53 protein-coding genes (2 of these 53 cut by a window edge) are annotated in these 55,264 nt (G+C 66.7%); 24 read left to right on the forward strand and 29 right to left on the reverse strand.

What is annotated here, in order from left to right; translation table 11 throughout:
* On the reverse strand, positions 1-432 hold the 5' portion of the coding sequence (locus AC1RPL_RS14385) for a transglutaminase-like domain-containing protein (protein ID WP_493070016.1). Its footprint begins 348 nt before the window's first position; 432 of the gene's 780 nt are visible here — the first part of the coding sequence; its start codon is at positions 430-432; its stop codon lies beyond the left edge, outside the window.
* 54 nt (positions 433-486) lie between these two features.
* Positions 487-1,704: an argininosuccinate synthase gene (locus tag AC1RPL_RS14390; protein WP_493070018.1), complete on the reverse strand. Its 1,218-nt coding sequence runs from the start codon at positions 1,702-1,704 to the stop codon at positions 487-489.
* Positions 1,705-1,817: 113 nt separating this feature from the next.
* Here AC1RPL_RS14390 and AC1RPL_RS14395 point away from each other — a divergent pair, with 113 nt between their 5' ends.
* Positions 1,818-2,237, forward strand: coding sequence for a DUF1801 domain-containing protein (locus tag AC1RPL_RS14395; RefSeq protein ID WP_493070020.1), 420 nt, complete (start codon positions 1,818-1,820; stop codon positions 2,235-2,237).
* Here AC1RPL_RS14395 and AC1RPL_RS14400 read toward each other — a convergent pair.
* The 6 genes from AC1RPL_RS14400 to AC1RPL_RS14425 form a co-directional block, all read right to left on the reverse strand.
* Positions 2,225-3,487 (reverse strand): class I SAM-dependent methyltransferase, encoded by a 1,263-nt coding sequence (locus AC1RPL_RS14400; protein ID WP_493070022.1) that lies wholly within the window; start codon positions 3,485-3,487, stop codon positions 2,225-2,227. The two genes, AC1RPL_RS14395 and AC1RPL_RS14400, sit on opposite strands and share 13 nt — an antisense overlap.
* Before the next feature lie 87 nt (positions 3,488-3,574).
* A complete protein-coding gene (locus tag AC1RPL_RS14405; RefSeq protein WP_493070023.1) occupies positions 3,575-4,312 on the reverse strand; it encodes a molybdopterin-binding protein in 738 nt (245 codons plus the stop codon).
* Positions 4,309-4,992, reverse strand: a complete 684-nt coding sequence (locus AC1RPL_RS14410; protein WP_493070025.1) for a cytochrome b/b6 domain-containing protein — start codon at positions 4,990-4,992, stop codon at positions 4,309-4,311. The genes AC1RPL_RS14405 and AC1RPL_RS14410 overlap by 4 nt, the downstream gene beginning before the upstream one ends.
* Before the next feature lie 17 nt (positions 4,993-5,009).
* Positions 5,010-5,750 (reverse strand): sulfite exporter TauE/SafE family protein, encoded by a 741-nt coding sequence (locus tag AC1RPL_RS14415; protein ID WP_493070026.1) that lies wholly within the window; start codon positions 5,748-5,750, stop codon positions 5,010-5,012.
* 78 nt (positions 5,751-5,828) lie between these two features.
* Entirely contained in the window at positions 5,829-7,013 is a 1,185-nt protein-coding gene (gene rlmN, locus AC1RPL_RS14420; protein WP_493070934.1) for a dual-specificity RNA methyltransferase RlmN, read from the reverse strand.
* A gap of 79 nt (positions 7,014-7,092) precedes the next feature.
* Entirely contained in the window at positions 7,093-8,028 is a 936-nt protein-coding gene (locus tag AC1RPL_RS14425; protein WP_493070027.1) for an NAD(P)H-binding protein, read from the reverse strand.
* Positions 8,029-8,121: 93 nt separating this feature from the next.
* On the opposite strand from AC1RPL_RS14425, the gene AC1RPL_RS14430 reads away from it, so the two are divergent.
* Both AC1RPL_RS14430 and AC1RPL_RS14435 read left to right on the forward strand, forming a co-directional pair.
* The gene (locus AC1RPL_RS14430; RefSeq protein WP_493070029.1) at positions 8,122-9,000 is read left to right on the forward strand and encodes a LysR family transcriptional regulator; all 879 of its coding nucleotides are present in this window, start codon (positions 8,122-8,124) and stop codon (positions 8,998-9,000) included.
* A 103-nt stretch (positions 9,001-9,103) separates the two neighbouring features.
* Positions 9,104-9,487, forward strand: coding sequence for a DUF4168 domain-containing protein (locus AC1RPL_RS14435; RefSeq protein ID WP_493070031.1), 384 nt, complete (start codon positions 9,104-9,106; stop codon positions 9,485-9,487).
* A gap of 89 nt (positions 9,488-9,576) precedes the next feature.
* Here the strand turns inward: AC1RPL_RS14435 and AC1RPL_RS14440 are convergent, their stop codons facing one another.
* Together AC1RPL_RS14440 and AC1RPL_RS14445 are read right to left on the reverse strand one after the other, a co-directional pair.
* Positions 9,577-10,035: an invasion associated locus B family protein gene (locus AC1RPL_RS14440; protein ID WP_493070033.1), complete on the reverse strand. Its 459-nt coding sequence runs from the start codon at positions 10,033-10,035 to the stop codon at positions 9,577-9,579.
* Positions 10,032-10,679, reverse strand: a complete 648-nt coding sequence (locus AC1RPL_RS14445; RefSeq protein ID WP_493070035.1) for a histidine phosphatase family protein — start codon at positions 10,677-10,679, stop codon at positions 10,032-10,034. Before AC1RPL_RS14445 ends, AC1RPL_RS14440 begins: the two co-directional genes overlap by 4 nt.
* 367 nt (positions 10,680-11,046) lie before the next feature.
* Here AC1RPL_RS14445 and AC1RPL_RS14450 point away from each other — a divergent pair, with 367 nt between their 5' ends.
* The 3 genes from AC1RPL_RS14450 (at position 11,047) to AC1RPL_RS14460 (ending at position 13,973) form a co-directional block, all read left to right on the forward strand.
* Positions 11,047-11,709, forward strand: coding sequence for an outer membrane protein (locus tag AC1RPL_RS14450; protein ID WP_493070036.1), 663 nt, complete (start codon positions 11,047-11,049; stop codon positions 11,707-11,709).
* A 137-nt stretch (positions 11,710-11,846) separates the two neighbouring features.
* Entirely contained in the window at positions 11,847-12,959 is a 1,113-nt protein-coding gene (dnaN, locus tag AC1RPL_RS14455) for a DNA polymerase III subunit beta (RefSeq protein WP_493070038.1), read from the forward strand.
* Positions 12,960-13,208: 249 nt separating this feature from the next.
* Entirely contained in the window at positions 13,209-13,973 is a 765-nt protein-coding gene (locus AC1RPL_RS14460) for a Coq4 family protein (RefSeq protein ID WP_493070039.1), read from the forward strand.
* A 26-nt stretch (positions 13,974-13,999) separates the two neighbouring features.
* Here the strand turns inward: AC1RPL_RS14460 and AC1RPL_RS14465 are convergent, their stop codons facing one another.
* Positions 14,000-14,752, reverse strand: a complete 753-nt coding sequence (locus AC1RPL_RS14465) for a hypothetical protein (RefSeq protein ID WP_493070041.1) — start codon at positions 14,750-14,752, stop codon at positions 14,000-14,002.
* A gap of 76 nt (positions 14,753-14,828) precedes the next feature.
* On the opposite strand from AC1RPL_RS14465, the gene recF reads away from it, so the two are divergent.
* The 6 genes from recF (at position 14,829) to AC1RPL_RS14495 (ending at position 21,469) form a co-directional block, all read left to right on the forward strand.
* Positions 14,829-15,896, forward strand: a complete 1,068-nt coding sequence (gene recF, locus AC1RPL_RS14470) for a DNA replication/repair protein RecF (protein ID WP_493070043.1) — start codon at positions 14,829-14,831, stop codon at positions 15,894-15,896.
* Positions 15,897-15,954: 58 nt separating this feature from the next.
* The gene (locus tag AC1RPL_RS14475) at positions 15,955-16,482 is read left to right on the forward strand and encodes an energy transducer TonB (protein WP_493070045.1); all 528 of its coding nucleotides are present in this window, start codon (positions 15,955-15,957) and stop codon (positions 16,480-16,482) included.
* Between the two features lie 70 nt (positions 16,483-16,552).
* Positions 16,553-19,081, forward strand: coding sequence for a DNA topoisomerase (ATP-hydrolyzing) subunit B (gene gyrB, locus AC1RPL_RS14480; RefSeq protein ID WP_493070047.1), 2,529 nt, complete (start codon positions 16,553-16,555; stop codon positions 19,079-19,081).
* A 40-nt stretch (positions 19,082-19,121) separates the two neighbouring features.
* On the forward strand, positions 19,122-20,072 hold the full coding sequence (locus tag AC1RPL_RS14485; RefSeq protein ID WP_493070049.1) for a hypothetical protein: 951 nt from the start codon (positions 19,122-19,124) through the stop codon (positions 20,070-20,072).
* A 72-nt stretch (positions 20,073-20,144) separates the two neighbouring features.
* Positions 20,145-20,933: a DUF4198 domain-containing protein gene (locus AC1RPL_RS14490; RefSeq protein ID WP_493070051.1), complete on the forward strand. Its 789-nt coding sequence runs from the start codon at positions 20,145-20,147 to the stop codon at positions 20,931-20,933.
* 116 nt (positions 20,934-21,049) lie between these two features.
* Positions 21,050-21,469 (forward strand): septal ring lytic transglycosylase RlpA family protein, encoded by a 420-nt coding sequence (locus AC1RPL_RS14495; RefSeq protein WP_493070053.1) that lies wholly within the window; start codon positions 21,050-21,052, stop codon positions 21,467-21,469.
* Here AC1RPL_RS14495 and AC1RPL_RS14500 read toward each other — a convergent pair.
* Positions 21,466-22,314 carry an oxygenase MpaB family protein gene (locus tag AC1RPL_RS14500; protein WP_493070055.1) on the reverse strand — a complete coding sequence of 283 codons (849 nt, stop codon included), beginning with the start codon at positions 22,312-22,314 and terminating at the stop codon, positions 21,466-21,468. The genes AC1RPL_RS14495 and AC1RPL_RS14500 overlap by 4 nt on opposite strands.
* A gap of 125 nt (positions 22,315-22,439) precedes the next feature.
* Here AC1RPL_RS14500 and AC1RPL_RS14505 point away from each other — a divergent pair, with 125 nt between their 5' ends.
* Both AC1RPL_RS14505 and ppc read left to right on the forward strand, forming a co-directional pair.
* Positions 22,440-23,423 (forward strand): L,D-transpeptidase family protein, encoded by a 984-nt coding sequence (locus tag AC1RPL_RS14505; RefSeq protein ID WP_493070057.1) that lies wholly within the window; start codon positions 22,440-22,442, stop codon positions 23,421-23,423.
* Positions 23,424-23,504: 81 nt separating this feature from the next.
* Positions 23,505-26,177 (forward strand): phosphoenolpyruvate carboxylase, encoded by a 2,673-nt coding sequence (ppc, locus tag AC1RPL_RS14510; RefSeq protein ID WP_493070058.1) that lies wholly within the window; start codon positions 23,505-23,507, stop codon positions 26,175-26,177.
* Positions 26,178-26,222: 45 nt separating this feature from the next.
* Here the strand turns inward: ppc and AC1RPL_RS14515 are convergent, their stop codons facing one another.
* A complete protein-coding gene (locus tag AC1RPL_RS14515) occupies positions 26,223-26,615 on the reverse strand; it encodes an acyl-CoA thioesterase (RefSeq protein ID WP_493070060.1) in 393 nt (130 codons plus the stop codon).
* Positions 26,616-26,680: 65 nt separating this feature from the next.
* Between AC1RPL_RS14515 and AC1RPL_RS14520 the strand changes: the two genes are divergently transcribed.
* Positions 26,681-26,884 (forward strand): hypothetical protein, encoded by a 204-nt coding sequence (locus AC1RPL_RS14520; protein WP_493070062.1) that lies wholly within the window; start codon positions 26,681-26,683, stop codon positions 26,882-26,884.
* 1 nt (position 26,885) lies between these two features.
* Here AC1RPL_RS14520 and AC1RPL_RS14525 read toward each other — a convergent pair whose 3' ends face one another.
* The 5 genes from AC1RPL_RS14525 to AC1RPL_RS14545 form a co-directional block, all read right to left on the reverse strand.
* On the reverse strand, positions 26,886-27,278 hold the full coding sequence (locus AC1RPL_RS14525) for an MliC family protein (RefSeq protein WP_493070063.1): 393 nt from the start codon (positions 27,276-27,278) through the stop codon (positions 26,886-26,888).
* Positions 27,279-27,349: 71 nt separating this feature from the next.
* Positions 27,350-27,757 carry an ExbD/TolR family protein gene (locus AC1RPL_RS14530; RefSeq protein WP_493070065.1) on the reverse strand — a complete coding sequence of 136 codons (408 nt, stop codon included), beginning with the start codon at positions 27,755-27,757 and terminating at the stop codon, positions 27,350-27,352.
* Positions 27,758-27,994: 237 nt separating this feature from the next.
* On the reverse strand, positions 27,995-28,585 hold the full coding sequence (locus AC1RPL_RS14535; protein WP_493070067.1) for a YdeI/OmpD-associated family protein: 591 nt from the start codon (positions 28,583-28,585) through the stop codon (positions 27,995-27,997).
* A gap of 33 nt (positions 28,586-28,618) precedes the next feature.
* Positions 28,619-28,957 (reverse strand): DNA primase, encoded by a 339-nt coding sequence (locus AC1RPL_RS14540; protein ID WP_493070069.1) that lies wholly within the window; start codon positions 28,955-28,957, stop codon positions 28,619-28,621.
* A 75-nt stretch (positions 28,958-29,032) separates the two neighbouring features.
* On the reverse strand, positions 29,033-30,265 hold the full coding sequence (locus AC1RPL_RS14545) for a multidrug effflux MFS transporter (RefSeq protein ID WP_493070071.1): 1,233 nt from the start codon (positions 30,263-30,265) through the stop codon (positions 29,033-29,035).
* Between the two features lie 105 nt (positions 30,266-30,370).
* On the opposite strand from AC1RPL_RS14545, the gene AC1RPL_RS14550 reads away from it, so the two are divergent.
* From AC1RPL_RS14550 to AC1RPL_RS14560, 3 genes are all read left to right on the forward strand, one after another.
* Positions 30,371-30,868: a hypothetical protein gene (locus tag AC1RPL_RS14550; RefSeq protein ID WP_493070072.1), complete on the forward strand. Its 498-nt coding sequence runs from the start codon at positions 30,371-30,373 to the stop codon at positions 30,866-30,868.
* Between the two features lie 113 nt (positions 30,869-30,981).
* The gene (locus AC1RPL_RS14555; protein WP_493070074.1) at positions 30,982-31,932 is read left to right on the forward strand and encodes an isopenicillin N synthase family dioxygenase; all 951 of its coding nucleotides are present in this window, start codon (positions 30,982-30,984) and stop codon (positions 31,930-31,932) included.
* 161 nt (positions 31,933-32,093) lie between these two features.
* On the forward strand, positions 32,094-33,386 hold the full coding sequence (locus tag AC1RPL_RS14560) for a homoserine dehydrogenase (RefSeq protein ID WP_493070075.1): 1,293 nt from the start codon (positions 32,094-32,096) through the stop codon (positions 33,384-33,386).
* Here the strand turns inward: AC1RPL_RS14560 and AC1RPL_RS14565 are convergent.
* Complete coding sequence (locus tag AC1RPL_RS14565; protein WP_493070077.1) at positions 33,383-33,694, reverse strand: hypothetical protein; 312 nt, start codon at positions 33,692-33,694, stop codon at positions 33,383-33,385. The two genes, AC1RPL_RS14560 and AC1RPL_RS14565, sit on opposite strands and share 4 nt — an antisense overlap.
* A 55-nt stretch (positions 33,695-33,749) precedes the next feature.
* Positions 33,750-34,121: a hypothetical protein gene (locus AC1RPL_RS14570; RefSeq protein ID WP_493070078.1), complete on the reverse strand. Its 372-nt coding sequence runs from the start codon at positions 34,119-34,121 to the stop codon at positions 33,750-33,752.
* A 153-nt stretch (positions 34,122-34,274) separates the two neighbouring features.
* Here AC1RPL_RS14570 and glpX point away from each other — a divergent pair, with 153 nt between their 5' ends.
* A complete protein-coding gene (gene glpX / locus AC1RPL_RS14575; protein ID WP_493070080.1) occupies positions 34,275-35,243 on the forward strand; it encodes a class II fructose-bisphosphatase in 969 nt (322 codons plus the stop codon).
* Between the two features lie 137 nt (positions 35,244-35,380).
* Here the strand turns inward: glpX and AC1RPL_RS14580 are convergent, their stop codons facing one another.
* From AC1RPL_RS14580 to AC1RPL_RS14590, 3 genes are read right to left on the reverse strand one after another with little or no spacing between them, the layout of a single operon-like run.
* Complete coding sequence (locus AC1RPL_RS14580) at positions 35,381-36,136, reverse strand: HvfC/BufC family peptide modification chaperone (RefSeq protein ID WP_493070082.1); 756 nt, start codon at positions 36,134-36,136, stop codon at positions 35,381-35,383.
* Complete coding sequence (bufB, locus tag AC1RPL_RS14585; protein WP_493070083.1) at positions 36,126-36,977, reverse strand: MNIO family bufferin maturase; 852 nt, start codon at positions 36,975-36,977, stop codon at positions 36,126-36,128. The genes AC1RPL_RS14580 and bufB overlap by 11 nt, the downstream gene beginning before the upstream one ends.
* Complete coding sequence (locus AC1RPL_RS14590; protein ID WP_493070084.1) at positions 36,977-39,241, reverse strand: ferritin-like domain-containing protein; 2,265 nt, start codon at positions 39,239-39,241, stop codon at positions 36,977-36,979. The genes bufB and AC1RPL_RS14590 overlap by 1 nt, the downstream gene beginning before the upstream one ends.
* Positions 39,242-39,447: 206 nt before the next feature.
* On the opposite strand from AC1RPL_RS14590, the gene AC1RPL_RS14595 reads away from it, so the two are divergent.
* The gene (locus AC1RPL_RS14595) at positions 39,448-40,194 is read left to right on the forward strand and encodes a CPBP family glutamic-type intramembrane protease (RefSeq protein ID WP_493070086.1); all 747 of its coding nucleotides are present in this window, start codon (positions 39,448-39,450) and stop codon (positions 40,192-40,194) included.
* A 53-nt stretch (positions 40,195-40,247) separates the two neighbouring features.
* A complete protein-coding gene (locus tag AC1RPL_RS14600; RefSeq protein WP_493070088.1) occupies positions 40,248-42,101 on the forward strand; it encodes a CocE/NonD family hydrolase in 1,854 nt (617 codons plus the stop codon).
* Positions 42,102-42,135: 34 nt separating this feature from the next.
* Here AC1RPL_RS14600 and AC1RPL_RS14605 read toward each other — a convergent pair whose 3' ends face one another.
* The 6 genes from AC1RPL_RS14605 to AC1RPL_RS14630 form a co-directional block, all read right to left on the reverse strand.
* Positions 42,136-42,789, reverse strand: a complete 654-nt coding sequence (locus AC1RPL_RS14605; protein ID WP_493070090.1) for an FABP family protein — start codon at positions 42,787-42,789, stop codon at positions 42,136-42,138.
* 10 nt (positions 42,790-42,799) lie between these two features.
* Entirely contained in the window at positions 42,800-43,573 is a 774-nt protein-coding gene (locus AC1RPL_RS14610) for an ABC transporter permease (RefSeq protein ID WP_493070092.1), read from the reverse strand.
* Positions 43,570-44,520, reverse strand: a complete 951-nt coding sequence (locus AC1RPL_RS14615; RefSeq protein ID WP_493070094.1) for an ABC transporter ATP-binding protein — start codon at positions 44,518-44,520, stop codon at positions 43,570-43,572. The genes AC1RPL_RS14610 and AC1RPL_RS14615 overlap by 4 nt, the downstream gene beginning before the upstream one ends.
* Positions 44,521-44,599: 79 nt before the next feature.
* A complete protein-coding gene (locus AC1RPL_RS14620; RefSeq protein ID WP_493070095.1) occupies positions 44,600-45,367 on the reverse strand; it encodes a DsbA family protein in 768 nt (255 codons plus the stop codon).
* Entirely contained in the window at positions 45,364-46,722 is a 1,359-nt protein-coding gene (locus AC1RPL_RS14625; RefSeq protein WP_493070097.1) for a M48 family metalloprotease, read from the reverse strand. The genes AC1RPL_RS14620 and AC1RPL_RS14625 overlap by 4 nt, the downstream gene beginning before the upstream one ends.
* Positions 46,723-46,882: 160 nt before the next feature.
* A complete protein-coding gene (locus tag AC1RPL_RS14630) occupies positions 46,883-49,558 on the reverse strand; it encodes an Rne/Rng family ribonuclease (protein ID WP_493070099.1) in 2,676 nt (891 codons plus the stop codon).
* Between the two features lie 555 nt (positions 49,559-50,113).
* Between AC1RPL_RS14630 and AC1RPL_RS14635 the strand changes: the two genes are divergently transcribed.
* The 3 genes from AC1RPL_RS14635 to prfB all read left to right on the forward strand — a co-directional run.
* Positions 50,114-51,328: an N-acetylmuramoyl-L-alanine amidase gene (locus AC1RPL_RS14635; RefSeq protein ID WP_493070101.1), complete on the forward strand. Its 1,215-nt coding sequence runs from the start codon at positions 50,114-50,116 to the stop codon at positions 51,326-51,328.
* A 253-nt stretch (positions 51,329-51,581) separates the two neighbouring features.
* Entirely contained in the window at positions 51,582-54,095 is a 2,514-nt protein-coding gene (locus AC1RPL_RS14640; protein WP_493070103.1) for a penicillin-binding protein 1A, read from the forward strand.
* Between the two features lie 77 nt (positions 54,096-54,172).
* Positions 54,173-55,264, forward strand: partial view of a peptide chain release factor 2 gene (prfB, locus tag AC1RPL_RS14645; RefSeq protein WP_493070104.1) — the 5' portion only. Its footprint extends 36 nt past the window's final position; the window shows 1,092 of its 1,128 coding nt (coding positions 1-1,092); it begins with the start codon at positions 54,173-54,175; its stop codon lies off the right edge, out of view.

A 55,264-nucleotide genomic window follows, 5' to 3' on the forward strand; every position in this document is an offset into this window, starting at 1 on the left:
ATAGGAGAAATTCTGCTCGATCCAGTCGCGCATCGCCATCACCCGCGCGCCGCCGTCCAGCCCGCCAAACTCGGCCTCGACAAAGGTCTGGAACTCCTCGGACGGGCAATAGCGCGACGCCATCAGATACTGGACCGTCTCGGCCGGCAGGAAGCGCGGCTCGACGCGCGGGAGCGCCAGGCAATCGCTCAGGATGCGCTGCACCGAGACGGTAGCCGTATAGTCGACTGCCATCCGTCCCTCGGCGCGCACCCAGATGCGGTCGCCGATCCCGTCCTGCGCGGCGATGCGGGCGAAATGCTCGCACGGCGCCACCTGGATATGCGCCGCCTCGATCACCTGCTCGGGGATCGCCGCCGCTTCGAGCTGGAGCAGCACGTCGGTCGGCCGCTCGAAATAATAATCGAGATGGGTGCGGATCGAGAGTTTCATAGCCCGCGCAACGAGCGGCACTCACCCGAGTGCCGCTTGCGCAAGAATAAACCCTTAGAGATCGCGGCGGCCCAGCAGGCGCAGGCGCAGCGCGTTGAGCTTGATAAAGCCCGCCGCGTCGCGCTGGTCGTAGGCGCCCTGATCGTCCTCGAAGGTCACGACCTTCTCGCTGTACAGGCTGTACGGCGACTTGCGGCCGGTGACGTTCACGCTGCCCTTGTAGAGCTTGAGGCGGACGGTGCCAGTCACCTTCTCCTGGCTATGATCGATCGCCGCCTGGAGCATCTCGCGCTCTGGGGCGAACCAGAAGCCGTTATAGATGAGCTCCGCATAGCGCGGCATCAGCTCGTCCTTGAGGTGCGCGGCGCCGCGATCGAGCGTGATCTGCTCGATGCCGCGATGGGCGAGATGATAGATGGTGCCGCCCGGCGTCTCGTACATGCCGCGCGACTTCATGCCGACGAAGCGGTTCTCGACCAGGTCAAGGCGGCCGATGCCGTGCTTGCGGCCAAGCTCGTTGAGCGCGGTCAGCAGCGTCGCCGGGCTCATCGCCTCGCCGTTCAGTGCGACGCCGTCGCCGCGCTCGAAATCGATGGTGATGACCTCGGGCACGTCAGGCGCGTCCTCGGGGTTCACCGTGCGCGAATAGACGTAATCGGGCACTTCCTCCCACGGATCCTCGAGCACCTTGCCCTCGGACGAGGTGTGGAGAAGGTTCGCGTCGGTCGAGAAGGGCGATTCGCCGCGCTTGTCCTTGGCGACCGGGATCTGGTGCGCTTCCGCGAACTCGATCAGCCGGGTGCGGCTGGTCAGGTCCCATTCGCGCCACGGCGCGATGACCTTGATGTCGGGGTTCAGCGCATAATAGCCGAGCTCGAAACGGACCTGGTCATTGCCCTTGCCGGTGGCGCCGTGGCTCACCGCATCGGCATTGACCAGCTTGGCGATCTCGATCTGCCGCTTGGCGATCAGCGGGCGCGCAATGGATGTCCCGAGCAGATAAAGGCCTTCGTACAAGGCATTCGCGCGCATCATCGGGAAGACGAAGTCCTTCACGAACTCCTCGCGCACGTCCTCGATGAAGATATGCTCGGGCTTCACGCCGGCCATCTCGGCCTTCTTGCGCGCCGGCTCGAGCTCTTCGCCCTGGCCGAGATCGGCAGTGAAGGTCACCACCTCGCACTGATATTCCTGCTGGAGCCATTTCAGGATCACGCTCGTGTCCAGACCGCCCGAATAGGCGAGGACGACGCGGTTGATCTTGTCCGACATGGGGCGACTCCAAAGGATGTACGGGGAAACGGCGTGGGCCTTACGGGTGCGTGACCGCTTCCGCAAGTTTTGCCGCTGGGGCATGCTGCTCCCCATCGACTCGGGAGGGGCAGATGGCCGAGATCAAGACCAAGGCGACCGAGGTGCAGGTCGCGGATTTCATCGCCGCGGTGCCGGATCCGGTGCGCCGGACGGATGCCGAAGCACTCCGCGCGATGATGGAGCGGCTCATCGGCGAGCCGGCCAGGATGTGGGGCCCGTCGATCATCGGCTTCGGGCGTTATGCCTATCGCTACGAGAGCGGCCATTCGGGCGAGATGTGCCGGATCGGTTTCTCGCCCCGCAAGGCCGAGCTGGTCCTTTATGTGCTCGACGGCGATGGCGACCAGAGCGCGCTGCTAGGCCGGCTCGGCAAGCACCGGAGCGGCAAGGGCTGCCTCTACCTGAAGAAGCTGGCCGATGTGGACGCGGGCGTTCTCGAGGAGCTCGTCCGCGCCAGGATCGAACGGATGGAGGCTACCTACCCCGCCTGACCGGCCTGGCGCAGCGTGACCTTGTGCGGCTCGCGCAGCGCCCGCTCTTCCTCGAACATGTAATCGCGAGTGAGCGGCAGCGCATCGCGCGAGCGGGAGAATTGCAGCTGGTAGTTGACCAGCCCGCCGTGGCGGAAGCTGACCACGCAGCCCGCGAGATAGAAGCACCACATGCGGTAGAAGCGCTCGTCATAGAGCCCGACAATCGCGTCGCGCGCCGCGACGGTCCGCTCGTACCAATGCTGCAGCGTCTCGGCATAATGGAGGCGGAGCACCTCCACATCGGTCATGAAATAGCGCAGCCCCTCATAGCCCTGGGCGATCTCGGAGAGCGCGGGGATATAGCCACCGGGGAAGATGTACTTGAGCGTGAAGGCGTCGGTGACGCCCGGCGCGCCCGCCCTGCCGATCGTGTGGAGCAGCATCACGCCTTCCGGCGTCAGCAACTCGCGGACCTTGCGGAAGAAGGTGCGGTAATGCGGCGTGCCGACATGCTCGAACATGCCGACCGAGACGATCCGGTCGAAATGGCCGGTGACGTTGCGATAGTCGATCAGCTCGAACTTCACCTTGTCGGCCACGCCGGCATCGAGCGCGCGCTGGCGGGCAACCTTGATCTGCTCTTCGGACAGCGTGACGCCCAGCACTTCGGCGCCGGTCTTCTCATGGATGTAGAGCGCCATGCCGCCCCAGCCACAGCCGATATCGAGCACCTTCATGCCCGGCTTGAGCGCAAGCTTGGCGACGATATGCGCCTTCTTGTCGAGCTGCGCCTGTTCCAGGCTCATGCCGGGCGCGCTGAAATAAGCGCAGCTGTACTGCCGGTCGGTATCGAGGAAGAGGTCGTAGAGCGTGCCCGACAGGTCGTAGTGATGGGCGACGTTCTGCTTGGAGCGGTGCTGCATGTTGATGCGTCCGATCCGGAACTTCACCGCGTCGAGCAGCTTCTTGAAGGGGCTCGGATAGAGCATCGAGCTGTTGTCTTCCCAGCGATTGTTCGCCGCGAAAAGCGTGAGCATGTCGAGGATGTCGCCTTGCTCGATATCGACATCGCCGTCCATGAACGCCTCGGCCGCGCCGAGCGAGGGATCGCGCAGGATGCGCCGCGCTGCGCCTGCTCCGAAACGGATCGTAACCGGCTTGAGCGCCGGATCGGGTTCGCCGAAAACCCGCTGCGTGCCATCCTCGTGGATAACAGTGAGTTGTCCGCGCTTCACTGCACGTGCGAAAAAACGATCAATCAACGCCATTACGCCGTCACCATCCGATGCCAGCCCCCCGTAGCGACACCTTAGGGCCGCTCGGTTTTTCCGCAATATTTCCGCATATGCGAAGAATCAGATTCCGGCATACCATTCATAGCCGGCGATATCCTCCCAGAAGCCGCCCTTGCCCCGGCCGATCCCGTCCAGGGTCGCCACAGCCTCGATCCGCATGAGGTATTTCGCGTGCTTGTAGCCTAGCTGGCGCTCGACCCTGAGGCGCAGCGGCGCGCCATGCCCGACGCCGAGCGGCTGGTCGTTCATCGACCAGGCCAGGATGGTCTGGGGATGGAAGGCATCGATCAGGTCGATCGATTCGTAATAGGGGATCTTGCGCTGGCCGAACACGTCAGCGCAGTGGAAGACGATATAGCGAGCGCCGTCCTTCAGGCCCGCCAGCTGGAGGACCTTCTCCAGCTGCGGCCCCTGCCATTTGCCGATCGCGCTCCACCCCTCGACGCAATCGTGCCGGGTGATCTGCGCGCGCTGCGGCAGCGAGCGTAGCTGGGCGAGGCTGAGCGACAGCGGGCGCTGCACCAGCCCACCCACTTGCAGCCGCCAATCGGCGAAGTTGTTGGCGACTAGCGCGTTATATTCGGGCGTGCCGGGATTGGCGGTGCCATTGGAGCGGAAGCGCGGGCTGCGCTGCTCGGGCCGAAATTCGTGCGCCAGCGCCGCGCGGCCGTTGACCGAGCGCTGGAGGAAACGGTGCGCATCCTCGGCGCCGAGCAATATCGGGCTGTCGGTCCAGGCGTCGCAGCCGGTGAGCAGCGCCGCGCCACCAGTGACGATCAGGCCGCGCCGGGTGATCATGCTTCGTCCTCCGGCACTTTCCACCAGCCGGTGATCATCGAGCGGACCTCGCCTACCGGCCCGGCCAGGATCACCAGCGTCAGGTGCACGACGAAGAACAGCGTCAGCAGTGCCATCGCGATGAAGTGGAGCGAGCGCGCCGACTGCCGCCCGCCGAAGATGTCGACCAGCCACGGCCACATGCCGGGCGCGAGCGCCAGGCCGGTGAAGATCAGCAGCGGCAGCAGCACGAACAGCACGCCGGCATAGCTCGCCTTCTGGAAGAGGTTGTAGGCGCGCGGGTCCCTCGGATCATGGAAGCGCATCGCCCAATGCGCCTTCAAGTCTTCGCCGATATGCGCCGCGCTCAGTTCTGCGCGGCGGATGCGCAGGTCGCGCTGGATATGCCGGTTGGCCAGGCTCCACAGCAGGTAGATCAGCAGCGAAAAGGCAAGCACCAGCGCGAAGAACAGATGCCAGCGCCGCGCGCCGGCCAGGTCGTAGGTCGAAGGCAGCGTAAGCCAGCCGGGCCAGCGCGGCAGCTCCAGCCAGGCATGGTCGAAATTCGCGCCATATTGCCCCCAATAGAGCCGGGGGTGCGCGTTGAAGATCATCAGGCCGCTCGGAATCATCACGATCACGGCCAGAGCATTGACCCAATGCCAGATGCGCGTGATCAGCCGGTGGCGATAGACCTGCATGGCCCGTCCTTAGCCGATCATCCGTAGGCGCGCACGAAGAAGACGATGGTCGTCCCGCCGGTCACCAGCAGCGTCCACAGCCGCACCAGCCGATGCGAGAGCTTCTTGCCGATCCGCGCGCCCAGCCATCCGCCCAGGATTCCACCGGCGAGCATCGGCAGGCAGGCCGTCCAGCGCACCATGCCGATGCCGATGAAGACGAATGCCGCCGCGAAGTTCGCCACCGCGAGCATCAGGGTGCGGATCGAGAAGAGCGAGCGCGGGTCCGCGGCTGCCAGCAATCCATAGACCGCGGTGGTGATCAGCCCCACGCCGCCCCCGAAATAGCCGCCATAGATGCCGAGCAGGCTCTGCGCGGTGATCAGGGTGCGCGGCCCGATGGTGACGCGCGCGTGCAGCCAGTCCGAGGCGTGCCGGCCGAACGCCATCACGACGAAAGCGAAGAGCAGCAGCCAGGGGATGATCAGGTCGAACGCGCGCGTCGGCGTGAGCACCAGCAAAGTGCTGCCGACCAGCCCGCCGGCGAAGGTGATCCCGGCCAGCACCCGCACCGACATGCCGCCCACCGGCGCCAGCTCGTCGCGATATTCCCAGGCGCTCGCCCCCGCGCCCGGCAGCAAGGCGACGTTCGAGGTGGCGTTGGCGATGTTCGAAGGCAGGCCGAGCGCGATCAGCGCGGGCAGGGTCGCAAAGGTGCCCCCGCCCGCCAGCGCGTTCATCGCGCCGCCGAGCACACCGGCGGCGGCGGGAAACAGCATGGAAGCAAGATCGAACGGCAAGATGTTCCCCGGGGAGGCCGGGGCCCAGATGCAGCAGGTACGCGAAAAAAGCGAGCCTTAGCCCAGCGCCGCCATCTTCTCCTCGGCCTCGCGGTCCATCTGCGCGCGGCTCTTCTTCTCGGCGGCGGTCTTGAGCTGGCCGCAGGCGGCGTCGATGTCGCGTCCGCGCGGCGTGCGCACCGGCGCCGAGATGCCCGCCGCGAAGATGATGTTCGAGAAGGAGCGGATCCGCTCCGGCGTCGAGCATTCATAGGGCGCGCCGGGCCAGGGGTTGAACGGAATCAGGTTCACCTTGGCGGGCAGGTCGTACTTCTTGAGCAGGCGGACGAGCTCGCGTGCATCGGCGTCGCTGTCGTTCTTGTCCTTCAGCATGACGTACTCGAACGTGATGCGCCGGGCATTGTTGGCGCCCGGATAATCGGCACAGGCCTGGAGCAGCTCCTCGATCCCGTACTTCTTGTTGATCGGCACGATCTCGTCGCGGACTTCCTTGGTGATCGCGTGGAGCGACACCGCCAGGTTCACGCCGATCTCCTCGCCTGCACGCGCCATCATCGGCACCACGCCGCTGGTCGACAGGGTGATGCGGCGCTTGGAAAGCGCGAGGCCTTCCCCATCCATCACGATGGCCAGGCCGTCGCGGACATTGTCGAAATTGTAGAGCGGCTCGCCCATGCCCATCATCACGATGTTGGTGAGCATGCGGCCCTCGGGCTGGCTCGGCCATTCGCCGAGCGAATCGCGCGCGAGCATCACCTGGCTGACGATCTCGCCGGCCGTCAGGTTGCGCACCAGCCGCATCGTGCCGGTGTGGCAGAAGCGGCAGTTGAGCGTGCAGCCGACCTGCGACGAGACGCAGAGCGTGCCGCGGTCGGCATCCGGGATGAAGACCATCTCGTAATCCTGGCCGTCGTCCGAACGGAGCAGCCATTTGCGCGTGCCGTCGGTCGAGACCTGCGCCTCGACCACTTCCGGGCGGCCGATCACGAAGCGTTCGGTGAGCCAGGGGTGCTGCGCCTTGGCGATGTCGGTCATCGCCGAGAAATCGGTGGCGCCGCGATTGTAGATCCAGTGCCAGATCTGCTTGGCGCGCAGCTTGGCCTGCTTGGGCTCGAGCCCGGCATCGGCGAGCACCGCGCGCATCTGGTCGCGGGTGAGGCCGATCAGGTCGGCACGGCCGTCCTCGCGCACCACCGCGGGGCGGGGCACGGGCACGGGATCGATGTGCCCGGGGATGGGCATAGGTTCGATGTGCCCGTGGACGGGCGGGGTCGCGGCCGAAGCTGTCTGCATGGCCGCGCACATAGTCCATCTGGCGCGATTATTCCAGTGACCCCAGCGCTTTGAGGCTGATGCGCAGCGATTCGACCAAAGGCGTGTGCGGCTCCTCGCCCAGAAAGGCGACCAGTTCCCGATTGTCGAGCCGCAGCGGGTGGCTCCAGAAGGGGCGCATCTCGATCAGCTCGCGGATCGTCGGGTTGAAGGGAGCGATCAGCGGGAGGAGGACCCAGGGCAGCCGGGCGTGCTTCACCTTGGCCCCCGCCGCCTGCGCGATCGCCGCCGGGAAGGTGCTGCCGTCGGGGTCCCAATGGCCGGCGAAATGGAAGCGGGCGAAGCGGGGGAGCCCTTCCTCTCGGTCGAGCAGGCGGGCGAAGGTCTCGCCGACATCGGGGAGATAGGCCCAGGCATGGCCGGCGCCCTTGCGGCCCGGGTTGGTGACCTTGGTCACTGGCTTGCCAGCGGCGATCATGCCCTGGGAGAGCCAGCTATTGCCGGGCCTTGGCCCATAATAGTCGCCTGCGCGCAGGATCACGGCGCGGACGCCCGACTCCGCGAGTCGCGCCTCCATCGCCTTGCGAATATTGCCTTTCCGCGTGGCCGGCTGCTGGGCCGACTCGGGGTGGGCGACCGGGGTCTGGGCCGGGTCGTAGTTATAGATGGTGCCGGGCAAGGCGAGGCGTGCATCGTTGGCCAAGGCGGCCGCGATGCTGTTGTCCAGCATCGGCAGGACGCGCTTGTCCCATTCGCGATAGCCCGGCGGGTTTACCGCATGGACCACCGCCGAGACGCCTTCCGCCGCGGCCATCACGTCGGCGCGGACCATGGCGTCGCCTTCGAACCAGGCGATCTCGGGATCGAGGCCGGGGCGGATTTCCCGCACCAGGCCGCGCACCTTCCAGCCCCTGGCGAGCAATGCCCGCGCCGTCTCGCCGCCTATCCCGCCCGTGGCGCCGAGCACCAATGCCGTCCTGTTCATTCCGGTCTCCCTTAGTGGCTAAGTTCACACCGGTGGACGACTTGCAGATAGAAGGAAATTGCCTAACCTTGCTAGGTGGCCTACACATATTTGATGAACCTCGTGGATTGGGAGCAGCAGCGCGCCTTCCTGGCGGTGCTCGAGACCGGGAGTCTTTCCGGAGCGGCTCGGCGTCTGAACGTTGCGCAACCGACCGTTCGGTCGCGGATCGTTGCACTGGAGGCCGCGCTGGGCACGCCGCTGTTCACCCGCTCGCCCAGTGGGCTCACCGCCACGGAGAGGGGCGCGGCGCTGCACGAGCATGCCCGCGCCATGGCGCACGCTTCGGACGCCTTCATTCGCACTGCCTCGGCCGAACCCGACGAAATCGCCGGCACGGTGCGCGTCACGGCCAGCGAAGTGATCGCCGTGGAGGCGCTGCCGCCGATCCTCGCCGCGCTGGCGCGCCAGCATCCGCGCCTGGCGATCGAGCTCAGCCCCAGCAACCGCAACGAGGACGTGCTGCGCCGCGAGGCCGATGTGGCCGTTCGGATGGTGCCGCCGCGCCAGGAGGCTTTGGTCGCGCAGCGGATCGGCGTGGTGCCGCTCGGCGCGCACGCGCACCCGGATTACCTCGCCGGGCGGCCGTTTCCCGAGCGCTATGCCGACCTTGCCGGGCATCGCATCATCGGCCCCGAGCATGATTCGCCGACCCTGCGCGCAGTGCAGGCAGCAGGGTTCCCCGTGAACATCGGCGACCTGAGCTTCCGCAGCGACAGCGACCATGCCCAGCTCGCCGCGATCCGCGCCGGGCTGGGTATCGGCATCTGCCAGGTGCCGATCGGCGCGCGCGACGGGCTGATCCGGCTGCTGCCAGACTTCCGGTTCGACCTCGAAACCTGGGTGGTCTGCCATGAGGACCTGCGCGGGCTGGCGCGCGTCCGCACCGTGTTCGACGCGCTGGTTTCGGGCCTGAAGGCCTATCTCGGCTAATCCCATGGGAGCCACGACGCACCGCGATTGGCTTGTCCTGTTGCATCCCTGCCACGCCCTTCGCGTTCAACAGGATGCGTTAGAGTGTTTTTGGAGTGCAGTAATGAAGCTTATCGCTACCCTTCTCGCCAGCGCCACGCTGGCAATCGCGCCGGGCGCCATGGCGCAGACCGCGGCCCAGACGGCCCCGGCCCCGGCCCCAGCCGCCGCACCGGCAACCAATGCCACGGTGACCGACGCCGAAGTCGCGCAGTTCGTCACCGTCGCGCTCGAGATCGAGAACATCAAGAAGGACGCCACGGTCCCCGAAGCGGACAAGCCTGCCAAGATGGCGGCAGCGGCAACCAACGCCGGCGTCGATCCGGCGCGCTTCAACGCGATTGGCCAGGCAATGGCGACAGACACCGTGCTGAACAAGCGCATCCAGACCGCAGCCGCCGCCAAGGTGGCCGCCAGCGGCGCGGCGCCGGCTGCCAAGCAGCCGTAATCCGTCGGTAGAAATCACGATGGGCCCTCCCTACGAAAGTGGGGAGGGCTTTTTTCTTACGTCATAATTGGGGGCAGGTGGCGCGGCCCCTACCCCTTCGCACATCCCAGCGCGGCCGCGTCGATCGCGGTGGCGGCGCCCTTGAGGGCGTAGCTGTCCGCAAAGGGCACGCCATTCGCGGCCATCGTTTCCACGCTCATGCTGCGCCCCGAACGCATCGCCGCGACGATGGCGGCGTCGGTGCGCGCATCGGGCGCCCAGGCATCGGCATCGCCGGCCTGCAATTCGAAGCGGCGCTCGCCGATCGACAGCGTCACCCGCGCATTGGGCGCGCGTGCGCGGCTCAGCCGGATATGGAGCTGGTTGCGCACATTGTCGCGCGGCCAGGTCGCGATGCTGGCAAAGGGCCGGGCCTCGCGATATTTCTCCACCGGCTGCGCGATGGCGAAGCAGCGCCTGGGCGAAGGATCGCGGAACGCGCCCCAGCTGTCATAGACGCCGAGCGGCACGCGCGCCTGCGCCAGCAGGAGGAGCGCCAGCGCGCTCATGCCGGCGCCGCCCCGCGCCCGGTGCCGAGGTGCACCACCGTCTCGACACCCTGCTCGATCCTGACCACCGATCCCTGTGGTAGATCGGGCGACACGGGTGCGCCGAATTTGGGGCTGGCCGGCTGACCGGTCATCACGCCGCGCAGGATCCGGCTCGACATGCCGTGCATGATCACCAGCCGGTCGCCGGGATCGTCATCGGTATCGGCGAGCCAGGACGAGACGCGCACCGCGATCCCGTCATACCATTCGCCGCCCGGCGGCGGGCGCGTGTAGAGCCCAGCCTCGATATCGAGGAAACCGGGCGCCTCGGCCATCAGGTCGGCATAATAGCGCCCGCTCCACTCGCCCATGCCGATCTCGACCAGCCGGTCGTCGTGACGGGCCTGGTGCCAGTCGAGCTCGAGATGCTCGGCGATGATCGCCAGCGTCTGCAGCGCGCGGCCGGCGCTGGACGACCACATGGTCAGCCTGGGCTTGGGCCCCAGGATCTCGCGCAGCGCCGCGCCCATCTGGTCCGCCTGGGCGAAGCCGGCGCGAGTGAGCGGGGTGTGGGGATGGTCGCCCTGCATGCGCCGGGCGATGTTGAACACGGTCTCGCCGTGGCGGGCGATGAAGTCGCGGCCTTTGCGGTGGTTTGTCACGGGGCTGTTGAAGCCTGGACAGGCGGGGAAAGGCAATGGCGAAATTGGCGAGGGATAACCACCCCGCCCCATCGTCATCCTCAACTTGTTTCAGGATCCAATTCTCGGCGAGCCATGGAAAAGAGATGCGAGGCCTTCGCCTGCCGCACCTTGGATGCTGAAACGCGTTCAGCATGACGGAATTGGGAGCGTGCCTGCAAACGGACGACCCGTGCACCGCGCGCGACGATCGCCATTTCCGTAGCGGAAGCTGTGGCAAAAAGGCAACGCAAACAGTCGTTTATCTGAGGTTCATGAAACTTCCGACTCCCCAGCCCGGTTGAGCCGTCCGTTCGCTTGTTCGCGAGCCAGTACCCAAGGAGTTGTTATGCGTAAGCTTGTTTTCGTCGCTGCCCTCGTCGCCTCTTCGGCACTCGCAGCCCCCGCCTTCGCCCAGGATTCGGATACGAACGCTGGCGGCTTCCATGTCGGCGTGATCGGCGGTCTCGACATCCTCCGCCCCGGCAGCACCGAGGATTCGGATCTGCGCGGTGACGACCAGAGCACCGAAGGTTTCCTGTACGGCGCCGAGATCGGCTATGACGTTCCGCTGGGCGACAAGGCCTTTATCGGCGTCGAGGGCGAAGTCAGCAAGGCGACCGGCAAGGTTCGCTACGACACGCCCGATCCCAACGACTTCGGCTATGGCCAGGTGAAGACGGGCCGCGACCTGTATGTCGGCGGCCGGGTCGGCTTCCTCGCCAGCCCCACCACCAAGATCTACGCCAAGGCCGGCTATACCAACGCGCAGCTCAACCTGCTCGCTTCGGACGGCACGAGCCGGCTCGAGGACCGCTATAATCTCGACGGCTGGCGCGTCGGCGCCGGCGTGGAGAAGTCGATCGGCAGCAACACCTACGCCAAGCTCGAATATCGCTATTCCAACTACAAGGACGCGAATTTCGAATATGCCAATGGCGCGACGACGAACCAGTTCAACGTCGACACCGATCGCCATCAGATCGTGGCGGGCTTCGGCTTCCGGTTCTGAACCGGCCGCACCGCATCATTTTGGTGTGCATGAAGAGGGTCGGGGCGCTTGCTCCGGCCCTTTTTGCCGTTAAGGGTATTGACCGGATTAGTCCCGGTACCGGGTTAGATTCGGGCAATTAGCCCCGGGGGTTCTTGATGAAGGCGACGATCGAACGCGCAACTCTTTTGAGGGGCCTCAGCCACGTCCAGTCCGTGGTCGAGCGGCGCAACACGATCCCCATCCTGTCGAACGTGCTGATCGAGGCGCAGGCCGGCGGCACGATGCGGCTGATGGCGACCGACCTCGACCTGCAGATCGACGAGACGATTGCGGCCGCAGTCGACCAGCCCGGCTCGGTCACCGTGCCGGCGCACACCTTGTTCGACATCGTCCGCAAGCTGCCGGAAGGCTCGCAGGTCGAGCTTTCGGCCGCCGAGGGCCGGATCACGGTCAATGCCGGGCGCGCGCGCTTCACCCTGTCGACGCTGCCGCGCGACGATTTCCCGATGATCGCCGAGGGCGAGCTGCCGACCGTGTTCGAGCTGCCAGCCGAGACGCTCAAGCAGATCATCGACAAGACGCGCTTCGCGATCTCGACCGAAGAGACGCGCTATTACCTCAACGGCATCTATCTGCACGTGACCGAGGACACGATCCCGGTGCTGCGCGCCGCCGCGACCGACGGCCACCGGCTTGCCCGCGTGACCGTGGCCCGTCCGGACGGCGCCGACGCGATGCCGGGTGTGATCATCCCGCGCAAATGCGTGCAGGAGCTGCGCAAGCTGCTCGACGAAGTCGACGGTTCGATCGGCGTGTCGCTGTCCAACTCCAAGATCCGCTTCGACCTGGGCCAGGCGATCCTGACCTCGAAGCTGATCGACGGCACCTTCCCGGACTATACCCGCGTCATCCCGACCGCGAACGACAAGCTGCTGAAGCTCGATCCGAAGAGCTTCATGGAAGGCGTCGACCGCGTCTCGACCATCGCGACCGAGAAGACCCGCGCGGTGAAGATGGCGCTGGAGCGCGACAAGATCATCCTGTCGGTGACCAGCCCCGAGAATGGCGCGGCCGCCGAAGAGGTTCCCGGCGACTATGCCGCCCTGCCCTTCGAGATCGGCTTCAACAGCCGCTACCTGATGGACATCCTCAACCAGATCGAAGGCGATTCGGTGGAAGTCCATCTGGCCGACGCCGCGGCGCCGACGCTGATCCGCGAGAACGACAAGTCGCCGGCGCTGTACGTGCTGATGCCGATGCGGGTGTAGGCGGGCATCGCACCTTCGTCGTCATCCCCGCGAAGGCGGCGATCCAGAGCCAAGACCAGAGCTGCGCGCGGCATGCCTTGTCGTGTCCGGCAAGCGTGCGCTCAATGCGCAGATTCACACGCCATTACCCTGGATCCCCGCCTTCGCGGGGATGACAACGTAACGGGCGACAGCCCTGTGCGCTTACAGGAGTTGATTTCCTGACCCGGCTCCTATATTGACACTATTGTCAGTAAGGGATTCGCTTCCATGGCCACGCAACCCGCGCCGCAGACCTTCAACCCCGGCGTCCCGATGAAGCGGGAATGGGGCACCGCGTTCCGCGCGCTCGGGCGGCTGCTCGCCAATGGCAACGACACCGAGCAGGTGTTCCGCATCATGCGCGCGCTCAATGGCGACGCGACCGGCAAGAGCTATCGCAAGCTGCTGACCATGCCCGAGGGCGGGCGCATCGCCTATCAGCATGTCGAGCTGGCGCAGCGGCTGACCGACCGCGCCTGGATCGACAGCTTCGCCGAAGGCACCGTCGGTGCCGCCTATCGCAACTTCCTCGATTCGACCGGCTTCTCGGCCGACGGGCTCGTCCAGGTCAGCATGGCCGAGGGCGCATTCCAGAATGCCGATGTCGAGCACCCCTATGCCTGGATGGGCCGGCGCGAGCGCGACATCCATGACCTGTGGCACGTGATCACCGGCTATCAGGCCGACGAGCATCTCGGCGAAGCCTGCCTGGTCGCCTTCTCCTTCGCGCAGACCGGCGGGCTCGGCTGGGGGTTCATCGGGCTGGGTGCGGCGCTGAAGAGCATCCGCATCACCGGCAAGCTCGATTTCTTCCGCGCGGTGATCGAAGGCTACGCCCATGGCAAGCAGGCCGGCTGGCTGCACGGCGAGGATTACGAGACGTTGCTCAACGAGCCGCTCGACCAGGTCCGCCGCCGGCTGCGCATCGGCGATCCGGCCAAGTACCGGATCGCGCAGGCAAGCCTGGCCGCGGCGGGGCTGCAGGGAATCTAAGCCCCGGCCTGCCCCGCCCCCACGATTTAGGGCAGGTTCTCGATCTTGCCGCCGCCCGGCTTCATCAGCCCATCCATCGCGCCGAAGATCTCGTCGGCCGAGGTGACCGGCGCGGGCAGCTCGAAATGTTTCGCGTCGATCTCGGCGGTGTCGAGCGACTTGAACTCGATCAATGCGCCCTCGGGCTTGGCGGCACCTTCCTCGACGGGCGTGATGCGCAGCGGCGTGCCCTTGCCGAACAGCTCGGTCAGCCGCGCCGAAAAGCCGGTCTCCTCGGGGAAGAGCGCGCCGAAGAAATCGGCCACCGTGCCGATGGCGCGGCGGAACACCGCGCCGACCGGCGAGAGCCGCGGATCGGCGCTGACGACGATCTCGATATGCTTCTTCTTCGACTCGTCGTCGCCCTTGACCATCAGCAGCTTCCAGGCCGCGCCCTGCTGGCCGGCGATCGCCACCGCAGCGCCCGGCGCGATGCCGAACTGGAACTCCTTGGCCTTGGGATCGGCTTCCTTGGGGATGAAGCCCTTGATCAGGTCGACCATCGCCTGGAGCTCGAAGACCTTGGGGCCGTCCTTCTCCTGGAGCACGATATAGTCGGTGCCGTCGCGGTGCAGGATCGCGAACTTGCCGCCCATGTCGATGCGCGAATTGCCGCCCGCGTCGACTTCGACGACCAGCTCCCCCTTGCCGCCCGCCGAATAGCGCGCAGTGACATCGGCCAGTGCCGGCATGGGCGCGAGCGCCAGGATCGTGGCCAGCAACAGCTTGGAGCGGAACATCGTGTCTTTCCCCTTTTGAACGCGCGCGATCATCCGCGATGTCGCGCGCGGCGGCAATAGCGGCTATCGGCGGGAAATGGCCGTGTCCCGCCTCGTACTCACCGACTTCCGCAACCACGAAGACGCCGTGCTCACGCCCGGCAGCGGCTTCGTGGTGCTGAGCGGCGAGAATGGCGCGGGCAAGACCAATGTGCTGGAAGCGCTGTCGCTGCTGGCACCTGGCCGGGGCCTCAGGCGCGCGCCGCTCGCCGAGATGGCACGGCAGGGCGGCAGCGGCGGGTTCGGCGTCGCGGCGCGACTGGGCGAGACGGACATCGGCACGGGCACGCAGGCCGGTGCGCCCGAGCGCCGGCTGGTGCGGATCAACGGCGCGGGCTCTGCCGCGACCATCCTCGCCGAATGGGTGAGCGTGCTGTGGCTCACGCCGGCGATGGACCGGCTGTTCGTCGAAGGCGCGAGCGAGCGGCGGCGGTTCCTCGACCGGCTCACGCTGGCGCTGGTACCCGGCCATGCGCATCATTCGACGCGCTACGAAGCGGCGATGCGCGAGCGCAACCGGCTGCTGTCGGAAGATGGCGCCCCCGATCCCGACTGGCTGAGCGCGCTCGAGGCGCGGATGGCCGAGCATGGCGCGGCGATCGACGCCGCCCGTCGCGACACTGTCTCCGCGCTGGCCGAACGGCTGGCAGCGCAGCCGGAAGGCCCGTTCGCGCGCGCCGGACTGGCGCTCGAAGGCTGGCAGGGTGATGGGGAGACATTGCTGCGCGAGCTCGCCGCCGGGCGCCGCCGCGATGCCGCCGCGGGGCGCACGCTTAGCGGCCCGCACCGCGCCGACCTGCTGGTCACGCATCTGGGGAAGGGCCAGCCCGCGCATCTATGCTCCACCGGCGAGCAGAAGGCGTTGCTGCTCGGCCTCGTCCTCGCGCATGCCGAGCTGGTCGCCGACCGCGCCGGCCGCACGCCGATCCTGCTGCTCGACGAAGTCGCCGCGCACCTCGACCCCGGCCGCCGCGCCGCGTTGTTCGATCGGCTCGCGGGGCGCGGCCAGGTATGGATGACCGGCACCGAGCCGGCGTTGTTCGAGGCGGTACCCGGCGGCGCGACGCGCTACCGAGTCGCCGACGGCGCGATCGCCGCCGAATAGGCTGGACGCCGGGCCCGTTTCTCCGCAACATCCGCGCACCAACGGGAGGGAGGATATCATGCCCGCATTGCTCATTCTCGGCACCGCATTGATGCTCGCGCCGGCAACCCCCGGCAACGCCCCCGGCGACAGGGCGATGCGCGCCTATCCGGCGATGCAGCACGATGGCGACACCTTCGCCGTCACCACCGACCGCAAGAACCGGATCGAGAGCTGCCTGCCGCTCGATCCGAAGATGGACGGCGCCAAGGCCAGGGCCGCCTGCGCCGCGCTCGCCATCAAGGGCGTTCCCGCCACCGTCACTCCGGCAGTGGCCAAGGGCACGCCGGACGACTGGTTCCCCTCCGCCGAGTATCCGGTCGATGCCTTGCCGGCCAACAGCAGCGGCGACGTCACGCTGATCTACGAGATCGACGAGCGGGGCGCCGCGACCAACTGCATGATCTACCGCAGCAGCGGCATCAAGCAGCTGGATGTCGCCGCCTGCGCCGCACTCGTGAAGCGCGCCCGGTTCAGCCCCGCCAGCTACAAGGGCAAGCCGATCCACGCCGCCGCGATCAGCACCTTCGGTTTCGACAGCCAGTAAGCACGGCGCAGGGGGCCTCGCGCCCCCTATTTTGCTTTCGTTTCGCGGTGCCCGACCCTATATACTCGGCATGGCAATTGACGACACCACTCCCGATAATACCCCGAACCAGAACAGCTACGGCGCAGACTCGATCAAGGTCCTCAAGGGCCTCGACGCAGTGCGCAAGCGCCCCGGCATGTATATCGGCGATACCGACGACGGTTCGGGCCTCCACCACATGGTGTTCGAGGTCTCGGACAACGCGATCGACGAGGCCCTTGCCGGCCACTGCGACAAGATCATCATCCAGCTGAACGCGGACGGCTCGGTCTCGGTCGAGGACAATGGCCGGGGCATCCCGACGGGCATCCACTCCGAGGAAGGCGTCTCGGCGGCCGAGGTCATCATGACCCAGCTCCACGCCGGCGGTAAGTTCGAGAACACGTCGGACGATAATGCGTACAAGGTCTCGGGCGGCCTGCACGGCGTCGGCGTCTCGGTGGTCAACGCGCTATCCGAGTGGCTGGATCTCAATATCTGGCGCGACGGCGAGGAGCATTACATGCGCTTCGCGTACGGCGACGCCGTTGCCCCGCTCAAGGTGGTCGGCAAGGCCGTCGACGAGAATGGCAACCCCAAGAAGGGCACCCGCGTGACCTTCCTCGCCTCGCCCACGACCTTCAAGATCACCGAATACGACTTCGAGAAGCTCGAGCATCGCTACCGCGAGCTGGCCTTCCTCAATTCGGGCGTCCGCCTGTTCCTGCGCGACGCGCGGCACGAGGAAGTGAAGGAAATCGAGCTCTATTACGAGGGCGGCATCGCGGCATTCGTGAAGTGGCTCGATCGCAACAAGCAGCCGCTGATGCCCGACCCCGTGGCGATCTCGGGCACCCGCGACGACGTGACCATCGACGTCGCGCTGGAGTGGAATGATTCCTATTACGAGAACGTCCTGTGCTTCACCAACAACATCCCGCAGCGTGACGGCGGCACCCACCTGGCGGCGTTCCGCGCGGCGCTGACCCGCACGATCAACAATTATGCGGACAAGTCGGGCGCGCTGAAGAAGGAGAAGGTCTCGCTCACCGGCGACGACATGCGCGAGGGGCTTACCGCCATCGTCTCGGTCAAGCTGCCCGATCCCAAGTTCAGCTCGCAGACCAAGGACAAGCTGGTCTCGTCCGAAGTGCGCCAGCCGCTCGAATCGCTGATGGCCGACAAGCTCGCCGAGTGGCTCGAGGAAAATCCCGCCGTCGCGCGCCAGATCATCCAGAAGGTGATCGACGCAGCCGCCGCGCGCGAGGCCGCCAAGAAGGCGCGCGAGCTGACACGCCGCAAGGGCGTGCTCGACATCGCCAGCCTGCCCGGCAAGCTCGCCGACTGCCAGGAGCGCGATCCCGCCAAGTCCGAACTGTTCTTCGTCGAGGGTGACTCCGCAGGCGGCTCCGCCAAGCAGGGCCGCGACCGCCATTTCCAGGCGATCCTGCCGCTGCGCGGCAAGATCCTCAACGTCGAGCGCGCGCGCTTCGACCGGATGCTGGCGAGCCGCGAGATCGGCACGATCATCACCGCGCTGGGCACCGGCATCCGCGACGATTTCAACATCGAGAAGCTGCGCTACCACAAGATCGTCATCATGACGGACGCCGACGTGGACGGCGCGCATATCCGCACGCTGCTGCTCACCTTCTTCTACCGCCAGATGCCCGAGATCATCGCGGCCGGGCACCTCTATATCGCCCAGCCGCCGCTCTACAAAGCGAGCAAGGGCCGTTCGGAAGTATATCTGAAGGACGATGCGGCACTCGACCAGTATCTGGTCGACGCCGGCGTTGGCGGCACCGTGCTCGATACGCAGGGAACGCAGCGCAGCGGCGACGATCTGCGCGAGCTGGTCGAGCATGCCCGCCGCATGCGCACCCTGATGCGCTATGTGCCGCGCCGCTACGATCCGATGATCGTCGAAGCGCTGGCGCTGGGCAACGGCTTCGATCCCAATGCGACGCGCGAGCAGCGCGCCGCGAGCCTGACCACCGTCGTCACCCGGCTCGACGCGGCCGACGCCGATGCGCGCTGGTCGGCGCGGATCACCGAGGATGGCGCCTATCATTTCGAGCGGCTGTGGCGCGGCGTGACCGATCACCACATCGTCGAGGCAGCCTTCCTGGTCTCGGCCGAGGCGCGCAAGCTGCATGGGCTCGCCGCGGAACAGTCGGCGCAATATCTGCTGCCCTCCAAGCTGGTCTCGTCCAAGGCGACCGCCGCGGCGGAAACCGCCGAAGCCCCCGCCCCGGTCGAGGGTGAAGAGGATGTGCCGGTGGTGGCCGGCAAGGGCGAGGCCCTGGTCTCGCGCCCGAGCCAGCTGCTCGACGCGATCCTGGCGTTCGGCCGCAAGGGCCTGGCGATCCAGCGCTACAAGGGCCTTGGCGAGATGAACGCCGAGCAGCTCTGGGAGACGACGCTCGACCCGACCAACCGATCGATGCTGGTGGTGCAGGTCGACCAGGCCGATGTCGCCGACGAGATCTTCACCCGCCTGATGGGCGACGTGGTCGAGCCGCGCCGCGAGTTCATCCAGGAGAATGCGCTCAGCGTGGCCAATCTGGACGTCTGAGCGATCTGACGGCATGTCTTCGAATTCCGGGGAGAATCACATGCCGTCACCGATCCGCATCCTGCTCCAGACGACGATTCCACCGGTTGCGGACGATTGGCATGTCGGCCGCTTCTCGATGCTGCGCGACTATCTCGCCGGGCTGACCGATGCGGATGGCGGCCCTCTGTGCGACGTGACGGCGCGCGACCGGGTGACGCCGAGCGGGCCCGATCCGGTGCTCTCGTCGATCGACGAATCGGATTTCGACGAACTCTGGCTGTTCGCGGTGGATACCGGCGACGGGCTCGATTCGGAGGATTGCGCGGCGATCGGCCGTTTCCGCGCGGCCGGGCGTGGCCTGCTGGTTTCGCGCGATCATATGGATTTGGGGAGCTCGGTCTGCACGCTGGGGGGCGTCGGCGCGGCGCATTTCTTCCACAGCAGCCATCTCGATCCCGATCCCAGCCGGCGCGTGATCGACGACCGCGAGACCAGCGATATCCTGTGGCCCAATTATCATTCGGGCGCGAATGGCGACTTCCAGGAGATAGCGGTGGTCGAGCCGCCGCATCCGGTGCTGCGCGACCGCGCGGCGCCGGACGGGCGGCTTCGCTACCTGCCCTCCCATCCGCACGAGGGCGCAGTCGGCGCGCCGGAGGATGCGGGCGCGCGGGTAATCGCCACCGGCACGAGCAAGGTGAGCGGGCGGGCGTTCAACATCGCCGTGGCGTTCGAGCCTTCGCCCGATGCCGGCCCGGCGATCGCGCAATCGACCTTCCATCACTTCGCCGACTATAATTGGGATCCGGCCAAGGGCTGCCCGAGCTTCGTGAGCGAGCAGCCGGGCGACGCGCTTGCGCAGTCGCCGGAAGCCCAGGCGTCTATCCGCACCTATGTCCGCAACCTGGCGCTGTGGCTCGCGGGCCGTTCGACCGACCCGCGCGAGGCGGAGCTGGACGAGGCGCTGGAGGAAAGCTTCCCCGCGAGCGACCCGGAGGCCTTTTACTAAGGTCAGCGTCCTGCTATTGAAAGTTAGTCGCAATAGAATTAGCACGCCCCCGACACCATCACGGGGGCCGCCATGCGATTTGCCAAACTCACGATCCTCGCAGCGCTGAGCGCCGTTGCGCTGGGCACAGCCGCCCAGGCGCACATGCCCTATCTGCTCCCCACCCTGTTCGACGTTGGCAAGGGCGACCACGTCACCGTCACGTCGTCGTTCGGCGAGGATGCGTTCGTGCCCGAGATCGGGATGAAGGATGCGCCCTTCCACTTCATCCGGCCGGACGGCACGCGCGGCGAGGTGGGCGCGCCGACATACCTGCGCGACCTGACCATCTTCGAGGCCGATCTGAAGGCCGAAGGCACCTATCGCCTGACCACCGGGCAGCGGCTCGGGCGGACGGGCAAGATGTATTCGGTCGGGGGCAAGTGGATCATTGCCGGCGAGGACGGTGCGCCGCCGGCCGGTGCGCGCGAAGTGGCGGTGCAGAGCACGACGCTGGCCGAGGCCTATGTCACGCGCGGTGCGCCGAGCGCGGGTGCGCTGAAGCCGGCCGGCACGGCGCTGGAGGTGGTGCCGCTCACCCATCCGTCCGAGATCGCATCGGGCAGCGACGCCCGGTTCCGGCTGCTCTTCGACGGCAAGCCGCTCGCGGGCACCGAAGTCACGCTGTTCCGCGCGGCCGGCAATTATGACGGCAGGAAGATCGCGGCGACGGTGACGTCGGATGCGCAGGGCAATTTCACGCTGCGTCCCGTCGATTCGGGTGTCTACCTGATGCTGGTCCGCCACCGCACCGAGGCGCCGGCGGGATCGGCGACGCCTTATCGCAGCTACACCTATACGCTAGCGTTCGACGCCGCCTGAGCGAAGATGCGGCTCGTCGCCGCACAACCACGATATGGCGCACTATCGGCGCGCCGGTGTGGATTTGTTCACCGATCGGCGGCAGGCCCACCTCGGGGCAAGACGGGGTGCGGGCAATGGGGACAAGGTTCGAGCGCGGGGTGGCGGTCGCCATGGCGGCGATCCTGCTTTCGCCCTGCGCGATCTCCCATGCGAACGCACCCGGCCTGGCGCCCGCCGCCGCGATCGCCACGGGCGAGGCCAGCTATTATGCCGACCGCTTCGCCGGCAAGCGCACCGCGAGCGGCGAAGCCTATGACCCCAGCGACTTCACCGCCGCGCATCGCAGCCTGCCCTTCGGCACGCGCGTGCGCGTCACCGACGTCGAAAGCGGGCGCAGCGTGATCGTGCGGATCAACGACCGCGGCCCCTGGGGCAAGGACCGGCTGATCGACGTCTCGCGCGCCGCGGCAGACGAGATCGGCCTGGCCCGTCGGGGGCGGGGTACCGTCTCGCTCGCGCTGGCGGAAGAAGAGACCGAAACCGGCCAGGACTAACGAAAGGCCCAGCGCAGCGTGCTGGCGACACCGCGGGTGCCGATACGCACCGCTGGGGTCGCCAGGCCGGCGCCGGAAAGCCCGTGCATCGTCCGCGCCCAGCCGGGCAGCAGGTCGACCGCCGCGCCGAAGGTGAGCGCCTGGAACGGCTTCACCGCCGGGTTGGGCGCCGGCTGGTCGAGCACCATGCGCGCGACTTCGCGGGTGCGGGCGTCCACCACCAGCTCGGGGCGCATCCGGGCGATCAGCGCGTTGGCCTCGGCCCGGCTGCGGGGCACATCGACGGTGCCGAGCGCTTCGGCGATGCGGGCGAAATCGGCAAAATAGCTGTCCTGGTCGGCCATCGACATGTCGGGCTCGGCATAGCGGATCCAGGCGTCGAGGAAGCTCACCGCTTCGGTGACATGGACCCAGGCGAGCAAGTGCGGATCGTCGGCGGCGTAAGGGCTGCCATCGGGCAGCACGCCCTTCACGCGCGTATGGACTTCGCGGACCTTGGCGATGATCTCCTCGGCCTCGGCCGCCGAGCCATAGGTGGTCACCGCGATGAAGCGCGCGGTGCGGCGCAACCGCCCGAGCATGTCGCCGCGGAAGGTGGAATGGTCCCAGACGCCGGCGAGCACGGCCGGGTGGAGCATCTGGAGCAGCAGGGCAGTCACGCCGCCGACCATCATCGTGGTGACGTCGCCGTGCACGCGCCACACCACCGACTTAGGGCCGAAAAGGCTCTCGTCGGGCTTGCGCTGGACCGGCTTCTCGCCCCTGTCCTGGTCGTTGAACACCGCGCGCACCTGGCCGATCAGCGCGCCGCGCAGTCTCTTCGCAATGCCTTGTCCCGGACCCATGCTCCCAAGCTAGGGACTAACAGCTTTACCGCAACCGCCGGTTTTCGTTGCGGCGACAGACTGATAGGGTGTCATGACGCCAATTCCGGGGGTGATTCTTGTTACGATCGAAGCGATTCCGCGCTTTGGCGCTCGCCCTCGCCACGGGCCTGCTCGCCACCGCGGGCGCCGCGCAGATGCAGCCGATCTCGGGGGGCAGCGTGATGGCTTCGGTCGAACGGCTGCGGCCCGGCCAGTTCCTCTGGATGCCCGAGATCGCCCCCCGGGGGCCAATGCTGGTGGTGGTGAACATCGCGACGCAGCGCGTGGTTGCCTATCGCAACGGCGTGCCGATCGCGGTCTCCACCATCTCGACCGGGCGCGAGGGGCACCGCACGCCCACCGGGGTGTTCACGATCCTCCAGAAAGCCAAGTGGCACCGCTCGAGCAAATATTCGAATGCGCCGATGCCGTTCATGCAGCGGCTGACCTGGTACGGCATCGCGCTCCATGCCGGGAATTTGCCGGGCTATCCCGCCTCGCATGGCTGCATCCGGCTGCCGAGCGCATTCGCGCGGCTGCTGTTCGACGAAACCGAGCTGGGCATGACCGTGATCGTCACCAACCAGGCGCCGGCGCTACGGATCGGCGCCAATCCGCTGTCGCCCGCCTACCCGGCCGGGCCGGCGGTGTGGCGGCCCGAACTCTCGCGCTCCGGCCCGGTCTCGATCGTGGTCAGCGGCGCGGACCGGCGGATGGTGGTGCTGCGCGGCGGCGTCGAGATCGGATCGGCGCCGGTGGCGTTCGACGGGCAGATCGAGCGGATGCAGGCCTATGTGCTGCAGGACGTGGTCGCGGGTGACTATCGCTGGAAGCGCATGACGCTGCCCGGCGAAAGCACTGCAGGCGCCAGTGCCGCCGCACCCGACGCCGGCCGCTTCCAGGGGAGCGATCCCTTCCGCCGGGCGCTGGCCGAAGTGGTCGGGCCGGGCACGACCCTGGTGGTGATCCCCGACTCGCTCGGCCTCGGCGCCGATCTCGCGCCGCCGACCGAAGATCCCAGCGCACTGATCGAGAATGATCCGGGTGTCGGCGGATGGCTGGAGGACGCCTCGGTCACCGCACGTTAGCGCCGGACAAGCGAAACTTAACGCGCCCCCAAGCGCTTTGCCGTTGACCCCGTAACGTTTCGCAGTGCAGCAAAGCGCCCAATGGCTAGCCTCGCAATCGCAAATAACGAGGATGTTCGCTTCCTCGGTCGACTCCTCGGCAACGTGATCCGTGCCTATGGCGGCGAGGAGCTGTTCAAGCGCATCGAATATATCCGATCGACTTCGGTCGACCGCGCGCGCGGCGTGGCGGGCTCAGGCTCGGTGGATCGCGGGCTCGACCGGCTGAGCCTGGACGAGACGCTCGATTTCACGCGCGGCTTCATGCTGTTCTCGATGCTCGCCAACCTGGCCGAGGATCGCCAGGGCGTGGAGACCGAGAAGGATGCCGATATCGCCTCGGCGCTCAAGCGGCTGGAGGGTGAAGGCATCGGTCGCGAGGCAGTGATGGCGCTGCTCGATCATGCCTTGGTCGCCCCGGTGCTGACCGCGCACCCCACTGAAGTGCGCCGCAAATCGATGATCGACCACAAGAACCGGATCGCCGAGCTGATGCTGCTGCGCGACCGCGGCGTGGCCGAGACCGAGGATGGCGACCAGGTCGAGGAAGCGATCCTGCGCCAGATCGCGCTGCTCTGGCAGACGCGCGTGCTGCGCCGCGATAAGCTGGGCGTGGCCGACGAAGTCGAGACGGCGCTGTCGTACCTGCGCGACATCTTCCTGCCGGTGCTGCCCGCGCTCTATGCGCGCTGGGACCGAGCGCTGGGCGGGCGTGCACCGAGCTTCCTGCGCCCGGGCAGCTGGATCGGCGGCGACCGCGACGGCAATCCCTTCGTCACGGCGGACTCGATGCAGTTCGCGCTCGCCCGTGCCGGCGAAGCGGTGCTCGGCTATTATCTCGACGCGGTCCATGCGCTGGGTGCCGAGCTGTCGATCTCGACCGAGCATGTCCAGGTGAGCGAGGCGCTGCTCAAGCTTGCCGAGGCCAGCCATGACGAGGCCAAGAGCCGTTCCGACGAACCCTATCGCCGCGCGATCACCGGGGTCTATGCGCGCCTCGCCGCAACGCATGAGAAGCTGACGGGCAAGGTGCCGCCCCGCCCCGCCGCACTCGCTGCCGAGCCCTATGCGACACCGGCCGAGTTCCGCGAGGAGCTGGTTGCGATCGCCCATGCGCTCGCCGAAGAAGGTGACGGCCCGCTTGCCACCGGCGGTGCGCTCGGCCGGCTGATCCGCGCGGTCGAGACCTTCGGCTTCCACCTCGCCACGCTCGACATGCGCCAGAACAGCGCCGTGCACGAGCGGGTGATCGCCGAGCTGCTCAAGGCCGGCGGCGTAACCGACGACTATGCCGCGCTCTCCGAGGACGAACGCGTCGCGCTGCTCCGCAAGGAGCTGGCCAATGCCCGTCCGCTGACCAGCCCCTATGCCGAATATTCGGAGGAGACCGCCTCCGAGCTCGCCATCGTCCGCGCCGCGGCCCAGGCGCATGCCAAATACGGGCGCCAGTGCATCACGCACTACATCGTCTCGATGGCGCAATCGGTGTCGGACCTGCTCGAGGTCCATATCCTGCTCAAGGAAGCCGGGCTCTATATCCCGGGTGACGAGCCCCAGGCGCACATCATGGCGATCCCGCTGTTCGAGACGATTACCGATCTCGAAGGCGCGCCGGCGATCATGGAAGCCTGGCTCGCCCTTCCGGAAGTCGCGGCGATCGCGGCGAAGCGCGGGCACCAGGAAGTGATGATCGGCTATTCCGATTCGAACAAGGATGGCGGCTACCTGACATCGACCTGGCAGCTGTCGCGCGGCTCGACCGCGCTGGAGCCGGTGTTCGCGAAAGCAGGTCTCGGCATGCAGCTGTTCCATGGCCGCGGCGGCGCGGTCGGGCGCGGCGGCGGGTCGAGCTTCGCGGCGATCCTCGCCCAGCCCAAGGGCACGGTGCAGGGCCGCATCCGGGTGACCGAGCAGGGCGAGATCATCGCCGCCAAATACGGCACCCGCGAGAGCGCCCGCACCAACCTGGAAGCGATGGCGTCGGCAACCTTGCTCGCCAGCCTGGAGCCGGAAAAGCTCAACGCGGCCGATGCCGCGCGCTTCGCCGCGGCGATGGACCAACTCTCGGACACGGCGTTCAAGGCCTATCGCGGGCTGGTCTACGAGACCGAGGGCTTCCGTAGCTTCTTCCGCCAGGCAACGCCGATCGCCGAGATCGCGGGCCTGAAGATCGGCTCGCGCCCGGCGAGCCGCAAGAAGTCCGACGCGATCGAGGATCTGCGCGCGATTCCCTGGGTGTTCAGCTGGGCGCAGGCGCGGATCATGCTGCCGGGCTGGTACGGCGTCGGCCAGGCGATCGAGGCGTTCGAGGACAAGGGCCTGCTGCGCGAGATGGCGACCGCCTGGCCGCTCTTCGCTTCGACGCTGGCGAACATGGAACAGGTGCTGGCCAAGTCCGACATGGAGATCGCCGCGCATTATGCGGCTTTGGTCGAGGACGAGGCGTTGCGTGAAAGTATCTTCGGACGGATCCGCGAGGGCTGGCAGAAGACGCATGACGGCCTGCTCCAGGCGACGCGCCAGACCCGGCTGCTGGAGAAGCATCCCGGGCTGGAGACGTCGATCCGCCTGCGCCTGCCCTATATCGAGCCGCTGAACCTGCTGCAGATCGAGCTGCTGAAGCGCCACCGCGCGGGCGAGGAGGATCCTCGGGTTGGCGAGGGCATCCTGCTGTCGATCAACGCGATCGCGACGGCGCTGCGGAATAGCGGTTAGGTCCTCAAGACTCCCCTCCCTGCAAGGGAGGGGAATTCTGCTCGCTCAAGCCAGAAACGGCGCCGCCACTTCCTTCGGCACGCGGATCAATCGCCCGCTCGCCCGCTCGATGATCGCCCAGGTCGTCTTCGCCTCGACGCGAACCTTCCCGTCCGCGCAGGTGAACTTCATGTGCCGGTCGAATCGCGCCCCGCGCGGCGGTTCGGCGACCCAGGTCTCGGCGGTCACCGTTTCGCCCGCGGTGACATTGCCGCGATAATCGATCTCGTGGCGGGTCACGACCCACATATAGGCCTGGCTATGCTCGGGCGCGGCAATGGCATACCAATGTGCCACCGCGACATCCTGGATCCACTTCACCCACACGGCATTGTTGACATGGCCGAGCTCGTCGATGTCCTCGGGCCCGGCGGTGATCATGGCGGTGTAGGGAGTCATACGCGCCTTTTAGCTTAACCAGGTTTGGAAGCGCAGCCTTCATCCCCTGCGCCTATTCAGGCAAGATGATACCGCGCCGCCCTTCCCGCATCTTCCGCAGCCGCTGGGCCGCCTTGTTCTGGGCCGCGGGCGTGCTCTTCACCGCGGTGACCTTTGTCGGCATGGGCGACAAGGAGAGCCACCAGGCCGCTGCGGCGCTCCAGGATGCGACCGGCACCAATGTGAGCGACGCCGATCTGGCGGTGCTGGCAAACCTCGCCGGCGAATAGCCTAGCGGATCGTGGTGCAGGCGATCGGCGGCTGGCCGGGCGCTTCGAACGACATGGCGTCGCCCTTGCCCTGGAAGACCGTCTTCCCGTCCGAATAGCGGATGCCCGACGCCGTGCGCTGCTGCTGGAGCAGGATCGTCTGGCCCGCGCGGACCAGCATCGCGCTGCCTTTCTCCGAATCGAAGCGCGCGACGATGCGGTTCCCGTCGATGCAGCGGAAGCGCGCTTCGACGCGCTTGTCCGCGGCCCTGGTGCCGATCGGCGCCTTTTCGAGCGGTGCGGGCGAGGCGTCGTCGGTGACGTTGGTCACCTCCTGCACGACATTGGCGTCACCCGCCGGCGGTTGGCTGGTGCAGGCACCCAGCGCGAGCAGGGCAATCAGGGTCAGGCGCATCCGGGGGTCCAATTCGTCAGTCCGATATCTTCACGGGCGTAGCGAACGTCTAGCCGGATGCGCCTGTTCCGTCAGTCCTCGAGTGGACGATTTCCGACGAATCCCAATTTGGTGATGCCCGCGCGCTTCACTGTGGCGAGGATGCCGTCGAACCGCTCGTAGCGCGCCTCTGGATCGGTCTGCAGGTGGAGTATCGCCTGGGGGTCCTTCTGCATCGCGGCGAGCGTCGCGGGAAGCGCGGCATCGGGGATCGGCCTGCCGTCCCAGAACAGCGCACCACCCTGGTCGATGCCAAGCTTGTGCGGAATGGTCGGCAGGCCGGGGTCGCCGCCAACCGGCAAGTCGATCGGCACCTTGTGGGTGGCGATCGGGACGGAGAGGATCATCACGATCAGGAGCACCAGCATCACGTCGATGAACGGCGTGACGTTCATTGCGCTCATCGGGACGGGTTCGGGAATGCGGGCAAAACGGGCCATGGCACCTCTCCTCGCGATTATGATGATGTAACATATCATTTGATCGAGAGATGGCAAGCGGGCGTTCCGGGAGAGGAAAGAACGGTGTGGTGCCACCTCGCCGTCACCCCGACCTCGTGCCGGGTCCACCGGGAGGCAAGCGCAAGACTAGGAGTTCGAAGGTCAGCAGGTGCGGCACGGTGGCCCCCGGCACCAGGCCGGGGTGACCATGAAAGGATGCGTGCGCGGCCTAAGGCCTCAGCAATTCTCGTATTTCCAGTTCCGCCGCTTGCCCTCGCGCATCCACGTCACCGCGTCGGCGACGCGCTTGGCCTTGGTCTCCGGCCTTTTGGCCTCGGCGATCCACTCGCAATATTCGCGGCGGCAGCTCGGCGGGAACGCCTCGAACGTGGCGGTCGCCGCCGCATCGCCGGCCAGTGCTTCGCCCAGTTCGGGCGGCACGCCGATCTCGCCCTTGGGCGCCGCTTTCGGCCGGGCCGGCTTGCTCTCGCCCAGCTTCGCCGCCGCCTCGCGGATCAGTTGCTCGACCTCGGCGGCATCGGGCAGATCCGCCAGCGACTCGATCCGGCCGAACTGGCCCATCGCTTCGCCTTCCTTGCCGGTGGCGTTGTCCTGGCGGTTCCAGAAGCCGAAGCTGGCATGCGCCTTGAACGCGGCCATGTTGGCGAAGGGCTTGCCGCCGAGCGTGAAGAAGGGGTGCGACCATTTGATCGCCTCCTCAACTTCGGGAACCGCGGCGTGGAAACGCGCGCGCAGCCAGGTGAGGATCGGCCGCGCGAAGTCGGCGCGGCTCTCGATATAGGCATCTACCTTGGGATCGCGGGTCATGGGGCGGCATGCTCCGCCGCCCCAGGGCTCCCGTCAAGGTTCCAGCGCAGCCTCGTCGGCATCGTCGAGATCATCGTCATCATCGAGATCGTCCTCGTCGAAATCCTCCTGGACCTCGTCCTCGGCGATCACGCGATCTTCCTGATCGTCGTCGTCATCCTCTTCGCCGATCTCGTCATCGACCATGCTGAGGTCGTCTTCGTCATCGTCATCGTCGTCGCCGAGGTCGGGCGAGAGGTCGGTCAGCAGATTGCCGTCGCTCGGGCCGTCATTGGTCGCCTCGAGGATCTCGGCGCGCTGGCTTTCGTCATAGCCTTCCTCGTCGAACCCGTCGTCGCCCGAACCGCGTCCCGAAACCTGATGACCACCCATCTGCCTGACCTCATAGTTACACCCGCCACGGCGGCGAGCCTTGCAGTGCGAACGGCGGTGGCGCCCGAGCGTTCCCTAGCTGGGGCGGAACATCCGTCCGCGCTCCGTCACGGCTACTACCATGAATGCGGTGACGCCCATAAGCAGGAATCCGGCATAGATCGGCACGGTGGTGCCGTTGAACGCCTGGCCGATCGCCGCGCCGATCAGCGCCGAGCCGAGCGTGCTGACGAAGCCCTGCAGGCTGGCCGCGGTGCCGGCGATCTCCCCCATCCTCTCCATCGCCATCGCCGAGAAGTTGGAGGTAGACAGGCTGACACAGCCCATCATCAGCGCCTGGAGCAGGATGAAGCTCCACAGCGCTTCATGGCTGGCCCAGGCCAGGACGAGGTGGATCGCGGCGAAGGCGATCATGCCGACCAGCGCCGTATGCGAGATGCGGCGCATGCCGATCTTCATCACCAGCCAGGAGTTGGCGAAGGACGCGAGCGCCATGGTCGAGGCGACGCAGGGAAAGACCACGGCGAGCAGCTGGGGGGCGTGGAACACTTCGTCCATCACCTGCTGCACCGATCCGATGAAGCCGAACAACCCGCCCGAGAGCAGGGTGACGCCGAGCGTATAGCCCACTGCCTGACGGTCGCGCAGCATCAGGGCATAGTCGGCCAGGATGCGGCGCGGCTTGAGCGAAAGGCGCGCATCCTGCGCCAGCGTCTCGGGCATGCGCAGCCAGAACCAGCCGAGCACCAGCGCCGCGATCAACGCGACCGCCCAGAAGATCAACCGCCAGCTTCCCACGAACAGCACGAGCTGCCCGAGGCTGGGCGCGAAGATCGGCGCGGCCATGAAGACGATGATCGCCAGGCTCATCACCCGCGCCATCGCACGCCCGGAGAAACAGTCGCGGACCAGCGCGATCGAGACGACGCGCGCTCCGGCGGCAGAGGCGCCCATCGCCGCGCGGGCGATAAGCAACAGCGTGAAGCTGCCCGAAGCCGCGGCCAGCACGCTCGTCGCGACATAGAGGCCGAGCGCGATCGCCAGCACTGGCCGGCGGCCATAGCGGTCGGAAAGCGGGCCATAGATCAGCTGGGCGAAAGCGAAGCCGATCAGGAAGGCGGTGATCACGTACTGGCGGTGATTGGGCGCATCGACGCTCAGGCTCGCCCCGATCGCGGGCAGCGCCGGCAGCATCGAATCGATGCCGAGCGCAGTCAGCGCCATCATCGCGGCGATGAGCGTGACGAACTCGACAAAGCCGAGTGGCGCCTTGTTCTGCGCCTGCGTTGTGAGGTGCGGCTCTTCCATGCAGGCGCAAATGGCGCATCGCGGGCCGGGCGTCACCCCCTTGTTGCACCGGAAGCGCGCTTCGATTAGTGTGTTGCGCAGATAATACGCTCACGGAGACTGTCGATGCGCCCCCTGTTGCTGCTCCTTCCGCTCGCCCTCGCCGCCTGTGGCGGCAAAGGCACGTCGATCTCGATCAACGCGACTTCCGACGATGGCGAGAATTCGACCTTCGCGATGAACAACGGCACCGTGGCGATCAAGGGCGACGGCTTCGAGGGGAACTTCAAGGTCCCGCAGATCAAGATGACTGCGGACAATTTCGACATGGACGGCGTGAAGCTCTATCCGGGCTCGACGATCACCAGCTTCAATATCGACGCCCGGGACCATGCCGGCGACAAGAAGGACGAGGGCAAGGTGACGGCCGCCTTCACCAGCCCGGCCGCACTTGCCACCGTGCAGGGCTGGTTCCGCGACAAGCTGACTGCCAAGGGATTCAAATTCGCCGGCAAGGGCAATGGCTTTGCCGGCACCACCGAGGATGGCGAGGCATTCACCATCGATCTTTCGGCCGATAGCGGCGACAAGACCAAGGGCCGAATGGAGATCGTCGGCAACTAGTCTTTGACCCCGCGCAATTCTCGCGGGCGCCGATCGAGTCACAGCGATGCCGGGGCGCCTCTTGTCGCGCCGGTATCGGCAGGTCTAACTGCGCCCCAAGGAGACTCGTAAAAATGGCTATAGTTCTCGACGAGGTGCCCCTCGTCTCGATGGCCGAGCAGGCGAACGACCCGGACGGGTTCGCGCAGAAGTTCGGCGAATCCTTCCGCCGCTTCGGGTTCGCGATGGTCGCCGATCACGGCGTGCCGCAGGACCTGATCGACCGCGCCTGGGCAATGACCAAGGCATTCTTCGCGCTGAGCGAGGAAGAGAAGCGCCAATATCATATCCCCGGCGGTGGGGGCGCGCGCGGCCTGACGCCGTTCAAGACCGAGATCGCCAAGGGCGCGACCCATGTCGACCTGAAGGAATTCTGGCATATCGGCCGCGAGCTGGCCAAGGGCCACCGCTTCGAGAAGGACATGGCGCCCAACATCTGGCCGGACCGGCCCGAGGGGTTCAAGGAGACCTTCCTCGAACTGTTCCAGGCGCTGGACGATGCCGGCGACCGGCTGCTGTCGGCGATCGCGCGCTATCTCGAGCTCGAGCCCAACTGGTTCGACCGCGCCGTGAAGGACGGCAATTCGGTGCTGCGCCTGCTCCACTATCCGCCCGTCCCGGCCGATGCCCCCGAAGTGCGCGCCGGCGCGCATGAGGACATCAACCTGATCACACTGCTGCTCGGTGCCGAGGAAGCCGGCCTCGAGCTGCTCGACCGCGACGGCACGTGGCTGGCGGTCAAGCCCCCGGAAGGCGCGATGGTGGTCAATGTCGGCGACATGCTCCAGCGGCTGACCAACCACTACCTTCCCTCGACCACCCACCGCGTGGTCAATCCGCCGGTCGAGCGCCGCGGCACGCCGCGCTATTCGATGCCCTTCTTCCTGCACCCGGCCCCGGACTTCCTGATCGAGACTTTGCCGTCGACGATCACTGCGGAAAACCCGAACCGCTATCCGGACCCGATCACCGCGCATGACTATCTTTTCGAGCGGCTGGTCGAGATCGGGCTGATCAAGAAGTAACAAGCAAAACTTGCTTCCCCTCCCTGAAAGGGAGGGACTAGGGGTAGTTCAGCGGCGGACGGGCTCGATGCCCGGCCGTCGCTTTCTTGTCAGGCGTAAGCTCGCTGCGCTCGCAACCAACCCCCGACCCCTCCCTTCCAGGGAGGGGAGTGAGAGAGATCATGACCGAACCGCTTGGTATCGCACTTGCAGGCCTTGGCACCGTCGGCGCGGGCGTCATTCGCCTGATCGACGCGAATGGCGAACTCATCGCCCGCCGTGCAGGCCGGCCGATCGAAGTGGTCGCTGTCTCGGCGCGCGACCGGGCCAAGGATCGCGGCGTCGATATCTCGCGCTTCGACTGGATCGACGACACCGCCGCGCTGGCGCACCATCCCAAGGCCGATGTCGTGGTAGAGCTGGTCGGCGGCTCGGACGGTCCTGCCCTGGCGCTGGCCCGCGCGTCGCTCGCCGGCGGCAAGAGCTTCGTCACTGCCAACAAGGCGATGATCGCGCATCACGGGCTCGAGCTGGCCAAAGCCGCCGAGGAAGCCAATCTGGCGCTCAAGTTCGAAGCGGCGGTCGCCGGCGGCGTGCCGGTGATCAAGGGCCTGCGCGAAGGCGCAGCCGCGAACGAGATCGCCCGCGTCTATGGCATCCTCAACGGCACCTGCAATTTCATCCTGTCCAAGATGGAAGCGGAAGGGCGCGACTTCGCCGACATCCTCGCCGAGGCGCAGCGCCTGGGCTATGCCGAGGCCGATCCCAGCTTCGACATCGACGGCGTCGATGCCGCGCACAAGCTGTCGATCCTCGCCAGCCTGGCCTTCGGTACCCAGCCCGCCTTCGACCAGGTCGCGACTACCGGCGTGCGCCATGTCATCGCGGCGGACATCGCCGAGGCCGCCGCGCTCGGTTACCGCGTGCGCCTGCTCGGCGTGGCCGACGCCGGCGCCGGCGGGCTGTTCCAGCGCGTCCATCCGCACCTCGTGCCGCTGAGCCATCCGCTGGCGCACGTTACGGGATCGACCAATGCCGTGGTGGCGGAAGGCAATTTCGTCGGCCGGCTGCTGTTCCAGGGCGCCGGCGCCGGCGACGGGCCGACCGCGTCGGCCGTGGTCGCCGACCTGATCGACATCGCACGCGGCGAATTCGGCCCGCCCTATGCGATGCCGGCCGCCGCCCTCGCCCAGCAGGGCGCCGCCGATGCCGGCGCGCGCACCGGCCGCGCCTATGTGCGCTTCACCGTGGCGGACAAGGTGGGCGTGCTTGCCGAGATCGCCGCGGCGATGCGCGATGCCGGCGTCTCGATCGAGAGCCTGATGCAGCGCGGCGCCAGCGCGGACGGCAGCGTGCTCGTCGCAATCGTCACCCACGAAGGGCCCGAGCGCGCCGTCGCCGAGGCGCTCGCCAAGCTGCGTGGCTCCGCCAGCCTGACCGGCGAGCCGATGTGGATGCACATCCTCGGCGATTAATCGTCGAGGGCGGTCTTCACTAGCTGCGTACCCTTGTGCGGGCAGACCGGCGCACCGGTGGTGCCGCAGGGCAGGCCGGTGCTGCGCACTGCATCGGTCTTGGAATCGGTGATCTCGGTGCTCGCCAGCGGCAGGCGGTAGCGGCGGTTGGGGTCGGTCGGCGTCGCGACCAGCACACTGCGCGTCGGCGCCGCACGGGCCGGGATCCGGGTGAGCCGTACCGTGCGGGTCGTGCGCGCCTTGCGATAGCGTTGCGGGTTGTTGGCGACGGTCGTGGCCCCGTGCAGGGCGAGCGCGAAAAGCAGCATGGGAACTCCGAAATAGCTTCACCGCGCCTAACGCACGGTTCGCCTCCGGTGTCCCTCAGGGTGCGAGATCGCGGCGGACGGTATGGACACCGCGCGAATTCACCGTCGCGGTGACGCCCACCGATCCGCAGCGCACGGTGAAAGCGCCCTCCCCGCACGGCGCATGGCCGTCCGCGCCATCGAACAGCTGGGTGAGGCGGCCGGCATCGGTGTCGGGGCCATTATAGCTCGTCACCAGCGGCACCCGATACTTGTCCGCCTCGCGTCCCGAGCAGACGACGATCTCGTTCTCGTCGCGCGCGCGCTTGCATTCGGGATTGGCCGACCAGTGCCGGCGGTGCAGTTCCATCGCCTCGGCAGGGGTCGGCGCTGGGGCCTTTTCCTGCGGCTGAATTGGGGCAAGCAGCAGCAAGGCAAAGACAAGCATCGCAGTTCCTCCGCCCCCGGAGCCGCTTCACTAGCGTAACGATATGGCCGAATTGCGGACGCGCGCCGCCTGACAACGTTAGCGGCATCGACAAGCGCCCCCGCCCTGCCTAACGCCGGCCCCAGTCCAATCTGTCCGGGGTGATCCATTTCCATGTCGCAGACCGCCAGCCACGCCCTTGACCGCGTCCTTGTCCTCGAAATGGTGCGGGTGACCGAAGCGGCGGCGATCGCTGCCTCGACGCTCACCGGCCGCGGCGACGAGAAGGCGGCCGATGCCGCCGCCGTCGAGGCGATGCGCGATGCGCTCAACAAGCTCTATCTCGACGGCACCGTGGTGATCGGCGAAGGCGAGCGCGACGAAGCACCGATGCTGTTCATCGGCGAGAAGGTCGGCGCGGCGCAGGGCAAGGGCCCGGCGATCGACATCGCGCTCGATCCGCTGGAAGGCACCACCATCTGCGCCAAGGCCGGCCCGAACGCGCTGGCGGTGCTCGCCGTCGCCGAGCAGGGCGGGCTCCTGAATGCTCCGGATGTCTACATGGACAAGATCGCGGTCGGCCCGGGCTATCCCGAGGGCGTGATCGACCTCGCCAAGTCGCCGACCGAGAACGTGCATGCGATCGCCGCCGCCAAGGGCGTGCAGCCGCACGAGATCATCGCCTGTGTGCTCGATCGGCCGCGCCACGAGAAGCTGATCGCCGAGCTGCGCGGCATTGGCTGCGGCGTGGTGCTGATCGGCGACGGCGATGTGGCGGGCGTGATCGCCACGACCAATCCCGAGACGACGATCGACGTATATATGGGCCAGGGCGGCGCGCCCGAAGGCGTGCTCGCGTGCGCGGCGCTGCGCTGCGTCGGTGGCCAGTTCAAGGGCCGGCTGATCTTCCGCAACGACGACGAGCGCGCCCGTGCGCGCAAGTGGGGCATCGAGGATCTCGACAAGATCTACGACCTGACCGAGCTGGCCAAGGGCGACTGCATCTTCGCCGCAACGGGCGTGACCGACGGCTCGCTGCTGGAGGGCGTAAAGCGCTTTGCCGGCAAGATGACCACCGAGAGCGTGGTGATGCGCGCGCACTCGGGCACGGTACGCTGGGTCAAGGGCGAGCATCGGATCTGAGTTTATTCCGCCCTCGGAGCATCGCTCCGGGGAAGGGCGTAGCCGGTGGTGGAAGGGGTTACCCCCTCTCGATAGCGTACCCCCTCCACCACGCGCTGGCGCGCGCCCCCTCCCCCGCTTCGCGAGGGAGGATTTGGTTATGCCCCCACCACCAGCCCATGCGCCGCCGCAAACGGTAGCCACCCCGCCAGCCGCGGTTCCTCGGGCTGCGCCTCCGCCGGATCGCCGGACAGCATCGACAGCCAGTCGAACTGCCACGGCTCGAGCGGATGGCACGAGACGCGGTAATGCGCCCGCGCCACTGCGAGCAACGACAGCTCCGCGCGCGGCGGCACCGGCTCGCCGGTCGCCAGCATCTCGGTGAAATCGAAGGGCAGCGCGAGGAGCCGCACGCTGTCCGGCCGCCACCAGCGGCGGACCTCCGCCAATGCGAGCACTTCCGCGATCGCCGGCTCGATCCCCGGATAGGCGCGCGGCGCGATCCGCTCGATCCCGCGGGCGCGATGGACCTCCGCCTTGGTCCGCTCGATCCGCGCCAGCGCGGCGGGGATCGCGCCGACATCCTGCGGCCCGCCCGGCGGGCGCGCACCGTCCAGCCAGTCGGCAAAGCCCGTGCCGAAATCATAGAGCGTGTAGCTCTGCGAGGGATGCACCGCGATATAGCCCTGCGCGAACAGCCCGAATGCCGTCGGTCCGGACAGCGCGTGAAGCAGCGGATATTCGGCTTCGAGGCACTCGACCAACCGCTGGCGATAGCCGCGGGCATAGATGTGGACGCGGTCCTCCGCAGTCAGCCGGTTATCGCCACGGACATGCGCGCGGGCGTCGTGGCCGGAGGCGGCGAGGACCGACTCCTGCATCCAATCCAGCAGCGCGGCGAGTTCATGCGGCAAGCGGCAGCCCCTCGCGCGCCCGCCGCGCCCGGGCAAGCTCGGCGGCGACCACGGTAAAGGCGGGGACATTGGCGTCCCATTCGACCATCGTGGCGACCGGCCCGCACCGCTCCCAGAGCCGTGCATAGAGCGGCCACACCGCATCGGGCACCGGCGAATCATGCGTGTCGATCAGGTGCGTGCCATGGTCGCTCGGCCCCGCGAGATGGACCTGGACGATATGATCGGCCGGAACCGCGTCGATATAGGCTAGCGGATCGAGCGCATGGTTGAAGCTCGAGACATGGACGTTGTTGACGTCGAGCAGCAGCCCGCAGCCGGTCAAGTCGCAGAGGCGCGTGAGGAACTCGACCTCGGGCATCTGGCTGGCGCGGAATTCGAGATAGGTGCTCGGGTTCTCGACGATCAGCGGGCGGCCAAGGAAATCCTGCACCGCGCGCACCCGTTCCGCGACATGCTCCAGCGCCGCCTCGGTGAGCGGCATCGGCAGCAGGTCGTGGCTGTTCACGCCCTGGACCCCGGTCCAGCAGAGATGGTCGGAAATCCAGAGCGGGCGGAAGCGCTCGGCGAGATCGCGCAGTTTGGCGAGATAGGCCATGTCGAGCGGCGCGGTGCTGCCGATCGACAGCGACACGCCGTGCAGCACCACGGGGCGATGTTCCGCGACATGCTCGAACACGCGCATCCCATAGCCGAAATTATCGAGCAGGTTCTCGGTGATCGCCTCGAACCAGTCGACGCCCCAGTTCTCCGGGGGCGTCGACATAAGATGCGGGAAATGCTCCTCGCGCAGGCCCAGCCCGTCGCCGGGATTGGGCAGGCCAAGCCGGGGCGTAGCCATCAGGTCGAAGGCGGATAGGCGAGCCGCAGGTCGTTCGGCGCCTGCTGGACGAGCCCTTCCACCGGCTTGTTCGGATCGCCGTTCACCTTGTAGGCGACGACCTTGGCAAAGGCCTGGAAGGCGATGTCCTCGACCTTGTCGCCCTCGTTGAAGGTGATCGTGTCGATCTGCTTCGATGCCGCAGGCGTCGGGGTGGGCGACGGCGACGGCGTGCCGCACAGATTCTTGTCGGCGCCCGGTGCCGCCGGCGGCTTGGGCCCGCCGCACAGCACCGGCTTGGAGCTGCCGACCAGCGCATAGACCGCCATCGTCCCGGACTTGGGATAGAGCTGGAGCGCCGAGAGCGGCACCGCGCAGCCGCCAAAGCCGCCGCAGATATTGTCGCTGGGCGCAGTGTACATCGGCCCGCTCGGCGTGGGCGACGGCGTCGGGGTTCCGCACACCCCGCCATAGCTGCGCAGCGTCACCGCGGAGCAGCCACCGCCGACGACCGCGGGCTGCGCGTTGCAGCTGCCGCCAGCGACCGGGCTGGCCTTGGGCGTGTTCGCCGTCTTGGAGCCGCCGCCACAGCTGCCCCCCGCGCCACCGCAGCTGCCGCCGCCGCTGGTGAGCTGGACGAAGCCGCAACCGCCCTGGCCCTTGCACAGGTTCGAGCCGCGGCAAGTGTGGTAGATCGATGTCTCGGCGCAGCCGTTGGTGCCCCATTTCCCGCCGACTTCGGCCAGGTCGAGGCCCTGGCAGGCATGGTTGACGATGTTGGTGTTCGGCTGGCCGACGCCCACCGACAGATCCGGCGTCGCGCCGAACACCGCCCAGGCAGTCGACATGCGGTCGCCCGAGCCGGACATCGACGGGAAGGGGAAGGCCACGGTGGCGCTGCCAGGGTTCCAGTATTTGTCGAGCACCGTGGTGACGCCCTTGATCGAGCCGCACACCGCCTGGCTCATCTTCTGGAAATTGGCCGCCGCCTCGGCACCATTCTTCAGGCTGTTGAGCGCCGCCGCGATCTGATCGGGCGAGGCGAGGCCGTAAGGATTGTCGTTCGGATCATAGCCTTCGGTGGTAAGGTCCTTGCCCACCCATTTGCCGATCTTGGGCGACTGGTCCCATGTCTCCAGCCCGCCGCTGCCGCAGATATCCTCGATCTCGCGGAAACGGGTATAATGATCGACGCCGTCATTGCCGGCACGCGCCGCCGCGTCGGCCGAGGGGATCAGCTTGCCGTCCTGCGAATAGCTTGGATAGTCCGAGGCGAGCGCGTCGCGGTCCGGGCAGTAATGCGGATTGACCGCGCCCTGGACCAGCTTCTCGTCGCCGTCCTTCAGCCGCTGGCCCTTCTCGTCATAGCGCGCACCGAGCGTGGCGCCTTCGCCCTGGTCGGTGATCGCGTTCATCATGTTGAGCGCCTGGCGCAGCGCGATCTCGGGATCGGTGAGCGCGATAGTGGTCTCGAAGCCCATGAACTCGCGCATCGGATGGCCGGGGAAGCTGAAGCTGTTGAACAGGTCGTTCTGCTGGCCCGACGCATCCATCACATGGTCCCACAGCCGCGTGCCGTCCTCATACTTGATCAGCAGATAGTCGCGGTAGCATTGGTACATATAGCCGATCGAGCCGAACATGATGCCGGCGTCGAGCGTCTCGACCGTCGTCTCCTTGAAGGGCACCTTGGGGAAGTATTTTTCCTTGTTGCGGACGATGTCCTTCTCGGCGGTCTCCTGCGGCTGCTCGATCGCGAGGAACAGCTTGATCCGCTCCTCGTCGAGCGGGCCGACATTGACCGCGACGTCCTTGAACCGGTTGGTGTCCTTCAGGTCGACGACGCCCGGGATCGCAGTCAGCTTGGGCCCATAGCAGGTCCAGCCATGGTCGCCGTCCTGCAGTGTGGTGGCGGTGAAGTTGGGCACGGCGCCGACCGCAGTGGCGAGGTTCGCCGCCATCTGCAGGTGGAGCATCTCCTGGATGAACACCGAGAAGACGATGTTGAACGCCTTCTTGTTGCCCCAGCCCTTCTTGCCGGGCTTGTGCTCGAACGCCGAACTGGTCTTGGCGCCGGGCCATTGCCGGCCCTTGTAGAAGCTGTTTCCCTGGCTGGTGATCGGATGCATGCCGGTGATCGAGTAGAGCGAGGTCATGTAGAGCGGGATGGTGAAAAGCTCGACATTGACCGCAGCCTGCGCGATCCAGCGCACGACCAGCGTGTCGGTATCCAGGAACTTCAGAGGGCGCGCGGACAGTTCGCCGGCAACGTGCGTCAGATGCATGACAATTCCCCCAAGCTTTCGCATTGAACTGCGATGCGCTTGAGTTCCACCAACACTATTGGCCCGTCAATCAACGATAGAACCGATATAGTTGCATGCGATATTTGTTACGGTTTCTGGTCAATTTACGTTCTTCTTGAGAATCGCCGCGCACTTGCCTGGCAAGCCTGGTCCGCTATGCCGCCGCCGCTTAGGGAGGGGTGACGATGCATGCACTGATGCCGCCGATGCTGCTGATCGCCACCACGGCGCTGCTCGCCTGGTTCCAGCGCAACGACCGCCGCAATTTCGAGCGCTTCCGCAAGATCGAGGACACGCGTCGGCGCCAGCGCATCTTCCTGCGCGGTGCGATGAAGGCCTGCGCTCTCTATCTCGGCATGCCATTGGCCGGCCTGGCGCTGCTCGGCCGGATCGACGCGCTGCGGCGCTTTCCCGCCGAGTTCCGGCCGCTGCTGCCCTATGCCCCTGTCTTCGCATTGACGGACGGGACATTTCTCGCCGCGGCAGCCGGCGGGGCGCTGGGCGGCGCGGCGATAGGCGCGGCCATCCTCCTCCTGCGCAGGCGCAAGCCGCGAAAGCCGTCGCGCGCGCTCGACATCACGCCGATGCTGCCGCGCAATCGCGCCGAGATGCTCCACATCCTGCCGCTGATCCTCAATGCCGGGGTGAGCGAGGAGATCTGCTTCCGGCTCTACATCCCGCTGTTGCTCGCCTTGTGCGGCGCGCCCGCCTGGACCGGCTTTCTCGCTGCGACCCTGCTGTTCGGCTGGCTGCACCGGTATCAGGGCTGGCTGGGCATAGTGCTTACCGGCATCATCGCCGCCGCACTTGCGTTCTGCTATGTCGGAGCGATGGGCCTCGCCTTCCCGATCGTGCTGCATCTGCTGACCAACCTCAACGCGCTGATCCTGCGCCCCGCGATCCAGCGGCGGTTTCGGCCGCGAACCGATTGACAGCGGCAACCCACCGATTACCCCTCCCGCATCCAGTTTTCCGGGAGGTTCGCATGCGGTTGGTCAGTCTCTTTGCCGTGGCGGTCGCCGCCGCGCCGCTCGCCGCCCTGCCGGCACGCCAGACGGCACCTGCCCCGGCGGCACAGGCCGACGGCGCCTTCACCTTCGAGGAGGTGATGATCCCGGCACGCGACGGCGTGAAGCTGCACACCGTGATCATGCGCCCCAAGGGCCAGACCGGTCCGCTGCCGATCCTCTTCCAGCGTACGCCGTACGGCGTACCGGGCGCCGCACCGCGTAACGTCCCCGCCAGCTGGGCGGCGCTCGGCAAGGACGGCTATATCTTCGTGTTCCAGGACATGCGCGGCCGCTTCGGCTCCGAGGGCGGCCCGTTCACCCTCTCCACCGAGATCAAGACCGGCAAGGGCGCTGTCGACGAAGCGACCGACGCCTATGATTCGATCGACTGGCTGGTGAAGAACGTGAAGTCGAACAACGGCAAGGTCGGCATGTGGGGGGTGTCCTATCCCGGCCTCACCGCAGCGATCGCACTCGCCCGTCCGCACCCGGCATTGAAGGCAGTGAGCCCGCAAGCGGCTTGGATCGATTACTGGATGAGCGACGATTTGCACCGCAACGGCGCGATGCGGCTCACCTATGCCAGCGACTGGGTCAACAGCCTGCAGGCCGACAAGACCAGCGAAGGCATCGCGCTGTACGACCGCTACGATACCTATGAGTGGTTCCTGAAGGCAGGCTCGCCGGCGGACATCGAGGCCAAGTATTTCAAGGGTCGGGTGCCGCGCTACCAGGAGATGATCGACCATCCCGATTATGACGATTTCTGGAAGAAGCAGCGCTGGTCGGACACGCTGAAGAAGACCACCGTGCCGACGCTCAACGTCGCCGGATACTGGGACCAGGAAGACCCCTGGGGCAGCTGGCAGATCTTCGACAAGCAGCGCGAGAATGATCCGAACAACCTGTCGCTGATGGTCGCCGGCCCCTGGGCGCACGGCACCTGGCATTCGCCGGCCAATGCCCTGGGCCGGATCCCCTTCGGCATCGACAGCGGCACCCAGTTCATGGAGCAGGTGGAGGCGCCGTTCTTCGCCTATTGGCTGCACGGCAAGGGTGCCAAGCCCGATTACCGGATGAAGAGCTTCCAGTCGGGTTCGTGGACCTGGAAGACCTACAACCAGTGGCCGCTCGCCACCGCGAGCAACAAGAGCCTGTACCTGCGCGCCGATGGCAGCGTCTCGTTCGACGCGCCGGCACCGGGCGAGGGCTGCCGCGAATATATCTCCGATCCCGCCAACCCGGTGCCGTTCCGTCCGCGGCCGATGTCGGAGACCTACAAGACGCCCGACTGGCGCTGGTGGGAAGCCGAGGACCAGCGCTTCGTCGAATATCGCCCCGACGTGCTCAGCTACACCAGCGCGCCGCTCGACGCGGACCTGACCGTCACCGGCAAGATCACCGCCGAGCTGATGGCCGCGAGCAGCGGCACGGACAGTGACTTCGTGGTCAAGCTGATCGACGTCTTCCCGGAGGATTATGAAAGGAACCCGGTCACCCTGGGTGCCTATGCCAAGGGACTGAACGGCTATCAGCTGCCAATCGCGATGGAGATCCGCCGCGGCCGCTATCTGGAGTCGATGGAGAAGCCGACGCCGCTCACGCCGAACAAGGTGACCGACTGGACGATCGGGCTGCGCGACCACGACCATGTCTTCAAGAAGGGCCACAAGATCATGGTCCAGATCCAGTCGACCTGGTTCCCGGTGATCGACCGCAACCCGCAGACGTTCGTGCCGAACATCTACAAGGCCAAGCCGGGGGATTACCAGAAGGCGACGCAGAAGGTGTGTGCCGGCTCGGCGATCATGCTGCCGGTGGTGAACTAGAGTGCACTCATCCCCTTCCTTGCAGGGAGGAGAGCTAAGCGACCTGCCCCTTGGCCGCCAGGATCTGCGCCCACGGGTTCGGCTTGGCCTCGCCGATGCGGTGCAGCGTGTTGCGGTCGTGGTGGTCGAAGTCGCCCTGGCCCTTCACCGCCAAATTGGTGTGGATGTCGTAGCTCCAGCCGCCATCGTCGTTGAAGACGATGTCGATCGTATAGGCATCGGTGCGGAACGCATATTCGAGGAAATCGGTGGAGCAGATGCCGTAATTGGTCTGCCCGCGGGTCGCCTCGACGCGGATCGTCTTGCCGTCGGCTGAAGCCTTTCCGCTAGCGAGCAGGACCTGGCCGCGCGGGATCGCCAGCGTCTGCAGGATCATGCCCGTCGCCGGCTCCCACAGCCAATAGCCCACCTGGTCGTGGAAGGTGATGTCCTCCTCCACGGTGGTGATGTGGATATGGTAGCGCAGGCCATAGAGGAGCTGCGGGCCGTTCGCCTGGGGATCGATCGGAAAGAACTCGATCCGCTCGATGAATTCGCGCTGCTCGGGCCCCTCGGCCTTAGGATTGATGTCGATGCCCTTTGTGCCCTCCCAGCGGCCGGCAAGACGCGCCAGGGGACCGAGATTGGCGAGCGTGTTCGGATCGACGTCCGACGGCTCGGTGAAGACATCGAGTGGAAACGGCGTCATGTGGTGGCCCTCAGTTTTTCAACCGATAGCCGGTGCGGAAGATCGTGACGATAAGACCAAGGCATAGGGCGAGGAAGCCGGCGATGAAGCCCAGGCTCCAGCGCACGTCGATATCGCCGACTTCGCCGAAGAACGCCCAGCGGAAGCCGCTGATCAGATAGGCGATCGGATTGAACAGGCTCACCGTGCGCCACGGATCGGGCAGGAAGCTGAGCGGATAGAAACTACCGCCCAGGAAGGTGAGCGGCGTCAGGATCAGCGCCGGCACCAGGTTCAGCTGCTCGAAGCCCTTGGCCCAGATCCCGATGATGAAGCCGAACATGCTGAAGCTGATCGAGGTGAGCAGCAGGAAGGCGAGCATCGCCAGCGGGTGATCGATCCTCAGCGGCACGAACAGCCCGGAGGTCAGCAGGATGATCAACCCGATCACCACCGACTTGGTCGCCGCAGCGCCGACGAAGCCGATCACCAGCTCCACCGCCGAGATCGGCGCCGAGAGCAACTCGAACACGGTGCCGGTGAATTTGGGGAAATAGATCCCGATCGAGGCATTGGCGACGCTCTGGGTGAGCAGCGACAACATGATCAGCCCGGGGACGATGAAGCTGGCATAGGGCACGCCCTCGATCGACGGGATGCGGCTGCCCATGCCGGTGCCGAACACGATGAAGTAAAGCGACGTGGTGATCACCGGGGTGACGATCGACTGCCACAGGGTACGCAGCGTGCGCGCCATCTCGAACTTGTAGATCGCCCAGATGCCATGGACATTGATGCCGCTCATGCCGCGACTCCCTCATTGGAGCTTTCGCGGTGCTCGACCAGCCCGACGAAGATGTCCTCCAGGCTCGACTTCCTGGTGTCGAGATCCTTGAACGCGATGCCCATCTCGCTCAGCTTGCGCAGCAGCGAGGGGATGCCGGTGCGTTCGGCCTGGGCGTCGAAGGTGTAGCGGAGGCGATGCCCTTCATCCTCGAGGCTCAGATGCCATTCCTCCAGGCCGGCGGGGATCGCCGTCATCGGATCGATCAGGCTCAGGTCGAGCTCGCGCTTGCCGAGCTTCTTCATCAGCTCGGCCTTGTCCTCGACCAGAAGCAGCTTGCCCTTGTCGATCACGCCGACGCGGTCGGCCATCTCCTCGGCCTCCTCGATATAATGGGTGGTCAGGATGATCGTGACGCCGCGCTCGCGCAGCTTGCCGATCATCTTCCACATGTCGCGGCGCAGCGACACGTCGACGCCGGCGGTGGGCTCGTCGAGGAACAGGATGTCGGGCTCGTGGCTCAGCGCCTTGGCGATCATCACGCGGCGCTTCATGCCGCCCGACAGCTCCATGATCTTGGCGTTCCGCTTGTCCCATAGCGACAGGTCCTTGAGCACCTGGTCGCAGAACTCCTGGTTGGGCGCCTTGCCGAACAGCCCGCGCGAGAAGCGCAGCGCCGAGCCGACGGTGGAGAACATGTCGACCGCGATCTCCTGCGGCACCAGCCCGATCTTCGAGCGCGCGGCACGCGGATCGCGCACGGCGTCATGGCCATCGACCAGGATCGTGCCGGTGCTCGGCGTGACGATGCCGCAGATGATCGAGATCAGCGTGGTCTTGCCCGCGCCGTTCGGCCCGAGCAGAGCGAAGATCTCGCCGCGGCGGATCTCCAGATCGACATGATCGAGCGCCTTGTGGCCTGAGCCATAGGTCTTGCTCACGCCGTTTATCGAAAGGATGGAAGTCATGGTGCCCCCGGCCGGGAAAGGACCGCTAAGTAGGGCTCCCGGCGCGGCGCGGCAACCGGTCGGTACAAAAAGCTTGCCGCTATTTTCCCGTACGCGCCGCAGCCACCGCGGCGGCGAGGCCGGGATAGTCGCGGGCGCCGTAGAGCACCTGCTTGCCGACCACCCAGGTGGGCGTGCCGGTCATCTTGAGCTTGCCGCCGAGATCGCCGTTCGAGGCGAGTTCGCTCTCCACCGCGCTCGACGTGATCGCCGCCCGGGCGCGGGCGAGGTCGAGCCCCGCCACCTTCGCCGCCGCCGCGATGTTCGCCGTGCTCGGCCCGTCCAGTGCGTAGAGGGCATTGTGGAAGGCGAGGAACTTGCCCTGCTCGGCCGCGGCCAGTGCCCAGCGCGCGGCGACCACGCTGTCGGGCCCGAGCACCGGGATCTCGCGATAGACGATCCGCACCTTCGGATCGGTCTTCACCAGCTGCTCGATCGCCGGCAGGCTCGCCCGGCAATAGCCGCAGGCATAATCCATGAAAGCGACGACGGTGACATCGCCCTTGGGATTGCCGGCAAAGGCGCCGGCATAGGGCGTCTCGACCCGCGGGCCGATCGCGGCCAGCGCCTGCTGCGCGGCATCGGACTGCGCCTTCTCGGCCTTGCTCCGCTCGCGCTCATTATAGCGATCGACCGATTCGATCAGCACTTCGGGATGGCCGAGGATATAGTCATGCACCATCTGCTCGGACTGGCCGTGACGGGGAAGCATAGCCTGGATCGCGGCAAACAGCCCTGCCCCGAGCAAGGCGCACAGCACGAACGCGCCGGCCAGCGCCAGCGGAGACCGCAAAAGCCGCTCGATCATCGGTCTTTCTTCTTCTTTCGGATTTCGTCCCACGCCGTCTGCGAGACCATGTTGATGTCCTGGGCGCGCACCCAATCGGACGAGCCCTGGGGCAGCCCGGCCATGGCGGCGCGCGAGCTCATCAGCGCAGTGCCGACATCGCCCATCAGATGCGCCCGCTCGGCCGTGGCAAGCGCGGTGCGCGGCTCGTCGCCCCTGCGATCATAGACCGTGCCCAGGTTGAGCCAGGCAAAGGGATTGTCATTGTCGCGTGCCACGGCGGTCTTGAGCACGCGCTCGGCCTCGTCGAGATTGGCCTTGTCCTCCGTGGCGAGCAGCGCATGGCCGAGCGTGGCGGCGATCAGCGGCGCGTTGCCCGACAGCGACGTCGCTTCGCGCAGCGGCCCGATCGCGCCCTTGGGATCGCCCGATTCGAGCATGATCTGCCCTTCGAGCTCAAGGAAATAGGGATCCTTGGGCGCGCCCTTCACCAGCGTCTGCGTCTCCGCCGCCGCCTGCTCGGGATAGCCCGATTTGTGATAGGCATAGGCGCGGGCGTAATGCGCATAGACCGAGTTGTCGCTCGGCGGATATTTGGCCAGCGTATCCTTGGGATCGTTGACATAGCCGCGTAGCTTGGCCTGGACGCGCTTGAAGCGGATCTCCAGGTCCGGATCGTTCGGCTTCTTCCAGCTCGGCGAATTCATCAGGTCCGCCTTCAGCGTCTCGACGCGGTCCTGCGACATCGGGTGCGTCTGGGCGAAGGGATCGACTTCGGGGTTTGTGCTGTAATAGCCGTAGCGGTGCATCTCGGCGGTGAGCTTGTCGAAGAAGCTCAGCATGCCGCGGCCGCTGATCCCGGCGCCGGTGAGGAACTTGGCGCCCGCCGCATCGGCCGAGCTTTCCTGGATTCGGCTGAACGCGAGATACTTGCCGATCGCGGCGCGGGTGCCGGCGGCGAGGATGCCCGCGCCGGCGTCGCCGCTGCCCGCCGCCATGGCCGCCACGCCGAGCAGCAGGCTCAGGATCGTGATGTTGGTGTAGCCGCCGTCATTCTGGAACACGGCATGGCCGCCGACGATATGACCGATCTCGTGCGCGATCACGCCCTGCACTTCGTTGGCGCTCGAGGCGGCGTTGATCAGGCCCGAATGGACATAGACGACCTGCCCGCCGGCGACGAAGGCGTTGATCGACGGATCGGAGATCAGCACGACCTTGGCATTGGCGGGCGAGAGCCCGGCCGCGACGAACAGCGGCCTGGCCATGTCGTTAAACAAGGCCTCGGTCTCGGCGTCGCGGAGCAGGGACTGGGCGACGGCCGGCTGGACCCAGAGCAGCAGGGCTGCCGACAACAAGGCGTAAAGACGCTTCATGCCCGTCCGTATCCCCTTATTTCTACCTGCGATCAATGGCGTTGGCGGTGACGGCCGGCGCATGAACCACCGGTGAAGCCTCGGAAGTGAAGGCAAAGAAAAGGGCACCGGTCTGTCGACCGGCGCCCCTTATCTCTTGGCCTTTTCTCAGGCTCGTGGATCAGGCCCCGAAGGTGCGCTGCCACCAGCCGCGGCGCGGCGTGCCGTCTTCGTTGGTGCCTTCCTCGCCTGCTTCTGCGGTCTCCGCATCGGCTGTGGGAGCAAGGTCCTGGGCGACCGGCGCGGCTTCCTCGACCGGAGCCGGCACTGCCTCGGCAGTCACTGCCTTCTTGCGGCTGCGCTTGGGCTTGGCCGGCGCTTCTTCCGCGAGCGGCTCGGGCGCCGGTGCTTCGACCACGACCGGCGCGGGCTCGGCCTCGGCGGCTTCGACCTTCTTCTTGGCGCGGCTACGCTTGGGCTTGGCCGTTGCCTCCTCGGCAACCGACTCTGGAGCCGCTTCGACCGGAGCCTCGAGCACAGGTGCGGCTTCCGCCTCGACGGTATCGGCCTTCTTGCGGCGCGAGCGCTTCGGCTTGGCCGGAGCCTCCTCCGCGGCCGGTGCGGGCTCGGCTTCGGCCATCTCGGCGACGTCGCTCACCGGGGCATCGCCCTCGGCAGCTTCCTCGCCACCCTCGACACGATCGCCACGGCGGCCACCACGACGGCCACGGCGACGGCGCTTGCGGCCATTCTCACGGCTCTCACCCTCGGCGCCGGCAGCTTCCTCGCGCTCGCCCTCGGCTTCCGCCTCGACGACATCGGACTCGTCGCCGGCTTCGCCCTCGGCCTCACCCTCGGCGCCTTCGCCTTCCTCGCGGCGGCCACGGCCACGGCCACGGCGGCGGCGGCGGCGCTTGCCATTGCCTTCGCCCTCGTCGCGGTCACGGCGCTCGCCACGGCCTTGGCGACGGTTGTCCGTCTCGGCCTCTTCCTCGAGTTCCTCTTCCTCCTCGTCGAGCTCCTCGACATAGTCGTCGTCCTCGGGCTCCTCGACCAGCTTCTCGAAGCGCGGGGCGTGCGCCGGCGGCGGACCCGAGCACTCGACGGACATGCGCGCACCCTCGAGCTCGCCGTCCGACAGGATCTCGACGGTCACGCCGTAGCGGTCCTCGATCTCGGCGATGTCGGCGCGCTTCTTGTTGAGCACGTAGAAGGCGGCTTCCTGGCTCGCGCGCAGCGTGATCACCGAGCCGCGGCCGCGGGCGGCCTCGTCCTCGATCATGCGTAGCGCCGAGAGGCCGGCCGACGACGCGGTGCGGACCAGGCCGGTGCCTTCGCAATGCGGGCACTGCACGGTCGAGGCTTCGAGCACGCCGGTGCGCAGGCGCTGGCGGCTCATCTCCATCAGGCCGAAGGCCGAGATGCGACCGACCTGGATGCGGGCGCGATCGTTCTTCAGCGCCTCCTTCATCGCCTTCTCGACCTTACGGACGTTCGAGCCATGATCCATGTCGATGAAGTCGATCACGACCAGGCCGGCCATGTCGCGCAGGCGCAGCTGGCGGGCGATCTCGTGCGCGGCCTCGAGGTTGGTCGCCGTCGCGGTCTGCTCGATATTGTGCTCGCGCGTCGAGCGGCCCGAGTTGATGTCGATCGAGACGAGCGCCTCGGTCGGGTTGATCACCAGGTAGCCCCCGGACTTCAGCTGGACGACCGGGTTGTACATCGCCGAGAGCTGGTCCTCGACGCCGGCGCGCTGGAACAGCGGCACCGCGTCGGCATATTGCTTCACCTTCTTGGCGTGGCTCGGCATCAGGAGCTTCATGAAGTCCTTGGCCTGGCGATAGCCGTCCTCGCCCTCGACGATCACTTCGTCGATGTCGCGATTATAGATGTCGCGGATCGCACGCTTGAGCAGGTCCGAATCGCCATAGACGAGCGCCGGCGCGGTCGACTTGAGCGTCTCCTCGCGAATGCCGTCCCACAGCCGGGCCAGATAGTCGAAGTCGCGCTTGATCTCGACCTTGGTGCGCTGCAGGCCCGCGGTGCGAACGATGCAGCCCATCGACGGAGGCAGCTTGAGGTCCGCCATAATCGTCTTGAGGCGCTTGCGATCGGAAGCCGAGCTGATCTTGCGCGAGATGCCGCCGCCATGCGCGGTGTTGGGCATCAGCACGCAATAGCGGCCGGCGAGGCTGAGATAGGTGGTGAGGGCTGCGCCCTTGTTGCCGCGCTCTTCCTTGACGACCTGGACGAGCAGCACCTGACGGCGCCGGATCACGTCCTGGATCTTGTAGCGGCGGCGCAGGTTCATGCGGCGCTGGCGCAGGGCCTCGGCCGGGCTGTCCTCGCCCCCACCCCCGCCACGGCGCTTGCCGCGGCGACCGCGGCCACGGCCGCCATCATCGCTTTCGCTCTCGCCTTCCGAAGTTTCGCCTTCGGAATCCTCATGATCGTGATCGTCCTCGTCGTCGTGCGAACGCTCGAGCACTTCGACGCCGTCATCGCCGTCGAGATGATCGTCGTCGTCGCCATCCTCCTCGGCGCGCAGCGCGGCCTCTTCGGCGGCGTGCTCGGCCTCTTCGCGCAGCAGCGCTTCGCGATCTTCCTTCGGGATCTGGTAATAGTCGGGATGGATTTCGCTAAAGGCCAGGAAGCCGTGGCGGTTGCCACCATAATCCACGAACGCCGCCTGGAGCGACGGCTCTACGCGGGTAACCTTGGCCAGATAGATGTTGCCCTTGAGCTGCTTGCGCTCAGCGGACTCGAAATCAAATTCCTCGATCCGGTTTCCCTTGACGACGGCTACGCGGGTTTCCTCCCGGTGCCGTGCGTCGATCAGCATACGCATGGTCATTTATTATTCTCCGGGCGCGCCGGCCCAAGCCCTCTGTATTTATGTGACGGAGGGCTCGCGCAGGCGCGCGATATACAATGCGGCCTTGGCCGGCGGATTCACCGGCTGCGGTCTCGCAGGTTTCGAAAACTGCTGCTGCTCGATGCGCACGCGCGAACCGGTGGTCCGCTGACTCCGACGTCATCGCGCACCCCGGCCGGATGGCCTGGGATCGCAGACGTTGCGGAAATTGCCTCATGCGAGCGTCAACCTGAACTGTCGCGGCGGATGTGGCCGCGAGAAAGGCCCGGCGCAAGGGCCGGCGAGGCCTGCCTAGCATTACAGTAGCGGCGCGGCAACCTTGGCCCGTTCTACCAGACTAACCGGCAATGCCCCCGGCAACTATTTGCCGCCTTGCCGGCAAAAATATGCCGAATCCGAAATTAACCGCATAGTTTCACTGCGATTTGAGGGGCGCGCTCTAGTCCGGTCTCGTCAGGGCAGACGCGTAACTCAGAGTATCAAATCATGGTTTTGGGCTGGACCCCCACAGTCCCGTCGCGGCATACCGCGCGGGTGCTGTTCCTGCTCGCCTTGCTCTCCGGTTGGCTAACTGGAGTTCCCAGCTGGGCGGGTGCCGTGCAGGAAGTGCGTGTGAAGGGCGATCGCGTGATCGTGCGCTTCGACGCGCCGGTTACCGAAGCGAGCGCCTTCGTGCTTGCCGGGCCGCAACGCATCGTGCTCGACGCGCGTGGCGCCGAGCCGGGCAGCCGCGCCTATGCGGAAGGCCCGGTGACTAGCATCCGCCAGGGCTCGCAAGGGGCCGAGGGCGCGCGAATCGTGCTCGATCTCGCACGGCCGGCAATCGTGACCGAAGGCAAGTTCGGCAGCGACGGCCGCACGCTCACGCTCCAGCTGCGCACCGTGGACGATGCGCAGTTCGCCCGCGCCGCCGCCGAGCGCCGGATGAACTTCCTGCCGCCCTTCTCCTATGTGCAGGCCTCCAGCCGCAGCAGCTACAGCACGACGATCGCGCTGCCGCGCCGCGCGCCGTCCGCCGCGCTGCCGCGAATCTATGGGGCCGCGGACCGCCCGCTGGTGGTGATCGATGCCGGGCATGGCGGGCATGATCCCGGCGCGATCGGTGCAGGCGGGCTCCGCGAGAAGGACCTCACCCTCAAGGCCGCGCTGGCGATGAAGAAGGAACTGCTCGCCTCGGGCCGGGTGCGCGTGGCGCTCACCCGCGAGGACGATCGCTTCCTGGTGCTCCAGGAGCGCTATGGCCTGGCCCGCAAGCTGGGCGCCGACCTGTTCATCTCGGTCCACTGCGACAGCGCCGGCAATGGCGATGCCTCGGGTGCGACGGTCTATACGCTGTCCGAAGTCGCTTCCGACAAGGAAGCGGCCCGGCTGGCGGCGCGCGAGAACAAGGCCGACATCATCGCGGGCGTCGATCTCGGCACGCAGAATCCGGACATCTCCTCGATCCTCATCGACCTCACCCAGCGCGAGACGATGAACGCCTCGGCCAGCTTCGCCCGGCTGCTCGGCCGCGAGGCCCAGCCGCTGATCCCGATCAAGGCCAATTACCACCGCATGGCCTCGCTCATGGTGCTCAAGGCGCCGGACATGCCCTCGGTGCTGTTCGAGACGGGCTATATCTCGAACGACGGCGATGCCGCCTTCCTCGCCTCGGACGACGGGCGCAGGAAAGTGGCCGAGAGCGTGCGCAAGGCCGTGGAAATCCATTTCGCGACGCGCATGGCGTCGCGGACACTTGCGTCCCGCTAGGTACATCCCCTGAACTCCCCTCCGGGCTCATTATAGAGGGTGCGGCGGGAAGTGGTTCCGGGGGCGGTATTATTCCATTTTGGAGGTAATTGCCCTCCTTCGTCATCCCTGCGAAGGTGGGGATCCAGGTTGACAGCGCGATGTCCCCTGTAACTCTGGATCCCCGCCTTCGCGGGGATGACGGGATGAGGCGCCAGGCGAACAGCGACTCCCGGCTTCCCTCGCTCCCCAATCCTGCTAAACCGCGAGCCGCATGTCCGACGGTTCACCTTCCAGCGTAAAGATGCGCATCAAGCGCGAGATCGGGGGCTTCAAGGGGCTGTTCAGTCGCGTGCGCCACCGCTGGTGGTTCCGGATCCTCGCGGTGCTGGCGCTGCTCTTCGGCCTGTTCGTGTTCCTGGTCTGGCTGTTCATCGCGCGCAACCTGCCCTCGGTCGACACGCTCAAGAACTATGAGCCGCCGTTGCCGACCAATGTCCGCTCGGCGGAGGGCCTGCCGATCCACAGCTATGCGCGCGAGCGCCGCGTCCAGCTGAGCTTTCCCGAATATCCCAAGCTGCTCGTCGATGCGTACATGTCCGCCGAGGACAAGACCTTCTTCGAACATCACGGCGTCGATTTCCCGGGCCTGATCCGCGCTGCCGTCCAGGGACTGGTCAGCGGCTCGACGCCGCGCGGTACCTCGACGATCACCCAGCAGGTGGCGAAGAACCTGCTCGTCGGCAACGAGAGCAGCTATCTGCGCAAGGCCAAGGAGGGCATCCTCGCCTGGCGCATGGAGGATGTGCTCACCAAGCAGCAGATCATGGAGCTCTACCTCAACTCGATCGAGCTGGGGCGCAACGCCGGTGGCGTCGAGGCGGCGAGCCAGGCCTATTTCGGCAAGGAGCTCGCCGCGCTGAGCCTGCCGCAAATGGCCTATCTGGCGATCCTGCCCAAGGGCCCGTCCAATTACGATCCCGAACGCCACACCCAGCGCGCGCTCGACCGGCGCAACTGGGTGCTCGGGCAGATGCTCGAGAACGGCTTCATCGACCAGGCGCAGCATGATTCGGCAGTCGCGGCGCCGCTCGGCACGGTGCCGCGCCAGACGCCCAAGCTCGAGCGTGTCGGCGGCTACTTCACCGAGGAAGTGCGCCGGCAGCTGCTCGACAAGTTCGGCGAGACCGATGAGAGCGGGCCTTATTCGGTCTATTCGGGCGGCCTTTGGGTGCGCACCTCGCTCGATCCCAAGCTCCAGGAATATGCGCAGAAGGCATTGCGCGATGGGCTGCTACGCTATGATCGCGGCCGCGGCTGGTCGGGTCCGGTCGGCCATGTCGATTCGACCGACAATTGGCTCCAGGCGTTCCTCAACACCAATATCGGCCTCGATTACGAGGATTGGCGCGCTGGCGTGCTGATCGCGCGCGCGGGCGATGGCTGGCAGATCGGCTTCGACGACGGCACCACCGGCACCATCCCCAAATGGGCCGCAACCATGCCGGTGCGCGGCAAGGGCGGCCAGGCGTTCGACGCGTTCCAGCCGGGCGACATCGTCGCGGTGGCGCCGGAGGCCGGGAGCCAATGGGCGCTGCGCTCGATCCCCAAGGTATCGGGCGGCATGGTGATCGAGGATCCGCGCACCGGCCGCATCCTGGCGATGCAGGGCGGCTTCGATTCGCGCATCCAGAGCTTCAACCGCGCCACCCAGGCGCAGCGCCAGCCGGGCTCGACGATCAAGCCGATCGTCTATGCCGCCGCGCTCGAGCAGGGCATGACCCCCGCCTCGATCGTGGTCGATGGCCCCTTCTGCGTGTGGCAGGGCGCCAATCTCGGCCAGAAGTGCTTCAAGAATTTCGGCAATGCCCGCGGCGCCGGCCCCAAGACGCTGCGCTGGGGCATCGAGCAATCGCGCAACCTGATGACGGTGCAGATCGCCAACCAGGCGGGCATGGACCACGTCACCGACCTGATGCAGCGCATCGGCGTGTCGCGGCAGAAATTCCCGCCCTATCTCAGCTATGCGCTGGGCGCCGGCGAGACGACCGTGCTGCGCATGGTCAACGCCTATTCGATCCTGGTGAACCATGGCCGGGCGCTCAACCCGTCGCTGATCGACTTCGTCCAGAACCGCAAGGGTGCCGTGGTGTGGCCGGAGAACTGGCGCGCCTGCGAAGGCTGCAACGCGCCCGACTGGAAGGGCGGCGCGATGCCTCGCCCGGTGAGCCGCGCCAAGCAGGTGCTCGATCCGCTGTCGGCCTATCAGATGGTCCATATCGCCGAGGGCGTCGTCCAGCGCGGCACCGCGACCGTGCTGCGCGATCTGGGCCGCCCGATGATGGGCAAGACCGGCACCACCTCGGGCCCGACCGATGTGTGGTTCGTCGGCGGCACCCCGCAGATGATCGGCGGCCTCTATCTCGGCTATGATACGCCGACCAATCTGGGCGGCTATGCTCAGGGCGGCTCGATCGCGGCGCCGATCTTCAAGGAATTCGCGATCCCCGCCTTCAAGGACATGGAGAAGGTCGCCTTCACTGCGCCGCAGGGCATTCGCATGGTCCGCATCGACCGCGCCTCGGGCAAGCCGGTGACCGGCGCGTGGCCGGGCAACGACCCGCTGTCGCCGGTGATCTGGGAAGCGTTCAAGCCCGATACCGAGCAGCGCCGCGGCCGCCGCGGGCCGGACGAGGGCACCGAAACCAAGGCAGTCGAGAAGAAGGCCGAGCCGAAGAAGCAGGAAGGCGACAGCGATTTCTTGCAACGCGAGGGCGGAATCTACTAGCGGGCGCCCTTCGTCCCTATCTTGCGTTTAGTGGTCGCGGTTTTCGAACCGCCATTTGAAGTATCTGGAGAAAACCCATGCGCGCCGAAGCGCAGGCTCATGTCGACAACATCAAGGAGTCGCTCGCGCTGCTCCGCCGGTTCCTCGATTGGGATCGCGCGCTGCGCCGGCTCGACGAGCTCAATGCGCGCGTCGAGGACCCGACCTTGTGGAACGACGCCAAGGCCGCGCAGGACGTGATGCGCGAGCGCCGCCGCCTCGACGAGGCGATCGGCGCCACGCGCGCGATCGAGAGCGAGCTCAACGACACCGCCGAGCTGATCGAGATGGCCGAGGCGGAAGGCGACGAGGAAATGGCGAGCGAAGGCACCGCCAATCTCGCCGCACTCTCTGCACGCGCCGAGAAGGACAAGGTCATGGCCCTGCTCTCGGGCGAGGCCGACGCCAACGACACCTATATCGAGATCAACTCGGGCGCCGGCGGCACCGAGAGCAACGATTGGGCGGGCATGCTCCAGCGCATGTACACGCGGTGGGCCGAGCGCCAGGGACTGAAGGTCGAGCTGGTCGATTATCATGCCGGCGAGCAGGCGGGCATCAAGTCCGCCACCTTGCTGGTCAAGGGCGAGAACGCCTATGGCTATGCCAAGACCGAGAGCGGCGTGCACCGCCTCGTCCGCATCAGCCCGTACGACAGCGCCGCGCGCCGCCACACCAGCTTCTCGTCGATCTGGGTCTATCCGGTGATCGACGACAATATCGAGATCGAGATCAACGAGAGCGAGCTGCGCATCGACACCTATCGTGCATCGGGCGCGGGCGGCCAGCACATCAACACCACCGATTCGGCGGTGCGCATCACCCATTTGCCCACCGGCATCGTCGTGCAGTGCCAGAACCAGCGCTCGCAGCACAAGAACAAGGCCGAAGCCTATAACCAGCTGCGCGCCCGCCTCTATGAGCGCGAGCTGGCCGAGCGCGAGGCCGTGGCCAACGCGACCAATGCCACCAAGAGCGATATCGGCTGGGGCCACCAGATCCGCAGCTACGTGCTCCAGCCCTATCAGCTGGTGAAGGACCTGCGCACCGGCGTGACGTCCACCGCGCCGGGCGATGTGCTCGACGGGGACCTCGACGCGTTCATGGCGGCTGCGCTATCCCAGCGCGTG

The sequence above is a fragment of the Sphingomonas sp. GW821-FHT12D09 genome, assembly GCF_058807215.1.

What these genes read in the sequence shown, in the direction of transcription:
- AC1RPL_RS14390 (WP_493070018.1), bottom strand. Translation starts at nt 1,704, where the DNA reads ATGTCGGACAAGATCAACCGCGTCGTCCTCGCCTATTCGGGCGGTCTG.
- AC1RPL_RS14395 (WP_493070020.1), top strand. Translation starts at nt 1,818, where the DNA reads ATGGCCGAGATCAAGACCAAGGCGACCGAGGTGCAGGTCGCGGATTTC.
- AC1RPL_RS14400 (WP_493070022.1), bottom strand. Translation starts at nt 3,487, where the DNA reads ATGGCGTTGATTGATCGTTTTTTCGCACGTGCAGTGAAGCGCGGACAA.
- AC1RPL_RS14405 (WP_493070023.1), bottom strand. Translation starts at nt 4,312, where the DNA reads ATGATCACCCGGCGCGGCCTGATCGTCACTGGTGGCGCGGCGCTGCTC.
- AC1RPL_RS14410 (WP_493070025.1), bottom strand. Translation starts at nt 4,992, where the DNA reads ATGCAGGTCTATCGCCACCGGCTGATCACGCGCATCTGGCATTGGGTC.
- AC1RPL_RS14415 (WP_493070026.1), bottom strand. Translation starts at nt 5,750, where the DNA reads ATGCTGTTTCCCGCCGCCGCCGGTGTGCTCGGCGGCGCGATGAACGCG.
- rlmN (WP_493070934.1), bottom strand. Translation starts at nt 7,013, where the DNA reads ATGCCCATCCCCGGGCACATCGATCCCGTGCCCGTGCCCCGCCCCGCG.
- AC1RPL_RS14425 (WP_493070027.1), bottom strand. Translation starts at nt 8,028, where the DNA reads ATGAACAGGACGGCATTGGTGCTCGGCGCCACGGGCGGGATAGGCGGC.
- AC1RPL_RS14430 (WP_493070029.1), top strand. Translation starts at nt 8,122, where the DNA reads ATGAACCTCGTGGATTGGGAGCAGCAGCGCGCCTTCCTGGCGGTGCTC.
- AC1RPL_RS14435 (WP_493070031.1), top strand. Translation starts at nt 9,104, where the DNA reads ATGAAGCTTATCGCTACCCTTCTCGCCAGCGCCACGCTGGCAATCGCG.
- AC1RPL_RS14440 (WP_493070033.1), bottom strand. Translation starts at nt 10,035, where the DNA reads ATGAGCGCGCTGGCGCTCCTCCTGCTGGCGCAGGCGCGCGTGCCGCTC.
- AC1RPL_RS14450 (WP_493070036.1), top strand. Translation starts at nt 11,047, where the DNA reads ATGCGTAAGCTTGTTTTCGTCGCTGCCCTCGTCGCCTCTTCGGCACTC.
- dnaN (WP_493070038.1), top strand. Translation starts at nt 11,847, where the DNA reads ATGAAGGCGACGATCGAACGCGCAACTCTTTTGAGGGGCCTCAGCCAC.
- AC1RPL_RS14460 (WP_493070039.1), top strand. Translation starts at nt 13,209, where the DNA reads ATGGCCACGCAACCCGCGCCGCAGACCTTCAACCCCGGCGTCCCGATG.
- AC1RPL_RS14465 (WP_493070041.1), bottom strand. Translation starts at nt 14,752, where the DNA reads ATGTTCCGCTCCAAGCTGTTGCTGGCCACGATCCTGGCGCTCGCGCCC.
- recF (WP_493070043.1), top strand. Translation starts at nt 14,829, where the DNA reads ATGGCCGTGTCCCGCCTCGTACTCACCGACTTCCGCAACCACGAAGAC.
- AC1RPL_RS14475 (WP_493070045.1), top strand. Translation starts at nt 15,955, where the DNA reads ATGCCCGCATTGCTCATTCTCGGCACCGCATTGATGCTCGCGCCGGCA.
- gyrB (WP_493070047.1), top strand. Translation starts at nt 16,553, where the DNA reads ATGGCAATTGACGACACCACTCCCGATAATACCCCGAACCAGAACAGC.
- AC1RPL_RS14485 (WP_493070049.1), top strand. Translation starts at nt 19,122, where the DNA reads ATGCCGTCACCGATCCGCATCCTGCTCCAGACGACGATTCCACCGGTT.
- AC1RPL_RS14490 (WP_493070051.1), top strand. Translation starts at nt 20,145, where the DNA reads ATGCGATTTGCCAAACTCACGATCCTCGCAGCGCTGAGCGCCGTTGCG.
- AC1RPL_RS14495 (WP_493070053.1), top strand. Translation starts at nt 21,050, where the DNA reads ATGGGGACAAGGTTCGAGCGCGGGGTGGCGGTCGCCATGGCGGCGATC.
- AC1RPL_RS14500 (WP_493070055.1), bottom strand. Translation starts at nt 22,314, where the DNA reads ATGGGTCCGGGACAAGGCATTGCGAAGAGACTGCGCGGCGCGCTGATC.
- ppc (WP_493070058.1), top strand. Translation starts at nt 23,505, where the DNA reads ATGGCTAGCCTCGCAATCGCAAATAACGAGGATGTTCGCTTCCTCGGT.
- AC1RPL_RS14515 (WP_493070060.1), bottom strand. Translation starts at nt 26,615, where the DNA reads ATGACTCCCTACACCGCCATGATCACCGCCGGGCCCGAGGACATCGAC.
- AC1RPL_RS14520 (WP_493070062.1), top strand. Translation starts at nt 26,681, where the DNA reads ATGATACCGCGCCGCCCTTCCCGCATCTTCCGCAGCCGCTGGGCCGCC.
- AC1RPL_RS14525 (WP_493070063.1), bottom strand. Translation starts at nt 27,278, where the DNA reads ATGCGCCTGACCCTGATTGCCCTGCTCGCGCTGGGTGCCTGCACCAGC.
- AC1RPL_RS14530 (WP_493070065.1), bottom strand. Translation starts at nt 27,757, where the DNA reads ATGGCCCGTTTTGCCCGCATTCCCGAACCCGTCCCGATGAGCGCAATG.
- AC1RPL_RS14535 (WP_493070067.1), bottom strand. Translation starts at nt 28,585, where the DNA reads ATGACCCGCGATCCCAAGGTAGATGCCTATATCGAGAGCCGCGCCGAC.
- AC1RPL_RS14540 (WP_493070069.1), bottom strand. Translation starts at nt 28,957, where the DNA reads ATGGGTGGTCATCAGGTTTCGGGACGCGGTTCGGGCGACGACGGGTTC.
- AC1RPL_RS14545 (WP_493070071.1), bottom strand. Translation starts at nt 30,265, where the DNA reads ATGGAAGAGCCGCACCTCACAACGCAGGCGCAGAACAAGGCGCCACTC.
- AC1RPL_RS14550 (WP_493070072.1), top strand. Translation starts at nt 30,371, where the DNA reads ATGCGCCCCCTGTTGCTGCTCCTTCCGCTCGCCCTCGCCGCCTGTGGC.
- AC1RPL_RS14555 (WP_493070074.1), top strand. Translation starts at nt 30,982, where the DNA reads ATGGCTATAGTTCTCGACGAGGTGCCCCTCGTCTCGATGGCCGAGCAG.
- AC1RPL_RS14560 (WP_493070075.1), top strand. Translation starts at nt 32,094, where the DNA reads ATGACCGAACCGCTTGGTATCGCACTTGCAGGCCTTGGCACCGTCGGC.
- AC1RPL_RS14565 (WP_493070077.1), bottom strand. Translation starts at nt 33,694, where the DNA reads ATGCTGCTTTTCGCGCTCGCCCTGCACGGGGCCACGACCGTCGCCAAC.
- AC1RPL_RS14570 (WP_493070078.1), bottom strand. Translation starts at nt 34,121, where the DNA reads ATGCTTGTCTTTGCCTTGCTGCTGCTTGCCCCAATTCAGCCGCAGGAA.
- glpX (WP_493070080.1), top strand. Translation starts at nt 34,275, where the DNA reads ATGTCGCAGACCGCCAGCCACGCCCTTGACCGCGTCCTTGTCCTCGAA.
- bufB (WP_493070083.1), bottom strand. Translation starts at nt 36,977, where the DNA reads ATGGCTACGCCCCGGCTTGGCCTGCCCAATCCCGGCGACGGGCTGGGC.
- AC1RPL_RS14590 (WP_493070084.1), bottom strand. Translation starts at nt 39,241, where the DNA reads ATGCATCTGACGCACGTTGCCGGCGAACTGTCCGCGCGCCCTCTGAAG.
- AC1RPL_RS14595 (WP_493070086.1), top strand. Translation starts at nt 39,448, where the DNA reads ATGCATGCACTGATGCCGCCGATGCTGCTGATCGCCACCACGGCGCTG.
- AC1RPL_RS14600 (WP_493070088.1), top strand. Translation starts at nt 40,248, where the DNA reads ATGCGGTTGGTCAGTCTCTTTGCCGTGGCGGTCGCCGCCGCGCCGCTC.
- AC1RPL_RS14605 (WP_493070090.1), bottom strand. Translation starts at nt 42,789, where the DNA reads ATGACGCCGTTTCCACTCGATGTCTTCACCGAGCCGTCGGACGTCGAT.
- AC1RPL_RS14610 (WP_493070092.1), bottom strand. Translation starts at nt 43,573, where the DNA reads ATGAGCGGCATCAATGTCCATGGCATCTGGGCGATCTACAAGTTCGAG.
- AC1RPL_RS14615 (WP_493070094.1), bottom strand. Translation starts at nt 44,520, where the DNA reads ATGACTTCCATCCTTTCGATAAACGGCGTGAGCAAGACCTATGGCTCA.
- AC1RPL_RS14620 (WP_493070095.1), bottom strand. Translation starts at nt 45,367, where the DNA reads ATGATCGAGCGGCTTTTGCGGTCTCCGCTGGCGCTGGCCGGCGCGTTC.
- AC1RPL_RS14625 (WP_493070097.1), bottom strand. Translation starts at nt 46,722, where the DNA reads ATGAAGCGTCTTTACGCCTTGTTGTCGGCAGCCCTGCTGCTCTGGGTC.
- AC1RPL_RS14630 (WP_493070099.1), bottom strand. Translation starts at nt 49,558, where the DNA reads ATGACCATGCGTATGCTGATCGACGCACGGCACCGGGAGGAAACCCGC.
- AC1RPL_RS14640 (WP_493070103.1), top strand. Translation starts at nt 51,582, where the DNA reads ATGTCCGACGGTTCACCTTCCAGCGTAAAGATGCGCATCAAGCGCGAG.